A 55308-nucleotide genomic window follows, 5' to 3' on the forward strand; every position below is an offset into this window, starting at 1 on the left:
AACCAATTTTTCTTGTGGTCTGGGGTGAGTTTATTTTTTATTATGCGTGGGGGGGTGGTGCGCGCGGCGCGGCCCCCCCCCACCCCAATCGGGCCGGGGCCCCCCCGGGCCGGCCCCGCCCCGCGCCGGAGAAATGCCACAAGCTCAGGGGGAGGTGAGGGCAGCCCGCGGCAAGGTGCCACAGGAACGCGCAAAGGCCTGGAAATGCGGGTTGTGCCGCGCACCGGGCAAGCCGGAGCGCGGCACGGCCGCGCCGGCCCGCCGGTTCGCGCACCGGGCCTGCCGGGAGGCGGTCCAACCGGGCGCACCCCGCTCGACCGCTGCCCGCGCGACGTCATCACCGCGGGCCGGCACGTCGCCTCGGTGGAGAAGGTCCTCGACGGCGTCGGCGACCTCCGGCTCGGGGGCGCCCCCGGCTCCCCGCACTTCTGATCCGGCCGGGCCGGGCCGGGCGGACGGGGGCGCCGACGGCAGGGGCCGGCTCGCCGCGGTGGTCGAGCCGGCCCGGAAGATGTCGGGGTGCCGGGTGCCGGGTGCCGGGTGCGGGCGCGGGCGCGGGCGCGGGTGCGGGCGCGGGCCTCAGGCCTCCTCGCGCCAGCCCTCGTAGCCGGTCGCGAGGGTGTCGAGGGCGTGCAGCAGGGCGGGGGTCCAGCCGTTCTCCGGGGCCTCGGCGACGACCAGCCACTGGGCGTCCTCGGCGTCGTCCTCGCCCGCGAGCGCGTCGCGGACGACTTCGAGCTCGCCGAGGTCGGGCTGGGTGGCGCCGAGTTCCTCGGCCGCCTCCTGGGCGGTGTCGCGGTCGGGCAGGACGAGCAGCTGCCGGGCGTACGGGTCGTCGACGTCCGGGAGGTCGGTGGTCTGGTTCTCGCTCACCGGCCCATTGTCCAGGTCGGGCCGCCCGCTCCGTCGGGCGGGAGTGTCCGCGGCCCGTGGGATGCTGGTAGGCGATGGCCAGGAAGAGTGCACCCGACGACCTGCTCGCCCCGCTGACCCTCGCGGTCGGCCAGGAGGAGCTGCTGCTGGACCGCGCGGTCGCCCAGGTGGTGGCGGCGGCGAAGGCGGCGGACCCGGACACCGACGTGCGGGACCTGCCGCCCGGCGGCCTGCAGCCCGGCAGTTTGGCCGAGCTGACCACGCCGTCGCTGTTCGCCGAGCGCAAGGTGATCGTGGTCCGGGCCGCACAGGACCTCTCCGCCGACTCGGTGAAGGAGGTCAAGGCGTACATCGAGGCGCCGGCCGAGGAAGTGATCATGGTGCTGGTGCACGCCGGCGGGGCCAAGGGCAAGGGCCTGCTGGACGCCGGGCGCAAGGCCGGCGGGCGTGAGGTGGCCTGCGCCAAGCTGGCCAAGGCGAGCGAGCGGCTGGCCTTCGTCAAGGGCGAGTTCCGCACCCTGGGCCGCTCGGCGACCCCGGAGGCCTGCCAGGCGCTGCTGGACGCGCTCGGCAGCGACCTGCGCGAGCTGGCCGCCGCCTGCCACCAGCTGACCTCGGACGTCGAGGGCGCGATCGACGAGACGGTGGTGGCCCGTTACTACAGTGGCCGGGCCGAGGCGACCGGCTTCGAGGTGGCGGACCTGGCGGTCACCGGCCGGGCCGCGGAGGCGCTGGAGCGGCTGCGCTGGGCGCTGGCCGTCGGCCAGCCGCCGACCGGCATCACGTACGCGCTGGCCTCCGGGGTGCGCAGCATCGGCCGGCTGGCGAGCGCCGGGCGGAACATGCGCCCGGGAGACCTGGCCCGCGAGCTGGGCATGCCGCCGTGGAAGGTCGACCGGGTCCGCCAGCAGATGCGCGGCTGGACGGGCGACGGGGTGGCCACCGCGCTGACCGCGATCGCCCAGGCCGACGCCGCCGTCAAGGGCGGATCGGACGACCCGGCCTTCGCCCTGGAGCGCGCGGTGGTCGCCGTCGCCCGGGCATCCCGGGCCGGCTCCCGGCAGGCCTACTGACGGCCCGCCTACTGACGGCCCGCCCACCGACGGTCCGCCCACTGATGGTCCGTCCACTGGCGGGGCGGGGCGGCGGTGCGAGCGGTCCGGCCTACTTCTTCATGGCCCGGAGGGCGTCCTGCCCGTCGGACTGGAGGGCGCCGCGCAGCTCGTCCTTGGACGGCGGCTTGCCCTTGCCCTCGGTGTAGCTGGCCGAGTAGGTGACGTAGTACGTCATCCCGCCGTCGCGGATGTCCAGCTCGGCGTAGACGCTGTGGTACTGGTCCGAGCCGTCGTCCTTGTACAGGAAGTACGCCTCCTCGCCGAGCCCCGCGATGTCGGTGACCTGGTAGCCGCGCGCCCGGTAGAGCTCCTTGTTGGCCTCCAGCTCGGGCGCCGGGTTGACCGCCTTGTGCAGGTCGACGCGCATGTAGAGGTTGGCGTACTCGCTGTCGCTGGTGCCGCCGGTGCGCTTGAGCGACATCGAGCAGTTCATGCTGTCCAGCGCCGGGTGCCGGTCGGTGTGGTGGGTCGGTTTGGAGGTGTCCGAGACGGAGTACGTCTGGAGGATCTTCGTGGGCTTGCCGGTGGTGCAGAAGTCGTCGGAGAGCCGGTAGCCGCGCAGGTCGCGCGGGGAGGACTGGCTGGTGACCAGGCCGGGGACGGTCATCACGGCGGCGGCCCAGCCGACCGAGACGATCACCGCTCCGACGAACGCCCAGACGGCGTTGCGCCGCAGGTTCCCGCCCCGTCCGGGGCCCGGGACGGCGGGCAGGCCGGGCGCGGTGGGCAGCCCCGGGGGCGGTCCGAAGCCGCCCGCGCCCGCGGGTCCCGGGGCGCCCGGTACCGGCTGCGCGCCCCCGCCCGGTTGCTGCGGGAAGCCGTACCCCTGCCCGTTCGGTGCTGGTGGCGGCGGTGGCGTCGTCATGGAAGTTCCCCCTGGACCTGGCGTCGGGGTGCTCCCCGCACCTCGAACCGCACCTCGAACGGACCCGACCGACCATAGCGGCCGGACCGCGGAACGCGACAGGCGCCGCAGTGGTCTCCGGGTAGGAGGCCGACTGCGACGCCTGTCGTACTGCTTGGTTGCACCGCACCCGCGTGGCGAACGCAGGCCGCGTACGGTGCGAGTCTCGCGCGCCTCGGGGGTCCGGGTAGAGGGCCGGGTCGTCCCGAAGCGATGGGGGTCACCGCCCCCGGGGGCGTCAGGCCTGGACGGCCGTGTTGACGCGCTTGGTGATGGCCGACTTCTTGTTGGCGGCCTGGTTGGCGTGGATGACGCCCTTGCTCACGGCCTTGTCCAGCGCCTTGGAGGCGGCGCGGGCCAGCTCGGTGGCCTTCTCGGTCTCGCCGGCGGCAGCGGCCTCACGGGCCTTGCGCAGGGCGGTCTTCAGCGAGGACTTGACGGCCTTGTTGCGCAGGCGCGCCTTCTCGTTGGTCTTGTTGCGCTTGATCTGGGACTTGATGTTCGCCACGAAGGAGCCTCAGTCTGTCTAAAGATTGTGAACGGGGTTGCAACCGGCGGCCTTCGGTCAAGCTGAGAGGGCATGCCGAGGCCAGGTGCAGCAGCCCACGCTACCAGGGGCCCGCTGCCCGCCCCAAACCGGGCGCCCGCGAGGACCACCCCCGGACGCTCGCGACGCCCGCCCCCGGGCCCGCGCGAGGACCGCCCCCGGAGGCTCGCGAGCGCCGCCCCCGGTGCCCACGGGGACCGCCCCGGGTGCCCGGGAGACTCCCGGACGGTGCCCCGGGCCGCAGTCGTGGGAAGATGGGAGGAACTATTTCGATCGGACGAGACTGTCCGGTCCCCGGGAAACCGGTCAGCGATGATCCGGACACCCCCGGCCCCGGACCAACGGAGAATCGGACCAAGGTGCCCGCGACCCCCAGCAATGTGCCAGAGCCCAGCCGTACCGACCCGGCGCTGATCCGCAACTTCTGCATCATCGCCCACATCGACCACGGCAAGTCGACGCTCGCAGACCGGATGCTGCAGATCACCGGCGTCGTCGACCCCCGGCAGATGCGTGCCCAGTACCTCGACCGCATGGACATCGAGCGTGAGCGCGGCATCACCATCAAGTCGCAGGCGGTCCGCCTCCCGTGGGCGCCGAAGACCGGCCCGAACGCCGGGGCGACCCACATCCTCAACATGATCGACACCCCCGGCCACGTGGACTTCACGTACGAGGTGTCCCGTTCCCTCGCCGCGTGCGAGGGCACCATCCTGGTGGTCGACGCGGCCCAGGGCATCGAGGCGCAGACCCTCGCCAACCTGTACCTGGCGCTGGAGAACGACCTCACGATCGTCCCGGTCCTCAACAAGATCGACCTCCCGGCCGCCCAGCCGGAGAAGTACGCCGCCGAGATCGCCCACATCATCGGCTGTGACCCGTCCGACGTGCTCCAGGTCAGCGCCAAGACCGGCCTGGGCGTCGAGGACCTGCTGGACCACATCGTCAACACCGTCCCGGCCCCGGTCGGCGTCAAGGACGCCCCGGCCCGCGCGATGATCTTCGACTCGGTGTACGACTCCTACCGCGGCGTGGTCACCTACGTCCGTGTCGTGGACGGCCAGCTCACCAAGCGCGAGCGCATCGCGATGATGTCCACCGGCGCCACCCACGAGCTGCTGGAGATCGGCGTCATCTCGCCCGAGCCGAAGGTCGCGGACGGCCTCGGCGTCGGCGAGGTGGGCTACATCATCACCGGTGTGAAGGACGTCCGGCAGTCCAAGGTCGGTGACACGATCACCTCGATGCACAAGGGCGCCACCGAGCCGCTCGGCGGCTACAAGGACCCGCGCCCGATGGTGTTCTCCGGCCTGTACCCGCTGGACGGCTCGGACTACCCGCTGCTGCGCGACGCCCTGGACAAGCTGCGCCTCAACGACGCCGCGCTGGTGTACGAGCCGGAGACCTCGGTCGCGCTCGGCTTCGGCTACCGCTGCGGCTTCCTCGGCCTGCTGCACCTGGAGATCATCCGGGAGCGCCTGGAGCGCGAGTTCAACCTCGACCTGATCTCCACCGCCCCGAACGTGGTCTACCGGGTGGTGATGGAGGACGGCACCGAGCACACCGTCACCAACCCGAGCGAGTTCCCGACCGGCAAGATCTCCGAGGTGTTCGAGCCGGTCGTGCGCGGCACCATCCTGGCGCCCAACGAGTTCGTCGGCGCGATCATGGAGCTCTGCCAGTCCCGCCGCGGCAACCTCCAGGGCATGGACTACCTCTCCGAGGACCGGGTCGAGCTGCGCTACACCCTGCCGCTCGCGGAGATCGTCTTCGACTTCTTCGACCAGCTGAAGTCCAAGACCCGCGGTTACGCCTCGCTGGACTACGAGCCCATCGGCGAGCAGGCCGCCCAGCTGGTGAAGGTCGACATCCTGCTGCACGGCGACCCGGTGGACGCGTTCTCCGCGATCGTCCACAAGGACAAGGCCTACAGCTACGGCGTGATGATGGCGGGCAAGCTCCAGAAGCTCATCCCCCGCCAGCAGTTCGAGGTGCCGATCCAGGCGGCCATCGGCTCCCGGGTGATCGCCCGTGAGACGGTCCGCGCGATCCGCAAGGACGTCCTCGCCAAGTGCTACGGCGGTGACATCTCCCGTAAGCGGAAGCTGCTGGAGAAGCAGAAGGAAGGCAAGAAGCGGATGAAGATGGTCGGCAGCGTGGAGGTCCCGCAGGAGGCCTTCATCGCCGCGCTGTCCACCGACGCCGAGACGCCGAAGGACAAGAAGTAGCGGTACGGCGGCGACGCACGCCGGAAGGGCCCGGGTACCCGCCCGGGCCCTTCCGGCGTTTCCGGAGCCCCCGCCCCCGGCCCCGGCGTTTCCGGAGCCCCCGGCCCCGCCCCCCGGCCCCGGCACGTCCGGCGCTTCCGACAGCGGCCGGCGGGGACGGCGGGCCTACTTCAGGCTGTTGAGGACCACGGCGACGATCGCCGCCTTCGCCAGCCGCCCCGCGGTGCCGGTGAACACGGTGGGCCGCATCGAGTCGTCCGGGCGGACCACCTGGAGCAGCCCGTCCCGCCGGCCGAGGCTCACGCACTGCACCTGGTACCGGAACGAGAACGGCCCCTCGGTGCGCCCGTCCAGCAGCTTGCCGAGGTACTGGCCCTGCGGCAGGGCGGTGGCGCAGCCCATCCTCAGGGTGCCGATGCCGGGGACGGTGACCGCGGCGGCGTCGCCGATCACATGGACGTCCGGGTGGGAGACCGACCGCAGGTGGTCGTCCACCACGGCCCGGCCGCGCCCGTCCACGGCCAGTCCGGCCTCCGCGGCCAGTGGGTGCGGCTCCAGCGAGGCGGCCCAGACGACGAGGTCGGCCTCGATCGGGCCGGCGGTGGTGCGCAGCCCGTCCGGGGTGACCTCGGTGACGGTGGTGTTCTCGTGGACGCTCGCGCCGAGCCGGTCGAGGACGCGCCGGACGTGGGCCCGGCCCTTGGCCGAGTAGACGCCGCCGACCAGGCCGGACGCGACGATCCGCACCTGCCAGGAGGGGTGGGCCTCGGCGAGTTCGGTGGCCAGCTCGATGCCGGTGGCGCCGCCGCCGACCACGGCCAGGGTGCCGGGCCGGTCGGCCGTGTCGATCCGGCGGCGCAGCTCGGCGGCGCGTTCCGCCGGGTAGGCGAGCTGTTCGGCGCCGGGGACGGCGTGCCAGGCGGTGCGGCTGCCGAGGGCGTGGACCAGGGTGTCGTACCCGAGGGTGGTGCCGTCGTCGAGCCGGACCTCGTGCGCGGCCGGGTCGAGTCCGACGGCCCGGGCCCGGCGGTGGGTGATCCGGCCGCCGCGGGTGAGCTCGCCGATGGTGGGCCAGTCGCGGCCGCGGCCGGCCGCGGTCTCGTGCTGGCGGATGCGGTGCAGGATCCGCTCCTCGGGGGCGACCAGGGTGACGTCGTGGTGCCGGCCGGCGCCCTTGGCCGCGGTGAGCCCGGCGTACCCGGCGCCCAGTACGACGATCCGTTGCCCGGTGGTGGTGCTGCTCATCTCGTCCGCCTCCTCGCGAGGGCGCTCCGGTGGAGCGCTGTTCGGGAAGGGGACGACGCGGCCGGCCGGGGTGTGACGGTGACCGGTGTCACAGCTCCACGGCGGGGACCCGGGCGAGCTTCTCGGGGTTGACCACGACGTGCGCCTCGGCGATCCGCCCGTCGGCCACGGTGAAGGCGAGGACGCCGCCGACCGTGCCGGTGGCCCGGTCGTACCAGACCAGTCCGGGTTCGCCGTTGACCTCGGCGGTGGTGGTGGCGGTGTCGGGGGTGAACCACTTGGCGACCAGGCCGGCCACCATCCGGGCCACCCGGTCGGCGCCGTGGATCGGGCGGACTCCGGCGCGGACGATGCCGCCGCCGTCGGAGTGCCAGACCACGTCGGGGTCGAGGACCTCCATCAGGGCGAGGATGTCGCCGCGGGTGCTGGCGGCGGCGAAGGCCTCGACGGCCTGGCGGTGCTCGGCCCGGTCGGTTCGGCCGGTGCGCCGGGCGGCGTCCTGTGCGCGGCCGCCGTCGCGGACCCGGCGGCGGGCCCGGGAGGCGAGCTGGCGGGCGGCGTCGGGGGTGCGTTCCAGGGAGGCGGCGATCTCCTCGAAGCCGACCGCGAAGACGTCGTGCAGCACGAAGGCGGCCCGTTCGGCGGGGGTGAGCTGTTCCAGTACGGTCAGCAGGGCGAGCGAGACGGACTCGCCGCGTTCGGCCAGTTCGGCGGGGGAGTCGGGGCCGGTGGCGTAGGTGACGGCGGGCTCGGGCAGCCACTCGCCGTAGTAGGCCTCGCGGCGGGCCCGGGCGGAGCCCAGCTGGTCGTAGCAGAGCCGGGTGACGACGGTGGTGAGGAAGGCGCGCGGGTCGGCGACGGCGGAGCGGTCGGCGGCCCGCCAGCGAAGCCAGGCGTCCTGGAGGACGTCCTCGGCGTCGGTGAACGAGCCGAGCAGCCGGTAGGCGACCGAGCCCAGGTAGCGGCGGTTCGCCTCGAAGGCGTCCGGCGTCCGCGGAGTACCGGAGGCAGCGGGGGTACCGGGGGCAGCGGGGGTGCCGGGGGCGGCAGGGGTGTCCGGGCGGTCCGGGGCCTGGTCGTCGATCACGGGCCCAACGTAGCGCGCGGTGTCCGCGAAGCGAAGGGCCGGGGCGGGAAGTCCCCGCCCCGGCCCTCCGGTCGGCCGGACGTCAGTCCATCTCGACCGCGGCCTCGGCGAACTGTGCCTGGTAGAGCCGGGCGTAGGCGCCGTCGGCGGCGATCAGCTCGTCGTGCGAGCCCTGCTCGACGATCGAGCCGTTCTCCATCACCAGGATCACGTCGGCGTCCCGGATGGTGGAGAGCCGGTGGGCGATCACGAAGCTGGTGCGGCCGGTGCGCAGCCGGGCCATGGCCCGCTGGATCAGCACCTCGGTGCGGGTGTCGACGGAGCTGGTCGCCTCGTCCAGGACCAGGATGGACGGCTGGGCGAGGAACGCCCGGGCGATGGTGATCAGCTGCTTCTCGCCGGTGCTGACGTTGGTGCCCTCGTCGTCGATGACGGTGTCGTAGCCGTCCGGCAGGGTGCGCACGAAGCGGTCGACGTGGGCGGCCCTGGCGGCCTCGACGACCTGTTCGCGGGTGGCCGACTCGGCGCCGTAGGCGATGTTGTCGGCGATGGTGCCGCCGAACAGCCAGGTGTCCTGGAGCACCATGCCGATGCCGGAGCGCAGTTCCTCGCGGGACATCGCGGCGATGTCCACGCCGTCGAGGGTGATCCGTCCGGAGCTGACCTCGTAGAACCGCATCAGCAGGTTGACCAGGGTGGTCTTGCCGGCGCCGGTGGGGCCGACGATGGCGACGGTCTGCCCGGGTTCGACCTTGAGCGAGAGGTCCTCGATGAGCGGCTTCTCGGGGTCGTAGCGGAAGGCCACGTCCTGGAAGGCGACCCGGCCGTGCAGTACGTCGGGCCGTTCGGGCATGGCCGGTTCGGGGCTCTGCTCGGGGGCGTCCAGCAGCTCGAAGACGCGCTCGGCGGAGGCGACGCCGGACTGCACCAGGTTGGCCATGCTGGCGACCTGGGTGAGCGGCTGGCTGAACTGCCGCGAGTACTGGATGAACGCCTGGACGTCGCCGATGGACAGCGAGCCGCTGGCCACCCGCAGGCCGCCGACGACGGCGACCAGCACGTACTGGAGGTTGCCGATCAGCATCATCGCGGGCTGGATGGTGCCGGAGATGAACTGGGCCTTGTAGCTGGCCTGGTAGAGCGCGTCGTTGTGCTCGCGGAAGGTCTCCGCGGACTCCTGCTGGCGCCCGAACACCTTGACCAGGGTGTGGCCGGTGTACATCTCCTCGATGTGGGCGTTGAGCTGGCCGGTGGACTTCCACTGCTGGACGAACTGCGGCTGGGCCCGCTTGCCGACCTTGGTGGCGACGATCACCGAGGCGGGCACCGAGACCAGTGCGATCACGGCGAGCAGCGGGGAGATCCAGAACATCATCGCGAGCACGCCGACCACGGTGAGCAGCGAGTTGACGACCTGTCCGAGGGTCTGCTGCATGGACTGGCCGATGTTGTCGATGTCGTTGGTGACCCGGCTGAGCACCTCGCCGCGCGGCTGCTTGTCGAAGTAGCTGAGCGGCAGCCGGGAGAGCTTGGCCTCGACGTCCTGGCGCAGCCGGTAGCCGGCGGCCTGGATGGCGCGGGTGGCCAGTCGGCCCTGGAAGATCCCGAAGACGGCGGAGGCGACGTAGATGCCAAGCACCCAGAGCAGGACGGTGCCGATGGCGCCGAAGTCCATGCCCTGGCCGGGGGTGAAGTCGACGGAGGAGAGCAGGTCGGCGACGCCGCCCTCGCCGTGGGCGCGCAGCCCGTCGACGACCTGTTCCTTGGAGGTGCCGGCCTGGAAGCGGGCGCCGACGACGCCGGCGAAGATCAGGTCGGTGGCGTCGCCGAGGATCTTGGGGCCGATGACGGCGCAGCCGATGCCGATGACGCCGAGGATCAGGACGCCGATCAGGGTGTTGCGTTCGGGGCGCAGCAGGCCGAGGACGCGCTTGCCGGAGCCCTTGAAGTCCATGGACTTCTCGGTGCCCTGGCCGCCCATGAAGCGGCCGGGGCCGGCGGGGCCGCGGCGGGCGGCGGCGGCCTGGGAGTCGCTGGGCAGTCCGGTGTCCTTCGGCGGGGCGTCCTTCTTCAGGGTGTCCGTGGGGGCGCCGCCGGGGGCCTGCCCCTTGTCCAGGTCGGACTTTCCGGGCGTGGTCACGCCGCCTCCTGCTCGGTGAGCTGGGAGAGCACGATCTCCCGGTACGTCGGGTTGTCGGCCATCAGCTCGTGGTGGGTTCCGGTGCCGACGACGGCGCCCTCGTCGAGGACGACGATCCGGTCGGCGTCGCGGATGGTGGACACGCGCTGGGCGACGATCAGGACGGTGGCGTCGGAGGTCTCGCGGGCGAGGGCCTTGCGGAGCTTGGCGTCGGTGGCGTAGTCGAGTGCGGAGAAGGAGTCGTCGAAGAGGTAGACGGATGGCCGGCGGACCAGGGTCCGGGCGATGGCCAGGCGTTGGCGCTGGCCGCCGGAGACGTTGCCGCCGCCCTGGGCGATGGGGGCGTCGAGGCCTTCGGGCAGCTTCTCGACGAACTCCTTGGCCTGGGCGATCTCCAGGGCGTGCCAGAGCTCCTCGTCGGTGGCGTCGGGCCGGCCGTAGCGGAGGTTGCTGGCGACGGTGCCGGAGAAGAGGTAGGGCTTCTGCGGGACGATGCCGACGTTCTCGGCGAGCGCGGCGGGGGCGAGTTCGCGGACGTCGACGCCGTCGAGCAGGACCTGGCCGGAGGTGGCGTCGAAGAGCCGGGGGACGAGGCCGAGCAGGGTGGACTTGCCGCTGCCGGTGGAGCCGATGATCGCGGTGGTCTCGCCGGGGCGGGCGGTGAGGTCGATGGCGCGCAGCACCGGGGCCTCGGCGCCGGGGTAGCGGAAGTCGACGTCGCGCAGTTCCAGGTTGCCGCGGCGCAGCACCTTCTGGACGGGGTCGGTGGGCGGGACGACGCTGCTGTGGGTGCCGAGGACCTCCTCGATGCGCTCGGCGCAGACCTCGGCGCGCGGCACCATCATGAACATGAAGGTGGCCATCATGACGCTCATCAGGATCTGCATCAGGTAGGAGAGGAACGCGGTGAGCGCGCCGATCTCCATGGCGCCGCTGTCGATGCGGTGGGCACCGAACCAGAGCACGGCGACGCTGGAGACGTTCACCACCAGCATGACGGCGGGGAACATGATGGACATCAGCCGGCCGACCTGACGGGCGACCTGGGTGAGGTCCTCGTTGGCGTCGGCGAAGCGGGCCTGTTCCTGGTCGTCCTTGACGAAGGCGCGGATGACCCGGATGCCGGTGATCTGCTCGCGCAGGACCCGGTTCACGGTGTCGATCCGCTCCTGCATGCTGCGGAACCGGGGGCGCAGCGCGCGGACCAGCAGGACCACGACGACGCCGAGCGCGGGGATGACGGCGAGCAGCAGGCCGGACAGCGGGACGTCCTGGTTGAGCGCCATGATGATGCCGCCGACGCACATGATCGGCGCGGCGACCATGAGCGTGAAGCTCATCAGGGCGAGCATCTGGACCTGCTGGACGTCGTTGGTGGTCCGGGTGATCAGCGAAGGGGCGCCGAACTGGCCGACCTCGCGGGCGGAGAAGCTCTGCACCCGGTCGAAGACGGCGGCGCGGACGTCCCGGCCGAAGGCCATGGCGGTGCGCGCGCCGATGAAGACGGCGCCGACCGAGCACAGGGCCTGGAGGACGGTGACGGCGATCATCACCCCGCCGACGCGCAGGATGTAGCCGGTGTCGCCCTTGACCACGCCGTCGTCGATGATGTCGGCGTTGAGCGTCGGCAGGTAGAGCGCCGCGAGGGTGGACACCAGCTGGAGCAGTACCAGCAGGGTGATCGGTCGGGAGTACGGGCGCAGGTACGCCCTCAGCAATCTGATCAGCACTAGCACACTCTTGTCGTCGCCGGTCGGGTTCGCACCCCAATTCTCCGTGTTCTGTAGCGTCGTACAGGTCATTCGGCGTGCGGGAGCCGGAGGTTTGCCGGGCCTTTGCCGAACGGACGGGTCCGGCACCGGTGGCGCGGGGGCGTGCCGTCGGGCGCTGCCCTCTTACGGAATGACCGGTTTCCCCCTAGGCTGCTGATTGCCCCTTTGTTACTGACCGGTACCGTTCAGGTGAACCGGGGCCCGGCGACCGCCCCCACGGACGCCGCGACAATCCAGACGGCCACCCGCCCCCGGAGGTCCTCGTTGAGTTCCGCGCAGTCCCTGATCGGCTCCGGCAGGTCCGACCTCGTCGCCGGGCGTCCGGCCTCCGTCGCCCACCTGTTCCTGGAGCGGGTCGCCCTGACCCCGAACGCCGAGGCCTACCGCTACCCCTCGCCCGTGGACGAGCAGGCCGCCGACGGCGCGCCCGGCGCCGAGCAGTGGCGTTCGCTCACCTGGGCGCAGACCGCGACCCGGGTCAAGGCCGTGGCCGCCGGCCTGATGGCACTCGGCATCCACCCCGAGGACCGGGTGGCCCTGGCCTCCTCGACCCGGCTGGAATGGATCGTCGCCGACCTCGGCGCCATGTGCGCGGGCGCCGCGATCACCACCGTCTACCCGAGCACCAACGCGGACGAGACGGCGTTCATCCTCTCCGACTCCGGCTCCCGGGCGCTGTTCGCCGAGAACGCGGCCCAGCTGGCCAAGGCCGTCGAGCAGCTCGACCAGCTGCCCGAGCTGCGCACCGTGATCCTCTTCGACGCGCCCGCCGAGGCCCCCGAGAGCGCCGGCCTGGAGCTGCTCACCCTCGCGGAGCTGGAGGAGCGCGGCGCCCGGTACCTGGCGGAGCACCCGGACGCGGTGGAGAAGGCCGTCGACGGGCTCGACAAGGAGCAGCTGGCCACCCTCATCTACACCTCCGGCACCACCGGCCGCCCCAAGGGCGTGCGCCTGGTGCACGACTGCTGGGCGTACGAGGGCCGGGCGCAGGAGGCCAGCGGACTGCTGGGCCCCGACGACGTGCAGTTCATGTGGCTGCCGCTGTCGCACGTGTTCGGCAAGACGCTGATCTCCGGGCAGATCGCCACCGGGCACGTGATGGCGGTGGACGGCCGGGTGGACCGGATCATCCACAACCTGCCGGTGATCCGGCCGACCATCATGGCCTCGGCCCCGCGCATCTTCGAGAAGGTCTACAACGGCATCGCGGGCAAGGCCCGGGCCGAGGGCGGCGCCAAGTACAAGATCTTCCTGTGGGCGGCGAAGGTCGCCCGCGAGCACGCCCGGGCGGTCCAGGAGAGCCGGGTGGCCACCGGCACCGAGACGGCCCCGCTGGGCCTGCGGGCGCAGCACGCGCTCGCCGACAAGCTGGTGTACGCGAAGATCCGGGCGGCCTTCGGGGGCCGGCTGCGCGGTGCGGTCTCCGGCAGCGCCGCGCTCGCCCCGGAGATCGGCTACTTCTTCATCGGCGCCGGCGTGCCGATCCTGGAGGGCTACGGCCTGAGCGAGACCAGCGCCGGCTCCTGCGTCAACCGCGCGGAGGACGTGCGGATCGGCACGGTGGGCCGCCCGCTGCCCGGCACCGAGGTGCGGATCGCCGAGGACGGCGAGATCCTGCTGCGCGGCCCGGGCGTCATGCGCGGCTACCACAACCTGCCGGAGAAGACCGCCGAGGTGCTGGAGTCGGACGGCTGGTTCCACACCGAGGACATCGGCGAGCTCACCCCGGACGGCTTCCTGCGGATCACCGACCGCAAGAAGGACCTGTTCAAGACCTCCGGCGGCAAGTACGTGGCGCCCAGCGAGGTCGAGGGCAAGTTCAAGGCGGTCTGCCCGTTCGTCAGCAACATCCTGGTGATCGGCAACGGCCGCAACTTCTGCACCGCGCTGATCGGCCTGGACGAGGCGGTCCTCCTGCCGTGGGCCGCCGAGCGCGGCCTGGCCGGCAAGAGCTACGCCGAACTGGCCGCCGAGCCGGCCGTGCACCAGCTGATCGAGGGCTTCGTCAAGCGGGTCAACGCCGACCTCCAGCGCTGGCAGACGATCAAGAAGTTCCACCTGCTGCCGCGCGACCTGGACATCGAGCACGGCGAGCTCACCCCGAGCCTGAAGATCAAGCGCCCGGTGGTCGAGCGGACCTACGCGGACGCCGTGGCGGCCATGTACGCGGGCGCCAACGAGGCCTGAGCCGCCCCGCCCCGTACGGCTCACCCGAACGGGTGCGCCGTACGGGACAATGGGCTCATGCCCTCCGCACTCCCCGACGGCGATCCGGTGCCGTCCGACGGTTCCCTGCCCGCGCACGCCCTCGACGGGCTGGGCGACCGGCCGTTCGGCTTCTACCTGCACGTTCCGTACTGCGCCAGCCGCTGCGGCTACTGCGACTTCAACACCTACACCGCCACCGAGCTGCGCTCCTCCGGGGCGGTCGCCTCGCAGGACACGTACGCGGACAACGTGGTCGCCGAGATCCGCCTCGCCCGGAAGGTGCTGGGGGACACGGACCTCCCGGTGCGGACCGTCTTCCTCGGCGGCGGCACCCCGACCCTGCTGCCCGCCCGCGACCTGGTGAAGATGCTCGCCGCGATCCGCGAGGAGTTCGGGCTCGCCGAGGACGCCGAGGTCACCACCGAGGCCAACCCGGAGTCGGTCGACCCGGCGTACCTGGCCGAACTGCGCGAGGGCGGCTACAACCGGCTCTCCTTCGGCATGCAGAGCGCCCGCCCGCACGTCCTGAAGCTGCTCGACCGCCACCACACCCCGGGCCGCCCCGAGGCCTGCGTGGCCGAGGCCCGCGCGGCCGGCTTCGAGCACGTCAACCTCGACCTCATCTACGGCACCCCCGGCGAGTCCGACGACGACTGGCGGGCCTCCCTGGACGCCGCCATCGGCGCCGGGCCCGACCACGTCTCCGCGTACTCGCTGATCGTCGAGGAGGGCACCCGGCTCGCCGCCCGGGTCAAGCGCGGCGAACTGCCGATGATCGACGACGACGTGCACGCCGACCGCTACCTGATCGCCGAGGAGGCGCTCGCCGCCGCCGGCTACTCCTGGTACGAGGTCTCCAACTGGGCCACCGCCCCCGAGGGCCGCTGCCGCCACAACGAGCTGTACTGGACCGGCGCCGACTGGTGGGGCGCAGGCCCCGGCGCCCACAGCCACGTCGGCGGCGTCCGCTGGTGGAACGCCAAGCACCCCGCCGCCTACGCGCAGGCCCTCGCCGAGCAGCGCACCCCGGCGCTGGCGCGCGAGGTGCTGGCCGAGGAGGACCGCCGCGTCGAGCGGATCCTCCTGGAGCTGCGCCTGGTCGACGGCATCCCCCTGGACCTGCTCACCGACACCGGCCGCAAGGCGGCGGACCGGCACCTCGCCGACGGCCTCCTCGCCGCCGGGCCCTACGAGCGGGGCCGCGCCGCACTGACCTTGCAGGGACGGCTGTTGGCCGACGCGGTTGTACGTGACCTGGTCGACTGACATTCGTTAACGTGGGTGTCAGCCGTCGGAGGGAACGTGCGATGACCGCCATCGGTGATCGGATGACCGGGATCTTCGAGAACCTGGAGGTGCCGGAAGGCGTCAAGGCCGAACTCATCAGGGGGGAAATCGTGATGATGGCCGGGCCTGACATGGTCCACAACCTCATCATCCGGGCCATCCAGCACCAGACGCCGTACACCCGGTGGAATGCACTGACCACGCAGGATGTGGCCTTTCCCCGCGAGGCCAGTGAGCCGCAGCCGGACCTGGTCGTGTTTGAGCGGGGGGCTGCGGAGGAGAGCGGTCGGCTGTTGCCCGCGCTTGCGGTCACCCTGGCGGTCGAGGTGGTTTCGAAGACCAGCGTGCTTCGCGACTACCGGACCAAGCGGGAGCTCTATGCAGAGGGCCAGATTCCCGCATATCTGATTGTCGACCCGATCAAGGGTGTCTGTGTGCTGCTCACCGAGCCGAGTCGAGCGGCGGCCTCCGGGCTGCCGGACTACGCGGTTGAGCGGACCGCGAAGTTCGGCGAGTCGATTCCGCTGGATCTGCTCGACATCACGCTGGACACCTCGGAGTTCCGGACCTACTCCTGACCCGGCAGGGCCGTGAAGTCGATCAACTCCTCCACCCGGCCCAGCAGTTCGGGCTCCAGGTCCTTGTAGCTGTTCACCTTCGACAGGATGTGCTTCCAGGCCGCCGGGGTGTCCACCGGCCAGCCGAGGCGGCGGCAGGTGCCCTCCTTCCAGTCCTCGCCCCGCGGGACGGCGGGCCAGCCGGGGATGCCCACGCTGGAGGGCTTCACGGCCTGCCAGATGTCGATGTAGGGGTGGCCGACGACCAGCACCGAGTCGCCGGTGACCTGGGCGGCGATGCGGTGCTCCTTGGTCCCCGGCAGCAGGTGGTCGACCAGGACGCCGAGGCGGCGGCCGGGGCCGGGGGCGAAGTCGGCGACGATCGCGGGCAGGTCGTCGATGCCGCGCAGGTACTCGACGACGACGCCCTCGATCCGCAGGTCGTCGCCCCAGACCCGCTCGACCAGCTCGGCGTCGTGCCGGCCCTCGACGTAGATCCGGGACTCGCGGGCGACCCGGGCGCGGGCGTTCGGGACGGCGACGGAGCCGGAGGCGGTGCGGCCCGGCGTCCGGGCGGGAGCCGGGCCGGCCGGGCGGACCAGGGTGACCGCCCGGCCCTCCAGCAGGAAGCCGCGCGGCACCAGCGGGAACACCCGGTGCTTGCCGAACCGGTCCTCCAGGGTGACGGTGAACCCCTCGGCGGTCTTCTCGCAGCGCACCACCGCCCCGCAGAAGCCGGTCGCCGCCTCCTCGACCACCAGGTCCCGCTCGGCGGGTACCTCCGGGGCGGGCTGCTGGTTCTTCCACGGCGGGGTCAGGTCGGGTCCGTACTGGCGGCTGCGCATACGGGTGATCATAGGGACGGCGGACGGTGTGTCAGAGGCCCGGCGCGCCCCAGACCGGGAACCAGCGGCTCAGGTCCTTCTCCAGCCGCAGGTCGTTCCCCAGCATCGCGTTGACCTGCAGTTCCAGCGGGCTGTTGCGCTTCTCCCCGCCGCCGGGCATCGGGGCGAAGGGGTAGAACGTGCCGCGCTTGTAGAGGTAGACCAGGGCCAGCGACCGCCCCTGCGGATCGCGGAAGCCGACCAGCGAGCAGAGCAGCTGCGGCCCGAAGCCGTTCGCCTCCAGCTCGCTGTTGACCGCGTGCAGGTCGTTGACCAGCTCCGGCAGTTCCTCGGGCCGGTGCCGGGCGAGCAGCCAGGAGTAGCCGTAGTCGTCCTTGGAGGCCTCCACCGGGACGCCGCCGCGCTCGGTGTCGGCGTCCAGCAGGGCCCGGACCTGCTGCTCGACCTGGACGAAGGCCGCGCCCTCGACGGCCGCGAAGCAGACCGAGCCGAGCCCGGTGGGGGTGAACCCGGCCCCGGCCTCCAGGGTGAGCGCGGCGGACGGCACGCCGAACAGCTGGTCGAGGTCGGGCTTGACGGGCTTGGTGCGGCCGAACAGGGTGTCCAGGATTCCCACGGCGGTCCTTTCGCGTCAGGGGCTCGGCGGGTTCAGTGGCCGAGCTGCTCGGAGATCCTCGCCAGCTGCTCCAGCCGCTTCTCCAGGCTGGGGTGGGTGGAGAACAGCTGCGAGGCGGCCTCCCGGGCGCTCAGCGCGGGGGCGAAGTAGAAGGCGTTGTACGGCTGCGCCTGGCGCAGGTCCTTGCTGGGGATGGCCGCGATCTGCCCGGTCACCTTGGTGAGCGCCGAGGCCAGGGCGCTGGGCCGGCCGGTGAGCTGGGCGGCGGCCCGGTCGGCGGCCAGTTCTCGGTAGCGGGAGAGCAGCCGGGTGAGCAGGAAGCTGATCGCGTAGACGACGATCGACACCAGCGGGATGATCAGCGCCAGGATGGCGGCGTTCTGGTCGTTGTTGTTGCGCCCGCCGCCCATGAACCCGCCGTACACGGCGATCCGGGTCATCGCCCCGGCGAGGACGCCGAGGAACCCGGCGATCGTCATCACCGCGACGTCCCGGTGGGCGACGTGCGACAGCTCGTGCGCGAGGACTCCCTCCAGCTCCTCCGGTTCGAGCCGGCGCAGCAGTCCGGTGGTCACGCAGATCACCGCGTTCTGCGGGTTGCGGCCGGTGGCGAAGGCGTTCGGCATGTCGTTGTCGGCGACCGCCACCCGAGGTTTGGGCATGTCGGCCAGGGCGCAGAGCCGGTCGACGGTGCCGTGGAGTTGGGGGAACTGTTCCGGGGACACCTGGCGGGCGCCCATCGCCCGTTCGGTGATCTTGTCGCTGAACCAGAACTGGGCCACGAACAGCCCGCCGGAGATCAGGACGATCAGTGGCCAGGCGCCGCGCAGCAGCGCGATCAGCAGGCCGGTGAAACCGACGTACAGCAACCCGATCACGAACATCGTCGCGACCATGCGGCCGGTCAGGCCGCGGTCGGGCGCGAAACGGGTGTGCTGGCCCGAGCTCGACATCGCTTGCTCCTCCGTTCGCCGTCGCTTTCGATGCTGCCACCCGGACGGCCTCCCGGCACCACCCCGGTGCCGGGAGGATCGAACCGCCGGGGCCCCGCGGGCCGTGTCCGGAACTGCGGGGAGGATCACGCCCCTCGGGCCGTTCCTGCCGTAGGACCCGGGCCTTACACTGGCAGGTACGGTTCTGGCACTCGTACGTTCAGAGTGCCAAGACCGGGGGCCTCTCGGAGCGGCCCGCAGCAGCGAGGGACACAGTCGGACAACGTGCGAAGACGGAGGTGCGTGCCCCATGGCCGGTGAGGTCCGCCAGCTGGACGAACGCAAGCTCGCCGTACTCCGCGCGATCGTGCAGGACTACGTGGGCACCGAGGAGCCGGTCGGCTCCAAGGCCCTGGTGGAACGGCACAACCTCGGGGTCTCGCCGGCGACCGTCCGCAACGACATGGCGGCGCTGGAGGAGGAGGGCTACATCCACCAGCCGCACACCAGTGCCGGCCGCATCCCGACCGACAAGGGGTACCGCCTCTTCGTCGACAAGCTCGCCGAGATCAAGCCGATGAGCGCCCCCGAGCGCCGGGCCATCCGGCACTTCCTGGACGGCGCGGTCGACCTGGACGACGTGGTCGCCCGCACCGTGCGGCTGCTCGCCCAGCTGACCCGGCAGGTCGCGGTGGTGCAGTACCCCTCGCTGACGCGCTCCACCGTCCGGCACATCGAGCTGGTGGCGCTGGCCCCGGCCAAGGTGATGCTGGTACTGATCACCAACACCGGCCGGGTCGAGCAGCGGATGGTCGACTGCCCGGGCTCGGTCGGCGAGACGGTGCTGGCGGACCTGCGGGCCCGGATCAACGCGAGAGCCGCCGGCCGGCGCCTCCCGGAGGTCCCGGGGCTGCTGGAGGAGCTGCCGGCGCTGTTCGAGCAGGCCGACCGGCCGACGGTCAGCACGGTCCTGGCGACCCTGTTCGAGACGCTCGCCGAGCAGAACGAGGAGCGGATCATGCTGGCCGGCACGGCCAACCTGACCCGCTTCGGGCACGACTTCCCGCTCACCATCCAGCCGGTGCTGGAGGCCCTGGAGGAGCAGGTCATCCTGCTCCGCCTCCTGGGTGAGACCGCGGACGCCGCGATGACGGTCCGGATCGGGCGGGAGAACGCCTATGAAGGGCTGAATTCCACCTCGATCGTTTCGGTCGGCTACGGTTCGGGCGACGAGAGCGTGGCGAAACTGGGTGTGATCGGTCCGACCCGGATGGACTACCCCGGCACAATGGGGGCGGTGCGAGCGGTGGCACGGTACGTGGGCCAGATCCTGGCAGAGTCCTAGCAAGAGCCACCGTTAAAATTTTTAACGGTGGCGTCCAGTCGCAGCACTACTACAGGCGGAACAAGCGGAGCATTTGGTGGCCACGGACTACTACGCGGTACTCGGCGTCCGACGGGATGCGGGGCAGGACGAGATCAAGAAGGCGTTCCGGCGCCTGGCACGCGAACTGCACCCGGACGTCAACCCGGACCCGAAGACGCAGGAGCGGTTCAAGGAGATCAACGCCGCCTACGAGGTGCTCTCCGACCCGCAGAAGCGTCAGGTCTACGACCTCGGCGGGGACCCGCTGTCCCCGGGCGGCGGCGGTGCCGGCGGCTTCGGTGCCGGCGCGGCGGGCTTCGGCTTCTCCGACATCATGGACGCCTTCTTCGGCGCCGCGGCCGGCCAGCGCGGCCCGCGCTCGCGCACCCGCCGCGGCCAGGACGCCATGATCCGGCTGGAGATCACCCTGGAGGAGGCCGCGTTCGGCACCACCAAGGAACTCCAGGTCGACACCGCCGTCACCTGCACCACCTGCAGCGGCGAGGGCGCGGCCCCCGGCACCTCGGCGCAGACCTGTGACATGTGCCGGGGCAAGGGCGAGGTCTCCCAGGTCACCCGGTCCTTCCTGGGCCAGGTCATGACCTCCCGCCCCTGCCCGCAGTGCCAGGGCTTCGGCACCGTCGTGCCGACCCCGTGCCCGGAGTGCGCCGGCGACGGCCGCGTGCGCGCCCGCCGCACCCTGACCGTCAAGATCCCGGCCGGGGTCGACAACGGCACCCGGATCCAGCTGGCCGGCGAGGGCGAGGTCGGCCCCGGCGGCGGCCCGGCCGGCGACCTGTACGTCGAGATCGCCGAGACCACCCACGCCATCTTCCAGCGGCGCGGGGACGACCTGCACTGCACCGTCACCATCCCGATGACGGCGGCCTCGCTCGGCACCCGGGTGCCGCTGCAGACCCTGGACGGCCTGGAGGAGGTCGACATCCGGCCCGGCACCCAGTCCGGCCAGTCGATCCCGCTGCACGGCCGGGGCATCACCCACCTGCGCGGCGGCGGCCGGGGCGACCTGATAGTGCACGTCGAGGTGAAGACGCCCACCAAGCTCGACGCCGAGCAGGAGGAGCTGCTGCGCCGCCTCGCGGTGCTGCGCGGCGAGGAGCAGCCGTCCGGCCAGTTCGCGCCGGGCCAGCAGGGCCTGTTCTCCCGCCTGAAGGACGCCTTCAACGGCCGGTAGTCGTCCGCGGAGGGGTGCCGGGGGATCCCGGCACCCCTTCCGTGTTCCCGTCCCACTCCTGGAGGTTCCCCCGTCATGACCGCGCCCGTCTTCGTCGTCGAGACCGAGCGGATCGCCGCCGCCGTGCCCGGGGCCGTGGTGCGCCTGGACGGCCCGGAGGGGCGGCACGCGGCCGCGGTGAAGCGGCTGGAGCCGGGCGAGGCGGTCACCCTGGCCGACGGGCTGGGACTCGGGGTGGACGGCACGGTCGCCGAGGTGCTCGGCAAGGACGCGATCGACGTGACGGTCGCCGCCGTGCGCCGGGAGCCGGAGCCCGCGCCGCGGATCGTGGTCGTCCAGGCGCTGCCCAAGGGCGACCGCGGCGAGCTGGCCGTGGAGACGATGACCGAGGTCGGCGTGGACGTGGTGGTCCCGTGGTCCGCCTCGCGCTGCATCACCCAGTGGAAGGGCGAGCGCGGCGCCAAGGCGCTCGCCAAGTGGCGGGCCACCGCCCGGGAGGCGGGCAAGCAGTCCCGCCGGCTGCGCTTCCCCGAGGTCCGCGAGCCGATGACCACCCGGCAGCTGGCGCCGGTGCTGGCGCGGGCCGCGTTCGCCGCCGTGCTGCACGAGGAGGGCGCCGAGCCGCTGGCGCACGCCGGGCTGCCGGAGGGCGGGGACATCGTGCTGGTGGTCGGCCCCGAGGGCGGGGTCTCCCCGGAGGAGCTGGCCGCCTTCGCCGAGGCGGGCGCCAAGCCGTACCGGCTGGGCTCCTCGGTGCTGCGCACCTCGACCGCCGGGGTGGCCGCCGGCGCGCTGCTGCTCGGGCGCACCGGCCGCTGGTCGTGACGGCGGCCGTGACAGCTGCCGTGATGGCGGCCGTGCAGGCGGCCGGGGCGGCCTGCGGGGCGGTTCCCGGGAGGGCCTAACAGCCCTCCGCGGGCGGCGCCGGAAGTCTGGGAAAAACGGCGCGGATCGTACGCGCACCTGCTTAGGCTGGCCGGGTGACGGACTCCCTGAGCACCTCCTCGAACAGCTCGGCGGGCGCCTACCTGCGCCATCCCCACCTGCACGGCGACCTGGTCGCCTTCGTCGCCGAGGACGACCTCTGGCTCGCCCCGCTGGACGGCGGCCGGGCCTGGCGGCTGACGGCGGACCACCTGCCGGTCCACCACCCGAGGTTCTCCCCGGACGGGCGGCACCTCGCCTTCACCTCCACCCGGGACGGCGCGCCCGAGGTGCACGTGGTGCCGGTGGACGGCGGCCCGTCGCGTCGGCTCACCCACTGGGGCAGCCACCAGACCCGGGTGCTCGGCTGGACCGCCGACGGCCGCCCGATCGCCGCCACCGCCGCGGGCGAGGCCAGTTTCCGCCGCACCTGGGCGCACGCCGTGCCGCTGGACGGCGGCGAGCCGCAGCGGCTGCCGTACGGGCCGGTCGGCGGGCTCGCCTTCGAGCCGGGCGGGGACCGGGTGCTGCTGAGCAGCGTCAACGGTCGCGACCCGGCCTGGTGGAAGCGGTACCGGGGCGGGCGGGCCGGCAAGCTGTGGCTGGGCCGGGACGAGTTCGTCCGCGTCCACGCGGAGCTGGACGGGCAGTTGGACTCCCCGCTGTGGGTGGCCGGGCCGGGCGGGCGGGACGGCCGGATCGCCTTCCTGTCCGACCACGAGGGCGTCGGCGAGCTGTGGTCCAGCGGCCCGGACGGCACCGACCTGCGCCGCCACACCGCCGACCCGGACGGCTTCTACGCCCGCGGCGCCACCACCGACGGCACCCGGGTGGTCCTCCACCGGGCCGGCGACCTCTGGCTGCTGGACGACCTGGACGGCGCCGAGCCGCGCCGGCTGGACGTCCGCCTCGCCGGTCCGCGGGCCGGGCGCCGCCCCCGCCCGGTGCCCGCCGCGCACTGGCTGGACTCCGTCGCCCCCGACCGCACCGGCCGGGGCAGCGCCGTGGTGGTGCGCGGCAGCGTGCACTGGCTGACCCACCGCGAGGGCCCGGCCCGGGTGCTGGACGAGACCCCGGGCGTGCGCGGGCGGCTGGTCCGGGTGGTGCCGGGCGAGGACGGCGCCCAGGGCGTGCTGTGGGTGTCCGACGCCGAGGGCGAGGACGCCCTGGAGTTCGCCCCCGACCTGCACGGCGCCGAGCGCCGCCGGCTGGCCGCCGGGCAGCTCGGCCGGGTCAACTCGCTGGTGGTCTCCCCGGACGGCAAGCAGGCCGCGCTCGGCGTGCACGACGGCCGGGTGCTGCTGGTCTCGCTGGCCGACGGCGCCGTGCACGAGCTGGACCGCAGCGCCGACGGAGAGGCCGGCGGGCCGGCCTTCAGCCCGGACTCGGCCTGGCTGGCCTGGTCGCGCCCGGTGCGCGGGATGGGCCCCCACTCGCTGCGCCAGATCGTGCTGGCCAACCTGGCCACCCGGACGGTCGGCGAGGTCACCCAGCCGCGCTTCGTGGACACCTCGCCCTCCTTCACCGCGGACGGGCGCTACCTGGCCTTCCTGTCGGTGCGCAACTTCGACCCGGTCTACGACGCGCACGTCTTCGACCTGTCCTTCCCGAACGGCTGCCGCCCCTACCTGGTCACGCTGGCCGCCGACACGCCCTCCCCGTTCGGGCCGCAGCGGGCCGGGCGCCCGCTCGGCGGGGAGGAGGACGAGCCGAAGGCCCGGAAGGCGGACGGCGAGGAGGCGGCGGCCGACGCCGCGCCGGTGACCAGGGTGGACCTGGACGGCATCGCCGACCGGATCGTCCCCTTCCCGGTCGAGGGCGGTCGCTTCGAGGACCTGGCCGCCGCCAAGGACGGCGTGCTCTGGACCAGGGCCCCGCTGATGGGCGAACTCGGCGACGAGGCCGCCTCGTTGGACGACGACCGGCCCCGCCCGGTGCTGGAGCGCTTCGACCTGAGGAAGCGCCGGGTCGAGCAGCTGGTGCACGGCCTGGACGGCTTCTCGGTCAGCGCGGACGGCACCCGGGCGGCCGTGCTGGACGAGGGCGAGCTGCGGGTCGTCCCGGCCGACCACAAGGGCGGCGACGACGAGGAGACCACCGTCGACCTCGCCCGGCTGCGGGTGACCGTCGACCCGGCCGCCGAGTGGCGGCAGATGTACGCCGAGAACGGCCGGCTGATGCGGGACAACTTCTGGCGCCCCGACCTCTCAGGCGTCGACTGGGACGGGGTGCTGGAGCGCTACCGGCCGCTGGTCGAGCGGGTCGGCTCGCACGACGAACTGGTCGACCTGCTCTGGGAGGTGCACGGCGAACTGGGCACCTCGCACGCCTACGTGATGCCCTACGGCCGGTACACCGAGCCCGCCCGGCGCCAGGGCCTGCTCGGCGCCGACCTGGTCCGGGACGGCGAGCGGTGGCGGATCGCCCGGATCCTGCCCGGGGAGTCCTCCGACCCCAGGGCCCGCTCGCCGCTGGCCGCGCCCGGCGCGGCGGTCCGCCCGGGCGACGCGGTGCTGGCCGTCAACGGCCGCCCGGTGGACCCGGTCACCGGCCCGGCCCCGCTGCTGGCCGGCACGGCGGGCCAGCCGGTCGAGCTGACCGTGGCCGGGAAGGACGGCACCGACCGGCGCCACCCGGTGGTCGTCCCGCTCGCCGACGAGGAGGCGCTGCGCTACCACGACTGGGTGGCCGGGCGGCGGGCCGCGGTGCGGGAGCTGTCCGGCGGGCGGCTGGGCTACCTGCACCTGCCCGACATGCAGACGGCCGGCTGGGCCCAGCTGCACCGCGACCTGAGCAGCGAGATGGCCAGGGAGGGCCTGGTCGTCGACGTCCGGGGGAACCGGGGCGGCCACACCTCGCAGCTGGTGATCGAGAAGCTGGCCCGCCGGATCATCGGCTGGGACGTCATCCGGGACACCGACCACCCGGTGCCCTACCCGGCGGACGCCCCGCGCGGTCCGGTGGTCGCGCTCGCCGACGAGTTCACCGGCTCGGACGGCGACGTGGTCAACGCCGCCGTCCAGGCGCTCGGCATCGGCCCGGTGGTCGGCACCCGCACCTGGGGCGGGGTGATCGGCATCGACAGCCGCTACCGGCTGGTCGACGGCACCCTGGTCACCCAGCCCAAGTACGCGCTCTGGCTGGAGAACTACGGCTGGGGCCTGGAGAACCACGGCGTCGACCCGGACGTCGAGGTGCCGTTCGCCCCGCACCACTGGGCGGCCGGCGAGGACCCCCAGCTGGCCGAGGGCGTCCGGCTCGCCCTGGAGCGGCTCGCCGAGACCCCGGCCCGTACGGCGCCGCCGCTGCCCTGGCGGTAGCGGGGCGCCGCCCTCGGAGCGGGAGGCCGTGCCGGCCGGCTTCCCGCTCCGGGGTGCGGGGGCGTGGGTAGGATGCGGGGCTGTTTCTTGATCCACAGCTCACGGGGGAACCACATGGCGCAGGGCTACCCGCCGCCGCAGTACGGCCAGAATCCTTACGCACAGCAGCCGCAGCCCCATCCGCCGGCGCAGCCCTACCAGCAGCCGCCGGCGCAGCCGTACCCGCCGCAGCCGTACCCGCCGCAGGGGTACGCCGCGCCGCAGCCGTACCCGCCGGCACAGCCGTACCAGCAGCCGCCGGCGCAGCCGTACCCGCCGCAGGGACACGCCCCGCAGGCGTACCCGCAGCCGTACCCGGACCCCTACCCGCGGAGCGAGCAGCCGCGGCGGGCGCTGCCGCCCTGCCCCAAGGAGGCGGGCGGCGGCCGGCGGTTCCTGGCGATCGTGCTGGACTGGCTGTTCGCGATCGGCCTCGGCTTCGTCGCCGCCAACGCCGCGAGCCGCCCGAGGACCGGGCACGCGGCCGGCCACGCCGTGCAGAGCGGACCGGTGGTGCCCTACTTCGTGGCGCTGCTGGCCGTCGGCCTGGCCGCGTCCTTCCTCAACCAGGTGGTGCTCGCCCGGCTGACCGGCTTCAGCGTCGGCAAGGGGGTCATGGCGATGCGGGTGGTGCGCCGCAAGGGCGTGATGCGGCCCAACACCTGGCGGCTCACCAGGCGCTGGCTGATCGGTTTCGTCATCCTCGCGGTCTCCTTCCTCACCGAGGACTTCGACACGGACGAGGGCGACGTCGTCGGCATGCGCTCGGTGCGCTGGAAGCACCTCCAGGAGTACCAGCAGGCCGTCGCCCCGCTCGGCTAGGCTGCGCCCGTACGGCCCCACCACCCGACGTACCGATCCCGAGGAGGGAACCATGGCCGGCGAGCCGCAGCCCGACTGCCTGTTCTGCAAGATCGTGGCGGGCGAGATCCCGGCGACCGTGGTGCGCAAGACCGAGCGCACCCTCGCCTTCCGCGACATCGCCCCCAAGGCGCCCGTGCACGTGCTGGTGGTCCCGCACGCGCACTACCCGAACGCGGCCGCGCTGGCCGCCGCCGAGCCGGAGATCGCCGGCGAACTGCTCGCCGAGGCGGGCGCGGTGGCCAGGGACGAGGGCATCGAGGACTACCGGCTGATCTTCAACACCGGTGCGGGCGCCGGACAGACCGTCTTCCACGCGCACGTCCACGTGCTCGGCGGGGCGAAGATGACCGAGAGCATGGTCTGACCGCAGGTGTCCCAGCGCGAACTCGTCGTCCTCGGCACCGCCAGCCAGGTGCCCACCCGGCACCGCAACCACAACGGCTACCTGCTGCGCTGGGACGGCGAGGGCCTGCTGTTCGACCCCGGTGAGGGCACCCAGCGCCAGATGCTGCACGCCGGGGTCACGGCCACCCAGATCACCCGGATCGCCGTCACCCACTTCCACGGGGACCACTGCCTGGGCCTCGCCGGGGTGATCCAGCGGATCAACCTCGACCGGGTCCCGCACCCCGTCGACGTCTACTTCCCGGCCTCTGGCGAGGTCTACTTCGAGCGGCTGCGGCACTCCACCGCCTACCACGAGACGGCCGTGCTGCGGCCCCGCCCGATCGACGAGCCCGGTCCGCTGCCCGCGCCCGGCGCCCGCTTCGCGCTGGACGCCGTCCGGCTGGACCACCCGGTGGAGTCCTTCGGCTACCGGCTGTCCGAGCCGGACGGCCGCCGGCTGGTGCCGCAGCGGCTCGCCGCGCTCGGCGTGCGCGGCCCGGCGGTCGGCCGGCTCCAGCACGAGGGCGCGATCGAGGTGGACGGCCGCACCGTCACGCTGGGCGAGGTCAGCGAGCCGCGGCCGGGCCAGAAGTTCGCCTTCGTGATGGACACCCGCCTGTGCGAGGGCGTGCACACCCTCGCCGAGGGCGCCGACCTGCTGGTCGTCGAGGCGACGTTCACCGACGCCGACGCCCGCCTCGCGGAGGAGCACGGCCACCTCACCGCCGGGCAGGCCGCCAAGGTCGCCGCCGAGGCCGGGGTGCGCACCCTGGTGCTGACCCACTTCTCGCAGCGCTACCCGGACCTCGGCCAGCACCTGGCCGACGCCCGCAAGCACTTCGACGGGGAACTGGTGCTGGCCGCCGACCTCGACCGGGTGCCCGTCCCGGCCCGCCGCCCGTCGTGACCGGCCCGGGAACGCCGAGCCGCGGCCGGCGGGAAAAATACGCTCGCATCGGCCTCCGATCTGCCGCAGCATCGTCGGGTGCGGCCCCGCCGCCCGCCACGGCGATCACGCTCGCGGCGTACCCTGGTGCCCCGGAGACACCGAGCGGCACCCGAGACCACGGATGGGATGAGGCAGGCCCCAGCGCCGACCTATGAGTGACACATCGCAGACCCGTACCAACGGACAGTCGCGCACCGAACCGGCCGGCGACGGCCGCGTCAGCGCCCGGATCGTCATCCCCGAGAAGCACCCGATGGTCACCCTGCTCGGCACCGCGGACTCGCTGCTGCGCGTGATCGAGCAGGGCTTCCCCGCCGCCGACATCCACGTCCGCGGCAACGAGGTGACCGCCACCGGAGCCCGGGCCGAGGTCGCCCTCGTGCAGCGGCTCTTCAACGAGATGATGCTGGTGCTGCGCACCGGCCAGCCCCTGACGGAGGACTCCGTGGAGCGCTCCATCGCCATGCTCCGCAGCCAGGAACAGGACCCGGACAGCCCGGCGCCCTCCCAGGTGTTCACCGCGAACATCCTGTCCAACCGGGGCCGCACGATCCGCCCGAAGACCCTCAACCAGCAGCGCTACGTCGACGCGATCGACAAGCACACGATCGTCTTCGGCCTCGGCCCGGCCGGCACCGGCAAGACCTACCTGGCGATGGCCAAGGCCGTCCAGGCCCTCCAGGCCAAGGAGGTCAACCGGATCATCCTGACCCGCCCGGCGGTCGAGGCGGGGGAGCGGCTGGGCTTCCTGCCCGGCACCCTCTACGAGAAGATCGACCCGTACCTGCGCCCGCTGTACGACGCGCTGCACGACATGATGGACCCGGACTCCATCCCGCGCCTGATGGCGGCCGGCACCATCGAGGTCGCCCCGCTCGCGTACATGCGCGGCCGCACCCTCAACGACGCCTTCATCATCCTCGACGAGGCCCAGAACACCTCGCCCGAGCAGATGAAGATGTTCCTCACCCGTCTCGGGTTCAACTCCCGGGTGGTGGTCACCGGCGACACCAGCCAGATCGACCTCCCGGGCGGCACCCGCAGCGGACTCAAGGTCGTCCAGGAGATCCTGGCCGACGTGCCCGACATCCACTTCTCCGTCCTCACCAGCACCGACGTGGTCCGCCACAAGCTGGTCGGCCGGATCGTGGACGCCTACGAGCGCTGGGACGCCCGGCAGGAGGCCGAGGACGGCTCCCCGGCTCCCCGCAAGCCCGCCCAGCGGCGCCCCGGCAAGGCCACCGCGCCCCGCGCTCCCCGACAGTCCCATCGCACCGAAAGCTGAGCACACAGCCCGTCATGTCGATCGACATCGCCAACGAGTCCGGTTGGGAAGCCGACGAGGAGTCCATCCTCGACGTCGCCCGCTTCGCCCTGGACAAGATGCGGATCCACCCGCAGTCAGAACTGTCCGTGATCCTGGTGGACAGTGCGGCGATGGAGGAGCTGCACATCCAGTGGATGGACCTGCCCGGGCCCACCGACGTGATGTCCTTCCCGATGGACGAGCTGCGTCCCGGCAAGGAGGGCGACGAGCTGCCGCAGGGCCTGCTCGGCGACATCGTGCTCTGCCCCGAGGTCGCCGAGCAGCAGGGCCAGGCCGCTCCCTCCAAGCACTCGATGGACGAGGAGCTGCAACTGCTCACCGTGCACGGGGTGCTGCACGTCCTCGGCTACGACCACGAGGAGCCGGAGGAAGAGGAGGAGATGTTCGCCCTCCAGAAGCGCATCCTGGACGACTGGCGGGCGGGCCGCGGCCTCGGCGGCATCTCCCCGGCCCCCACCACCCACTGAGCGCGGAGCCCGAACCCCTGTGAGTGGTGAGAGTACGAGCTTCATCCTCGGTGCCGTGCTGCTCGTCGTGCTCGGCTGGCTGGCCGCGTGCGCCGAGGCGGGCATCTCCCGGGTCTCCCGGTTCCGGGCGGAGGAGGCGGTGCGCAGCGGCCGGCGCGGCTCCGCGCGGCTGCTGACCGTCGCCTCCGACCCGATCCGCTACCTCAACCTGGCCACCCTGATCCGGGTGGCCAGCGAGATGGCGGCGGCCGTCCTGGTCACCGTGGTGTGCGTGCGCAACGTCAGCCCGACCTGGCAGGCCGTGCTGCTGGCGTTCGGCGTGATGGTGCTGGTGTCCTTCGTCGCGGTGGGGGTCTCGCCGCGCACGATCGGGCGCCAGCACCCGATCACCACCGCGACCGCGGCCTCCTTCGTGCTGCTGCCGCTGGCCGCGGTGCTGGGCCCGATCCCGCGGCTGCTGATCCTGCTCGGCAACGCGCTGACCCCGGGCAAGGGCTACCGGGAGGGTCCGTTCGCCTCGGAGGCGGAGCTGCGGGCCCTGGTGGACCTCGCCGGGAAGGACGACCTGATCGAGGACGAGGAGCGCCGGATGGTGCACTCGGTCTTCGAGCTGGGCGACACCATCGTGCGCGAGGTGATGGTGCCGCGCACCGACCTGGTGATGATCGAGCGGCACAAGACCGTCCGGCAGGCGCTCACCCTGGCGCTGCGCTCCGGCTTCTCGCGCATCCCGGTGGTCGGCGACAACGAGGACGACGTGGTCGGCATCGTCTACCTCAAGGACCTGGTGCGGCGCACCCACATCAACCGGGACGCGGAGTCCGAGGAGGTCGGCGCGGTGATGCGCCCGGCCGTCTTCGTCCCCGACTCCAAGCCGGCCGGCGACCTGCTGCGCGAGATGCAGCAGCGCCGCTCGCACGTGGCGATCGTGATCGACGAGTACGGCGGCACGGCCGGGCTGGTCACCATCGAGGACATCCTGGAGGAGATCGTCGGCGAGATCACCGACGAGTACGACCGGGAGATCGCCCCGGTGGAGGACCTCGGCGACGGCTCGTACCGGATCACCGCCCGGCTGCTGGTGGAGGACCTGGGCGAGCTGTTCGGCAGCGAGCTGGAGGACGAGGACGTCGAGACCGTCGGCGGCCTGCTGGCCAAGCACCTGGGCCGGGTGCCGATCCCCGGCTCGTCCTGCGAGATCCCGCTGCCCGAGCCGGTCGGGGGCGGCCTGACCGGCATCCTGCTGACCGCCGAGTCCTCGGCCGGCCGCCGCAACCGGATCGGCTCCATGGTCGCCGCCCCCGTCCGCCGCACCGAGGGCGCCGAGGCCCCGGCGGGCGAGTAGCGGGCGGGCGGTCGCCGAGCGACCATGGAGGGCATGACGCACAAACTTCGCGCGGAGTACGGCCCGCAGGGGGCGGCCGGCGGAGTCAAGTCCTGGCACGTGGTGCGGGACGAGGACCTGTCGGTGGCGCTCTGCGGCCGGGACATGCCCGACGACGCCGAGACGCGGCCCGAGGAGGAGTGGGGCACCGGGTTGCGCTGCTGCCAGCAGTGCGGCTCGCTCTACATGCACGAGACCCCGCACATGGAGAAGCTCCATCCCTACAGCTAGACCATGGCCGAGCTCTGGAGGTCGCCATGAAGCTGCAAGACACGCTGAAGCCCGTCGACCGCCGTCTCGCCATGGTGTGGCGGATCGGGGCGGGGGCCGGGGGGATCTTCCTGATCGTGTTCGGGTGCCTGGGGCTGGCCGACCACCCCGGGTTCCTGTCCACCCACGGTGACCAGGTCACCGGGCTGTCGACGAACGGGGCGCTGAGCATCCTGTCCATCGTGGCGGGCGCGGTCCTGCTGGTGGGGGCGGTGATCGGCGGGAACTTCGCGTCCAACCTCAACATGGCGGTGGGCGTGCTGTTCGTCCTGTCCGGTTTCTACGGCCTGACGGTGCTGGAGCGGCCGGAGGCGAACATCCTCAACTTCCGGATGTCGAACGTGCTGTTCGCGTTCATCTTCGGGATCGTCCTGACGACCTTTGGCATGTACGGCCGGGTGAGCAGCCACCTGCCGCACGACAACCCGTTCTGGCGCGAGCGCATCGAGCACGAGGAGCCGCAGCCGTCCGGGCCGAAGACCTTCGTCAAGGTCCTGCACCCGAACCCGGGGCCGACCCACCCGGTCGGCCACTGAGCGCCGCCGGGTGCCTATGCTCGGCGGCATGAGTGACATCGTCGAGCTCGACCCCGAAGACAAGAAGATCATCACCCTGGCCCGCTCGGCCCGTGCCCGCAACGGCGTCGCCGAGGGGGCCGCGGTGCGTGACGAGACCGGACGCACCTACGTGGCCGGGACGGTCGCGCTGGAGTCGCTGCGGCTGAGCGCCCTCCAGGCGGCGGTGGCGATGGCGGTGGCCAGCGGCGCCAGGTCGCTGGAGGCGGCGGCCGTGGTGAGCGAGGCGGAGCAGCCGGCCGAGGCTGACCTGGCGGCCGTACGGGACCTGGGCGGGGCCGGGACGCCGGTGCTGCTGGCCGGGCCGGACGGGGCGCTGCGGGTGTCCGCCGAGGCGCGCTGAGGCCCGGCGGGGCCCGGTGGGAGGCCTGGGCGGGGCCGCCGGGGGCCCGTGCCCCGGGCCTTCGGCGGCCGGGTCGAGGGGCATGGTCCCGGTCCGCGCCCGGCAGATAATCTCACCGGGGGAGTGGATGCGCTGAGGGGGCTGGGGCATGGGGGCGGTGGCGTTCTTCGCCGGGCTGCTGCTGTTCGTGATGGGGCTGGGCAAGTGGCAGGAGACCAAGTCGGAGCTCTGGCTCTTCGGCTCGCTCGGCTTCCTGCTGGTGCTGGTGGTGGTCTCGCTGATCCCCACCGACGGCAAGGGCGGGAAGGGCGGGAAGAAGGGCTGAACGCGCCCCCGAACACCCCCGGGGGTGGGCCCGGACGGCGGGGCTCCGGTGATCAGGGAGAATGGAGCCCATGAATGCCCCTTCCTCCTCGTACCGCTCCGGGTTCGCGTGCTTCGTCGGCCGGCCCAACGCGGGCAAGTCGACCCTGACCAACGCCCTGGTGGGGACGAAGGTCGCGATCACCTCCGACCGCCCGCAGACCACCCGGCACACCGTGCGCGGCATCGTGCACCGCCCGGACGCCCAGCTCGTCCTGGTCGACACCCCCGGCCTGCACAAGCCGCGCACCCTGCTCGGCGAACGCCTCAACGACCTGGTCCGCACCACCTGGGCCGAGGTCGACGTGATCGGCTTCTGCCTGCCCGCCGACCAGAAGATCGGCCCCGGCGACAAGTTCATCGCCAAGGAGATCGCCGGGATCAAGAAGACCCCGAAGGTCGCCATCGTCACCAAGACCGACCTGGTCGACTCCAAGCGCCTGGCCGAGCAGCTGATCGCCATCCACCAGCTCGGCATCGAGCTGGGCTTCGAGTGGGCCGAGATCATCCCGGTCTCCGCCGTGGGCGACAAGCAGGTGGAACTGGTCGCCGACCTTCTCACCAAGCTGCTGCCGGAGGGCGACCAGCTCTACCCGGAGGGCGACCTCACCGACGAGCCCGAGCAGATCATGGTCGCCGAGCTGATCCGCGAGGCCGCACTGGAGGGCGTGCGCGACGAACTGCCGCACTCGCTGGCCGTGGTGGTCGAGGAGATGCTGCCGCGCGAGGGCCGTCCGGCGGACCGCCCGCTGCTGGACATCCACGCCAACGTCTACATCGAGCGGCAGAGCCAGAAGGCGATCGTGATCGGCGCGAAGGGCTCGCGGCTCAAGCACGTCGGCACCACCGCCCGCAAGCACATCGAGGCGCTGCTCGGCACGCCGGTCTACCTGGACCTGCACGTCAAGGTCGCCAAGGACTGGCAGCGCGACCCCAAGCAGCTGCGCAAGCTCGGCTTCTGAGTCCGGGCTCCGGACCGGCGGGTTCGAGCCACCGGGAGGCCCGGGGCCCGTTCGGACGTTGTGCGTCCGGGCGGGCCCTCGTCGTGGTCCGGCCGTACGCGACGTCAGAAGGGGCACAGCGCGATGAAGTTGCACACCCGGGAGTGGGGCGGTGGGGACCGGCTGGCCGTGCTGGTGCACGGCATCATGTCCGACCACCGCACCTGGCGGCTGATCGGTCCGGCGCTGGCCGAGCGGGGCTACCGGGTGCTCGGGGTGGACCTGCGCGGGCACGGGCGCAGCCCGCGCGGCACCGGCGGGAGCCCGCTGGAGCGCTACCCCCTGGAGGCGTACTCCGACGACCTGGTGGAGAACCTGCCGACCGGCGTCGAGCTCGCGATCGGCCACTCGCTGGGCGGCATCGCGCTGGCGGGCGCGGTCGAACGGCTGGAGCCGGCCCGCGCGGTGTACGTCGACCCGGCCTGGCGGTTCGCCCAGACCGGGATGGACCCGCGGGTGATGGCGGAGCTGAGGCACCTCACCCGGGAGCAGATCGTCGCGCTCAGCCCGAGCTGGGAGCCGGACGACGTGGACGCCGAACTCGCCGCCGCGGCGGCCTGGGACGAGGACTCGGCGTGGGCCCTGGCCGACCAGCGCTCGGACCTGCCGACCGGGCCGGCGGTGCCCTCGCTGGCGGTGCTGGCCGACCGCAGCCTGCTGGTGGACGCGTCCAGCGCCCGGGCGCTGCGCGCCCGGGGCTTCGAGGTGCGCACCGTGCCCGGTACGGGCCACACCGTCCACCGGGACGACCCGGCCGGCTTCCTGGCCGCGCTCGACGGCTGGCTCTGACCCTCCCGGGCCGCCGGGTCCCCCGCGTTCGGCGGGCCCTGCCGCGCGACCCCGGTGCTACGCGCCCTCGCGCAGCACCAGGGAGATCAGCTCGCGCTGCGAGTCGGTGAGCTTCGGGTCGGCGCAGTACACCGACCGGCCGTCGACGGTGATCTCGTAGTGGAAGCCGTCCGGCACCCCGTACGAGGGCGCGCGCAGCCCGCCCGCGACGGCCTCGCGGGCGAGCGCGTGCACGTGCGGGGCGTCCGTGCGGTCGGCGGTGTCGATCTCCGCCTGGCGGACGAGCCCCGCGAAACCGCCGGTCCGGGTCACCTGGATACGCATGGTGTCCATGGTGCTACGCAGGGAGGGGGTTTGCCGGGCTTTTCCCGGACCGTGACCTTAAGCCCGCCTCAACCCGCTCTCAACCACCCTTCAAGCGCGCTCCGGTGGCTCCGGACGGGCCCGGACGGGCTCCTGGGGCTCCGGGCGAGCCCCGCGGGCCGCGTCCCCGGAGGGTCACCCCGGGCTGACCCCGACCTGCGCCCAGGAGGCCGTGACGGTGTCCACGACCGACCGGTCGTCGGGGTAGCGGGCCTTGGCGGCGGCCACGGTGGCCCGGGCGAAGGCGGTGAAGTCGGCGTCGGCGGGCAGCGTGCGCCCGGTCAGCGCGTCGTACCAGATCCGCCCCGCGCGCTCCCAGGCCGAGCCGCCGAGCGCGGTGGCCAGCAGGTAGAACGCGTGGTTGGGGATGCCGGAGTTGATGTGCACCCCGCCGTTGTCCTGGGAGGTGTTCACGTAGTCCCGCATGTGCGCGGGCTGCGGGTCCTTGCCCAGCTGCGGGTCGTCGTAGGCGGTGCCGGGCGCCTTCATCGAGCGCAGCGCCACGCCCTGCACGCCCGGGGCGAGCAGCCCGGCGCCGATCAGCCAGTCGGCGTCGGCGGCGCTCTGGTGCAGCGAGTACTGCTTGACCAGCGAGCCGAAGACGTCGGAGACCGACTCGTTGAGCGCGCCGGGCTGGTCCTGGTAGTCCAGCCCGGCGGTGAACTGGGTGACGCCGTGGGTGAGTTCGTGGCCGATGACGTCGATGCAGGCGGTGAAGTCGCCGAACACCACGTTGTCGCCGTCGCCGAACACCATCTGGTGGCCGTTCCAGAAGGCGTTGTCGTAGTTGCGGTCGTAGTGGACGCTGGCGTCCAGCCGCAGGTTCCGGTCGTCGATCGAGTGCCGGCCGAAGACGTCGGCGTAGAGCGCGAAGGTGGCACCGAGGCCGTCGTAGGCGTGGTTGACGGAGCTGTCGGAGGACGCGCCGCGGCCCTCGGTGCGCACGCTGCGCCCGGGCAGCCGCCGGCCGTGTCCGGCGTCGTAGATCACCCGGTTGAGGCCCGGGACGGCGGCGACGGGCGGGGGCGGGGAGAGCCGGGCCGCGCGGTGCGCCGCGTCGAGGGCCAGGGAGTGGACGGCGGGCTCGTGACCGGCCTCGGCGAGGCGGTCCAGGACGTACGGCGGGACGATCGTGCAGATCGGTACTGCTGCAGTCATGTGGCCCAGGGTGAGGCCTCGATGACCGGTTGTCACCACCTTCGGCATGACCGGTCGACGTCTCAAGGGGTGGAACGGAAGCCCGGATCACTTCGGGGGCGCGCGGCGCTGGGTTACGCTGGGGCCATCATGCGCAACGGGCTGCTTCTTCTTAGCTGCCGCGTCGAGGGCCTGTAGTCCACCGGGCCGGCACCCTCGCCGCGGGGAACGAGCTGTGCGCGCGATCGGCGATCCAATGGTGTATCGCGAGCGGCAGCCGAGGCCGGCCAGTCGGTGTCGACCAGGTGTTGACCCCTCCCGACCCGCCCGCACCACGCATCACAGGAAGCCGAGTCACCTCCATGACCGAGCAGAACTCCGCCGCGTCCGTTCCCGCCGGCCGTCCCTTCGTCGACCGCCCCACCCCGATCACCGCCGCCTCGGTGCGCCAGCGGCCCTCGGGCATGCGTCACGGGCGCTACCTGCCGTTCGGCACCGTCGACCTGGCGGACCGCAGCTGGCCGGAGAAGGTGATCACCAAGGCGCCGCGCTGGCTCTCCACCGATCTGCGGGACGGCAACCAGGCGCTGATCGACCCGATGTCGCCGGCCCGCAAGCGCATGATGTTCGACCTGCTGGTGAAGATGGGCTACAAGGAGATCGAGGTCGGCTTCCCCTCCTCCGGGGCCACCGACCACGCCTTCGTGCGCTCGCTGATCGAGGAGGGGGCGATCCCCGAGGACGTCACCATCTCGGTGCTGACGCAGGCCCGCGAGGAACTGATCGAGAAGACCGTGGAGTCGCTGGTCGGCGCCCCGCGGGCGACCGTCCACCTGTACAACGCGACCGCGCCGCTGTTCCGCCGGGTGGTGTTCCGCAACGACAGGGCGGCCACCAGGGCGATCGCCACCGAGGGCACCCGGCTGGTGATGGAGTACGCGGAGAAGCTGCTGGGCGACGACACCGTCTTCGGGTACCAGTACTCGCCGGAGATCTTCGTCGACACCGAGCTGGACTTCGCGCTGGAGGTCTGCGAGGCGGTCATGGACGTCTGGCAGCCGGGCGAGGGCCGCGAGATCATCCTGAACCTGCCCGCCACCGTCGAGCGGGCCACCCCGAACGTCCAGGCCGACCAGTTCGAGTGGATGTCGCGCCACCTGTCCCGCCGCGAGTTCGTCTGCCTGTCGGTGCACCCGCACAACGACCGCGGCACCGCCGTCGCCTCCGCCGAGCTGTCCTACATGGCGGGTGCCGACCGCATCGAGGGCTGCCTGTTCGGCCAGGGCGAGCGGACCGGCAACGTCGACCTGGTGACGCTGGGGATGAACCTGTTCTCGCAGGGCATCGACCCGCAGATCGACTTCTCCGACATCGACGAGGTGCGCCGCACCGCCGAGTACTGCAACCAGATGGAGGTGCACCCGCGCCACCCGTACGCCGGCGACCTGGTGTACACCTCCTTCTCCGGCTCGCACCAGGACGCCATCAAGAAGGGCTTCGACGTCCTGGAGGCGGACGCCAGGGCCGCGGGCGTACCGGTGCACGAGCACACCTGGGGCGTGCCGTACCTGCCGATCGACCCGAAGGACGTCGGCCGCACCTACGAGGCGGTCATCCGGGTCAACAGCCAGTCCGGCAAGGGCGGCGTGGCGTACGTGCTGAAGAACGACCACAAGCTGGACCTGCCGCGCCGGATGCAGATCGAGTTCTCCCGGATCATCCAGGCCAAGACCGACGCCGAGGGCGGCGAGGTCAGCCCGGCCGAGATCTGGCGGGTCTTCGAGGACGAGTACCTGCCGACCACCGACAACCCGTGGGGCCGGATCTCGCTGAGCGGTTCGCGCACCCTGACCACCGAGGACGGCCGGGACGCGCTGACCGCCGAGGCCCTGGTGGACGGCGTCCCGACCACCCTGACCGGTACCGGCAACGGCCCGGTCTCGGCCTTCGCCGACGCGCTGGCCCGGATCGGCGTGGACGTGCGCGTCCTGGACTACGCCGAGCACGCGCTGAGCGAGGGCGGCGACGCCCAGGCCGCCGCGTACGTGGAGTGCGCGGTGGACGGCAAGGTGCTGTGGGGCGTGGGCATCGACGGCAACACCGTGCTGGCCTCGCTGAAGGCCATGATCAGCGCCGTCAACCGCTCGCAGCGCGGCTAATTCGAACGGGTGGTGTGCGAAGGGCCGTCCCGCGGGGCGGCCCTTCGCCGTGCCGGCCTGGAGTTGTGTCCTGCGCCACATTTTTTCGAATCGGAAGCCGTTCGAGGTACTGACACGTGCCGGTAACCGTGGCAACATCGATCCACCGGAAAGCCGGGTCGGTGGGACGGCCTCGGTGTCCGGTCGCGTGACCTGCCCATTGTCGAGCAGGCCGCCTGCCATGTCTGGGGAGTGGCGCCGTGACCAGGTTGTGGGGTGTTCGCCCGCGGTGGCGGACTGACGTTCTCGGTGACTTCTTCTGCCCGGGCTGTGGCGGGGACCGCAACTACCGCCGGCAGCACGGCCGGCGGTGGCTGCGGTTGCTGGGGACCCCGGTGGTCCCGCTCGGTCCGGTGATCGGCAGTGTGCAGTGCACCAGCTGCCACGGCCGGTACGGCGTCGAGAGCCTGGAGCAGCCCACCAGCGTGCGCCTCGGCGCGATGCTGCGGGACGCCCAGTACACCATCGCGCTGGCCCTGCTCGCGGCCGGCGGCACCGCCCACCGGGCGGCCCGCGACGCGGCCTGCGCGGCGGTCCGCGAGGCCGGGTTCGAGGACTGCGGCGAGGCCCAGGTGCTGGCCGCGCTCGCCGCGCTCTCCGGGCTCGGCGGCGAACTCCACGACGCCCGGGGGATGTCCGGCGGACTGGCCGTCGAACTGCACGCGGTGCTCGAACCGCTCACCCCGCACCTGGCCCACCACGGCCGCGAGCGGCTGCTGCTGCAGGGCGCGGCGATCGCCCTGGCGGACGGGCGCTACCTGCCGCAGGAGCGCGACGCGCTCGCCGCGGTCGGGGGCTGCCTGGACCTGCCGAAGTCCCGGGTCGGGGCGCTGCTGGAGGCGGCGACCAGGACCCCGTACAAGTAGCGCCGCCCGCCGGCCCGCCCGCCCGCGGCGCTGCTCGCCGACCACCTCTCACCGCTCACGATCACCGCTCACGATCACTGCTCGCGATCACCGGCCACCACCACCGCCCGCTGGGCGCCGTCCGGACCTCCGGAATCCGCAGACCATCTCCGAATCCCCCACAACGGGCCTTGGACTCCCCACCCCGGGCCCGCCGTGACCCGCACCGCATGGCCTCCCCCACGGCCGCCGGTGCGGGCAACACGGCTGTCCGGCGCCGGCGGGCGGTGGGGGAGAATGGTCCCCATGAGTCTTTTCCGGGACGACGGCGTCGTGCTGCGGGCGCAGAAGCTCGGCGAGGCCGATCGGATCATCACCCTGCTGACCCGCCAGCACGGCAAGGTGCGGGCGGTGGCGCGCGGGGTGCGGAAGACCAAGTCCAAGTTCGGTGCCCGCCTGGAGCCGTTCTCGCACGTGGACGTGCAGTTCTTCAGCCGGGGGAGTGAGCTGGTCGGCCGCGGATTGCCGCTCTGCACCCAGGTGGAGACCATCGCGCCGTACGGCGGCCCGATCGTCGCCGACTACGGCCGCTACACGGCCGGCACCGCGATGCTGGAGACCGCCGAGCGGTTCGCCGAGAACGAGGGCGAACCGGCCGTCCAGCAGTACCTGCTGCTGGTCGGCGGGCTGCGCACGCTGGCGGCCGGGCTGCACGAGTCGCACCTGGTACTGGACGCCTTCCTGCTGCGCTCGCTCGCGGTGAACGGGTACGGCGCGAGCTTCACCGACTGCGCCAAATGCGGCCTGGAAGGGCCGAACCGTTTCTTCTCCCTCCCCGCGGGCGGGGTGCTCTGCGGGGACTGCCGAGTGCCCGGATGTGCCGTACCCTCCCCTGAGACACTGGTACTGCTCGGGGCGCTGCTGTCAGGGGACTGGCAGACGGCCGACGCCTGCGAGCCGCGGTACTGGCGGGAGGGCAGCGGCCTGGTCGCGGCCTATCTGCAGTGGCACCTGGAGCGGGGCATCCGCTCGATGAGATACGTGGAGAAGTGAGCACATGGCAGCGCGACGGCTCTTCGGCGGCGGCAAGCAGCGGACGTACGTCCCCCCGACCCCGCACCCCAGCGGCGCACAGCCCCCGAAGATCCCCGGCGAGCTGGTCCCCGAGCACGTCGCGATCGTGATGGACGGCAACGGCCGCTGGGCCAAGGAGCGCGGGCTGCCCCGCACCGAGGGCCACAAGGTCGGCGAGTCCGTGGTGCTGGACGTCCTCAAGGGCGCCATCGAGCTCGGCGTCAAGAACATCTCGCTGTACGCGTTCTCCACCGAGAACTGGAAGCGCTCGCCCGACGAGGTGAAGTTCCTGATGAACTTCAACCGGGACGTCATCGCCCGCCGCCGCGACGAGATGGACGCGATGGGCGTGCGGATCCGCTGGGCGGGCCGGATGCCCAAGCTGTGGAAGAGCGTCGTCCAGGAGCTCCAGGTCGCCGAGGAGCAGACCAAGGACAACGACGCCGTCACGCTCTACATGTGCGTCAACTACGGCGGCCGGGCCGAACTCGCCGACGCGGCTCAGGCGATCGCCCAGGACGTCGCGGCCGGGAAGCTCGACCCGAAGAAGGTCAACGAGAAGACCCTGGCCAAGTACATGTACCACCCGGACATGCCGGACGTGGACCTCTTCCTGCGCCCCAGCGGCGAGCAGCGCACCTCCAACTTCCTTCTCTGGCAGTCGGCTTACGCCGAGTTCGTGTTCCAGGACGTGCTCTGGCCGGACTTCGACCGCCGTGACCTGTGGCGCGCCTGCGAGCAGTACGCGATGCGCGACCGGCGCTTCGGCGGGGCGATCCCCAACGAGGTCGGCGCGCCGGTGCCGTCCCAGCGCTGACGGGCGTACGGTCCCGAGGGCCGTGCCGGACGCGACGGTCGTGCCGGACGAAAAGGAGAGGACCCGCCGGGATCTGCCCGGCGGGTCCTCTCCTTCGTGTCGGCGGCTCAGGCCTTCTTGGCGCACTCCGCACAGGTCCCGAAGATCTCCAGGGTGTGCGCGATGTCGCTGAAGCCGTGCTCGGCGGCGACCGAGTTGGCCCAGCGCTCCACCGCGGGCCCCTCCACCTCGACGGTCGCGCCGCAGTGCCGGCAGACCAGGTGGTGGTGGTGCCCGCTGCTGCACCGGCGGTAGACCGCCTCGCCGTCGGCGGTGCGCAGCACGTCCACCTCACCGGCGTCCGCGAGCGACTGGAGCGTGCGGTAGACCGTGGTCAGACCGACGGAGTCCCCGCGGTGCTTGAGCAGGTCGTGGAGCTCCTGCGCGCTGCGGAAGTCCGCGATCTCGTCCAGGGCTGCCGAGACGGCGGCACGCTGCCGGGTCGAGCGGGCGCGCGGCGACGGGCCTGCGGTGGTCACCGTGGGTCCTCCTGGGGTCGTGGGCGTCTCGCACATCATTGTGCCAGCCCGGCCCGCCGCTCAGGGGTGGTCGTGCCGGACGGCCCGGAGACGGCCTGCCCCGGCAGTTCGACGTCGCACACCTTCGGTCCGTTCTCGCCCGTGCCGCGGTGGCGCCGCCGGGCCAGTGGCGCGGCGAGCAGGCTGAACACCGCGAAGACCGCGATGGCGAGCAGCACGATGGCCGGGCCGGAGGGCACGTCGAGCTGGTAGGAGCCGGTGACGCCGGCCAGCGAGACGACCACGCCGAGCGCGATCGAGGCGGCCTGGGTGGCGGCGAAGGAGCGGGTGAGCTGCTGGGCGGCGACCACCGGGACCACCATCAGCGCGCTGACCAGCAGCAGCCCGACCACCCGCATGGCGACCGTGACGGTGACCGCGGCCATCACCGCGAGCAGCAGGTTGAGGGTGCGCACCGGCACGCCGGTGACCCGGGCGAAGTCCTCGTCCTGGCAGATCGCGAAGAGCTGGCGGCGCAGGCCGACGGTGACCGCGATGACCACCGCGCCGAGCACCGCGATGGTGGCCAGGTCCGCGGGGGCGACGGTGAGGATCGAGCCCCACAGGTAGCTCTCCAGTGAGCCGGCCCCGGCCTGGGCGGACATCGAGACCAGCAGCTTGCCGCAGGCCATGCCGCCGTAGAAGAGCATCGCGAGGGCGATGTCGCCGCGCTGGTTGCCGCGCGAGCGGACCAGCTCCATGGTGACGGCGCCGAGCACGCAGACCAGCACGGCCATCCAGACCGGGCTGGTCTGGAAGATGAAGCCGAGGCCGACGCCGGTCATCGCGACGTGGCCCATGCCGTCGCCCATCAGGGCCTGGCGGCGCTGCACCAGGTAGATGCCGACGGCCGGGGCGGTGATCCCGACCAGGACGGCGGCGAGCAGGGCCCGCTGCATGAAGTCGTAGGACAGCATCTCGGTCATGCGAGCAGCCTCGGCGGGGTCAGGTCGGCGTGCGGGTGGACGTGGTCGTGGCCGGGCAGCGCGTGCAGGCCGGTGTTGGGCACGGGCGGGCCGTCGTGGGCGACGCAGCCGTCCCGCAGCACCACGGCGCGGTCGATCAGCGGTTCCAGCGGTCCGAGTTCGTGCAGCACGAGGAGGACGGAGGCGCCGCGGCCGACCTCGGTGCGCAGGGTGTCGGCGAGCACCTGCTGGCTGGCGGCGTCGACGCCGGCCATCGGCTCGTCCATGATCAGCAGGTCGGGGGAGCCGACCAGGGCGCGGGCGATCAGCACCCGCTGCTGTTGGCCGCCGGACAGGTCGGCCACGCCGTCCGAGGCCCGCTCCAGCATGCCGACGGCGGCCAGCGCGCGGTCCACCGCCTCGCGGTCCTTGCGGCGGAAGGGCAGCAGCCGGTGCTGCGGCAGCCGTCCGGTGGAGACCACCTCGCGCACGGTGGCGGGGACGCCGGAGGCGGCGGTGGTGCGCTGCGGGACGTACCCGATCCGGTGCCAGGCGCGGAAGGAGCGGAACGGGGTGCCGAACAGCTCCAGGGTGCCGTGCTCCAGCGGGACGGAGCCGATCACGGCCTTGACGGTGGTCGACTTGCCGGAGCCGTTGGCGCCCAGCAGGGCGACGACCTCTCCGGGCCGGACGGTGAGGTCGACGCCGCGCAGCACCGGCCGGCCGCCGCGCGAGGCGACGGCGTCACGGAGGCGGACGGCCGGGGGTATCGGGTCGGTCATGGTGCTCGGTCCCGTCAGTTCGCGGGGGCGGGGGTGGCGGCGTCGGTCCCGGCGGGGGCGGTCGGGGCGGTGTCGGTCGGGGCGGTCCCGGCCGGGGCGCCGAGGGCGGCCTGGAGGTTGGCCAGGTTCTGCTTCATCACGGTCAGGTAGTCGTCCTTGGAGGGGTCCTTGACGCCCTCCAGCGGATCCAGGACGGCGGTCGTGAGGCCGAGGTCCTTGGCGACGGTCTCGGCGAGCTTGGGGCTGACCAGGGTCTCGAAGAAGACGGTGGAGACGCCGTTGTCCTTGGCGGCCTTCTGCACCGCGGCGAGGCGGGCCGGGGTGGGCTCGGACTCCGGGTCGACGCCGTTGATGGCGACCTGGGTGAGGCCGTAGTGGTCGGCGAGGTAGCCGAAGGCGGCGTGGCTGGTGACGAAGGTCCGGGTCTTGGCGTCCTTCAGCCCGTCCCGGAACTCCTGGTCGAGCGCGGTGAGCCTGGTGACCAGCTCGTCGGTGTTCTTCCGGTAGTCCTCGGCGTGGGCCGGGTCGGCCTTGGCGAACTCGTCGCCGACGCTCTTGGCGATCGCCGCGTAGCGGGTCGGGTCGAGCCAGATGTGCGGGTCGCCGGCCGGGTCCTCGTGCTTGTGGCCGTCGGTCCCGTGGCCGTCGCCGCCGTGGTCGGCGTCCCCGGTGCCCTCGTCGAGGTGGTGGTCGACCAGCGGGCTGGCGGCGGTGGCGTCGATCTTGTGCTTGCTGGACGACTGCGCGACGGCCTGGTCGACGGTGGGCTGGAGGCCCTTGAGGTAGATGATCGCGTCGGCCTTCTGGACCGTGCCGACCTGCTTGGCGGTGAGCTCCAGGTCGTGCGGCTCGACGCCGGCGGCGGTCAGGTCGGTGACCGCGACGTGCTCCTTGCCGATCTGCTGGGCCAGGTACTCCATCGGGTAGAAGGAGGCGACGACCTTCAGCTTGCCCGTGCCGCTGTCGGCGCTGCTGCTGCCTCCGCAGGCGGTGAGGACGAGGGAGGCGGCGAGGGCGGTGGTGCCGAGGGCCATGGAGCGGCGGGTCCGGCGAGACAGTCCGAGTCGAGGCAGTCCGATCATCATGACAATCATTCTCATCTCAAATGGAAATGATTGTCAAATCACTCGGGCGGGTGAACGGAAGGTGACGGAGGGTGGGGGCGGCCGGACGATACCGATTTGAATCACGTACCCGTATGGCCGGTAACCTGAGGTATTCGGGTACGCGCAACCAGCCGTGCCCTGACCGTGCCGTACGTACTGAAGAGAGCACTGTGGCCGCCGACAAGATCGACACGATCGTCAGCCTGAGCAAGCGCCGTGGCTTCGTCTACCCCTGCAGCGAGATCTACGGCGGCACGCGTGCCGCCTGGGACTACGGGCCGCTGGGTGTCGAGCTCAAGGAGAACATCAAGCGCCAGTGGTGGCGCGCGATGGTCCAGGCCCGTGAGGACGTCGTCGGACTCGACTCGTCGGTGATCCTCGCCCGCGAGGTGTGGGAGGCCTCCGGTCACGTCGCCACCTTCAACGACCCGCTGACCGAGTGCCTCTCCTGCCACAAGCGCCACCGGGCCGACCACCTGGAGGAGAAGTACGAGGCCAAGCACGGCTTCCCGCCGCCGAACGGTCTCCAGGACGTCAACTGCCCCGACTGCGGCACCAAGGGCCAGTTCACCGAGCCCAAGGACTTCTCGGGCATGCTGAAGACCCACCTCGGTGTCACCGAGGAGGCGAGCGGCCTGGCGTTCCTGCGCCCGGAGACCGCCCAGGGCATCTTCACCAACTTCAAGGCCGTCCAGACCACTTCGCGCAAGAAGCCGCCGTTCGGCATCGCCCAGACGGGCAAGAGCTTCCGCAACGAGATCACCCCCGGCAACTTCATCTTCCGGACCCGCGAGTTCGAGCAGATGGAGATGGAGTTCTTCGTCAAGCCGGGCGAGGACGAGCAGTGGCACGAGTACTGGCTCCAGCAGCGCTGGGACTGGTACGTCGGCCTCGGCCTGCGCACCGAGAACATGCGCTTCTTCGAGCACCCGAAGGAGAAGCTCTCCCACTACGCCAAGCGCACGGTGGACATCGAGTACCGCTTCAACTTCGGTGGCAGCGAGTTCTCCGAGCTGGAGGGCGTCGCCAACCGCACCGACTACGACCTGCGGGTGCACAGCGAGGCCTCCGGCCAGGACCTGAAGTACTTCGACCAGGAGTCCGGCGAGCGGTACTTCCCGTACGTCATCGAGCCGGCGGCCGGCCTCAACCGCGCCATGCTGGCCTTCCTGATCGACGCCTACTTCGAGGACGAGGCGCCGAACGCCAAGGGCGTCATGGAGAAGCGCGTCGGCATGCGGCTCGACCCGCGCCTGGCCCCGGTCAAGGTCGCCGTCCTGCCGCTGTCGCGCAACGCCGAGCTGTCCCCGAAGGCCCGCGGCCTGGCCGCCGACCTGCGCACCGCGTGGAACGTCGAGTTCGACGACGCCGGCGCCATCGGCAAGCGCTACCGCCGTCAGGACGAGATCGGCACGCCGTTCTGCGTCACCGTCGACTTCGACACCCTTGAGGACAACGCGGTGACCGTCCGCGACCGCGACACCATGTCGCAGGAGCGCGTCTCGCTGGACCAGGTCAAGGCGTACCTGGGCGCGCGCCTGATCGGCTGCTAGCAGCCTCCGGTACGGCCCGGGAGCCCTCGTCCGCCCTGGTGGGGCGGACGAGGGCTCCTTGCTGTCCGGGACCGGGGCCGGGACCGGGGTCGGGGGCCGAGTGCCGGCCCAGGCCGTCCCCGGTCCGTCCCGCGGCCGTTCCCCGTGCGGCCGCCGCTACCGCCGTCCCCAGCGCGAGCGCGGGGCCGTGGGCGGGCGGGTCGGGAGGCCGGCGGTGCGCAGGGCCGCGAGCGTGGTGCGGTGGCGGGCCTCGTCGGCGAGCAGCGCGGCCAGCAGCTGCGCGTAGAGCCCGGAACTGCCGGCGCCGTCCAGGGCGGCGGCCAGCCGGACCACCTCGGCGGGCGGGCGCAGGACGGCCAGCTCGCTCAGCAGGAGGGCGGCGAGCGCCGGCGGCAGCCCGGCCGCGAGGGCGGCGAGGTCGGCGGTGGAGCGGCCCGCGGCCTGGCGCAGCAGGGTCCTGACGTCGGCGGACCGGCCGTGCTGCTGGAGGCAGGCGGCCAGGGAGGTCAGTTCGGGCATCGGCGCGGACCCCCACTCCCAGAGCAGCGTCGCGCTGTCGGCGGCCAGCCCGGCCCGGTCCAGCGCGGAGAGCAGGCCGGGGACGGAGGCGGCCGGGTAGCCCCAGAAGGCGTGGAACACCTCGGCCGCCTCCTCGGCCAGGCCCAGTTCGCGCAGCTCGGCGAGCACGGTGACGGAATGGTCGGGTGCGGACCGGGCGATGCTGCGGGCGAGGAGGATCGAGCCGCCGGTCGGACCGTACCGGGCCAGCATGCCGACCAGCAGCGCGGCGTCGGAGGGGGTGAGGCGGGCGGCGGCCGCGTCTATCACCCCGGTGGCCTCGGCGAGGGAGCCGGCCCGGTGGAGGGCGGTGATCCGCTCGGTGAGAGCGCCGAGGTCGGGGCGGGCGGGCGCCGGCTGCTGCTGAGGTGGCTGCTGCTGTCGCGGTGGCTGCTGTGCGGGCTGCTGATGGGCCGGGGTCTGTTGATGCTGCGGTGGCGGCGGTGGCTGCTGCCGCTGTCTGATCCGGCTCTCCAACGCCTCAAGCTGGTCGCTGAGTTGGAGGCAGCTGGCGCCCAGGCCCTCGCGGAGCGCGCGGGCCTGGGCGAGCTGGCGCAGCAGCTCCCCGTCCGGCCGCTGGCGGCCCGGGGTGGCCCGGATCGCCTCGTTCAGGCGCCGTTCACGTTGGCTCGCGTAGCGGCTCGCACGGAGTAACTCGTCCAGTTCTGCGCGGAGTTCCTCGGCCTGTTGCTCGTCTTCCGGCCGCTGGCCTGCGGATTGTGCCGTCGGCCGCATGCGCATGATCGCCCCAACCTGTCCATCTGCACCCTGACTGTGTGACATCCTGGCGTCAGTATGTGGCGTGGGAGTTAAGAGTGCACGACCAGTCGTGTCCGAGTGGTGTCAAGGAGCGCGCAGACGGCGGTCGTTGCGAGGAGTGCGCCGGTCGCGCTCCGGAGGAGGGTCGCCTCGTAGTACGGGCCGGGAGCGAGCGCCGCGACGGCGTATCCGACCAGCGCGCCCATGAGCGCGGGCGGCAGGAGAAGCAGCGCGTCCCGGCGGACCGCCGCCCCGATCACCAGGAGCCCGGCCAGGGCGGAGAGTTCGGGCGTGCCGAAGGACTGCGCGTAGCGGATCGACAGGGCGGGGACGAGGAACAGCGCCAGTGCCCGGCCGACCGTCCCGGAGAGTGCGGCGGTGTACCGGCCGGGCCGCCCGCGCGGGATCCGGCGCGGAAGGGTGCGGGTGGCGACGAGCACCGCCAACGCGGCCGCGGCGGACGGGAGATGGTCCCCGAGCCGGGCGAGGTTGTAGAGCAGCGCGGTGTCGTACAGCACCAGCATCAGCTGGCCGTACGCCCACAGGTCGAGCGCGAAGCGGAACGGGCCGCGGGCGGGCTCGGCGTCCGCTTCGGGTTCGCGTCGGGCCAGCCGGGCGATCAGCGGCGGCGTGAGGCAGGCCGCGAGCACCCGCAGGACGAGGTCGTCCACGGTGTACGGGTTCCGCAGGTCCCACTCCACCGCGCAGAACACCACCGTGTACGAGACGGCGGCGAGCGGGATCAACGGCGAGCGGGCCAACCGGACGTACAGCGCGCGGTCCAGTCGCCGGACGACGGCGACGAACGCCAGCAGCACCAGCGGCAGTTCGAGGAACGCCTGCACCCGGAGCACCGACGGCGCCAGGAGCTCCGGGGCCGGGAAGCGGGCGGCGAGGAAATCCAGGCGGGGCACGTCGAACCAGCCGGGCGGCAGGTGGCGGGCGATGAAGGAGACGTCACCGTGGTGCACCCGGTTCACGTAGACCGCGACGAGCACCTGGTTGAGGTAGATCAGCGCGACGACGGCCGCCAGCAGCGGCTCCGGCCCGTACGTTCCTTCTCGCCGCGGGGGCCGGGCCTTCCGCCGCAACACCCCCGGCGCCAGGAGCAGGGCGGCGGCGGCCGAGGCCACCACCGTCCCGTCCAGCAGCGGAGCGATCGCGCTCATGCGGCCAACCGCGCCCGCGCCTCCATCAGGGCGAAGCCGAGCAGGTTCAACCCGCGCCACTCGGCGGGCTGTTGGGCCCGGATGTCGTCGGCGGCGAGCCCGATGCCCCAGATCCGGTCCAGCGGGCTGGCCTCGACCAGCACCCGGTCGCCCGTGCCCAGGAGGTAGTCGCGCAGCGCCTCGTCCTGTCCGAACTTCGCGACGTTGCCCGCCACCACCAGCTCGAACCGGCCGGCCGTCCAGACCTTCTCGTCGAAGTCCTTGACCAGCCGCCCCAGCTTCTTCGCCTCGGCGGGGGTCCGGGCCGCGAGCACCCGCCGCGCGATCTCCTCGTCACCGAACATCCGGGCCTTGCCGGCCATCATCCAGTGCTCGGCGGAGGTGTAGGTGAGCCCGTCGACGGTGAACTCGCCGGGCCACCACTGGCTCAGGCACTCCTGTCGGGTGCCACCGCCCTTGCGCTCGGTGTGCCCCCAGAACATCACCCACTTCGGCCGCAGCCCGTCGGCCATCAGCGCGGTCAGCTCCTCGCGGCTGCGGACGGCGGCCAGGTCCCCCACGTGCATCTCGCTCATATCGTCAGTCTGACACAAAGGGGTGGTGGCCGCGAACCGTTCGACTGCGGCGCTCCTCGCGGGATCCCCGCCGTCAGCCCCTGGTCGCCAGCTCCAGGAAGCGCAGCCCGACCTCCGTCACCTGCTCCGCCGTCCACGCCTGCGCCGGCTCGCCGAGGCTGACCTCGGCCACGGCGAGGCCGGGGGCGGCGTCCTCCCAGTGGGGGACGAACCAGACGCCCTCCTGCTCGGCCAGGGCCAGATGGGCGGCGTTCAGGGCCTCGGCCGGGTGCGGGAGCCAGAGTTGGTACTCGTGGGTGGGCGGCACCTCGGGATACAGGCGGGCGCCGGGGAGTGCGGCCAGGGCCGGGGTGAGCGTGGACGCGGCGTGGCGGATCAGGCCGGGGATGCGCGGCAGGGCGGTGTCCAGGCCGTGGAGGGCGGCGATGGCGGCCGGCCACTGCTGGGAGAGCTGGCCGCCGTAGCGGTGGCGCCAGGTGCGGGCGTAGGAGGTGAGGGCGGCATCGCCGGCGAGGGCGGCCCCGCTGATCCCGCCGAGGTCCTTGTAGTAGGAGACGTAGACGCTGTCGGCGAGGGCGGCGATCTCGTCGAGCCGCTTGCCGAAGTGGACCGTGGTGTTCCAGAGCCGGGCGCCGTCGAAGTGCACCCGGGCGCCGGCCTCGCGGGCGGCGGCGACGAGGGCGGTCAGCTCGTCCCAGTCGGGGAGCAGGTAGCCGGGGTCGCGCAGGGGGAGTTCGACCGTCAGGGTGCCGAACGGCTCGCCCAGCGCGCCGAGTTCTCCGGGCGTCGGCTGGCGCTGCTCGGTGGTGGGCCAGAGGCCGCGCAGGCCGGTGAGCTGGGTGTAGGCGTGCCGCTCGTGCCGCTCGATGTGGCTGAGCGGGTGCAGGGCCACAGCCGTGTTGCCGGTGCGCTCGGCGTGGTGGCGCAGGGCCACCTGCTGGGCCATCGTCCCGGTGGGGAAGAAGACCGCGTCCTCCTTCCCGAGCAGTGCGGCGGTCCGTTCCTCCAGCTGCCGTACGGGCCCGTCGCTGCCGTAGAAGTCGTGGGGGACGTCCAGGCCGTCCAGGGCGGAGAGTTGGGCGAGGCGCTCGCGGATGCTGAGGACACGGTCGCCGGAGAGGAAGCGCTTGCAGGTCATGCGGGCCGCGCGGCGCCGCTGGACCGCGCTCTGGTCATCGGTCATCCGGCGATTGTCGAACTCGTGACGCGGTCGGACCAACTGCTTTTCCCCAGGACGGGGCGGGCGCCGGAAAGGCGGTCCGGGTCGGGGCTATCGGGGCTGCCCGTCCGTGTCGCCCTCGTCGGGCCAACGGCCCTCCAGGTGGAGCCGGATGAGCGCGGCGTGGGAGAGCGGGCTGGTCGGGTCGGCGACGTCGCCGTTGGTGGTGTAGTCCAGGAGCACGACCTCGTCCTTCTCCCGGAGCCGCTCGACCAGATCGGCGACGCGGTGTTCGAGGACCCAGCGGTAGGCCGGGAGGTAGATGCGGCGGCGGGCCGTCTCGTAGGGCAGGAGCCGGTCGCCGTGCAGGCCGGTCCGGTGGCCCTGGACGGGGCCGTACCGGCGCACCGTCCGCTTGAGGCCCTTCATCGAGGTGACGCGCAGCTTCGCGGGGTCGACGTCGGCGTCCCGGAAGACCTTGAGGGCCTGCCAGACGCCTTCCACGGACTCGCTGGTCACGCCGTCGCTCCAGGGGACCGGGATGCCGCCGTGCGGATGGAACGGGCTCAGCCGGACCCACGGGTCCGGCGCCCTGGAGGTGACGTCGATGATCTCCGCGCCGGGGAAGGCGGCGGTCAGCGAGGCCGTCGTGCGGCGGCGGCTCGCGACGTGGATCGGCATCGGTGGGCTCCCCTGGTCGACGGTGCGGGTCACCGAGCGTCCCAGGTGGCACTGACATTCCGGCTCCGGAACCGGTCCCGCCACGGTCGGCCGAGGCCCGGGAGGAGCGGACCCCTGCTAGATTGAACGTGTTCAAATATGCCGTGCCAGGAGGGGGATGACCATGGTGACGGTTCCTGCGAGTGCCCGAGGGTTCGTCGGGCTGGCGGTCGCGGTGTTCGTATGGCCGGTGGCGGCCTTCGTCGTGAGGTTCGGCTTCTACGCCGCGCCCGTGCACGTGGTCGTGGCGGTCTGCATGGTGCCCTGTGCGGTGGCACTCCTCGCCGGTCGCCCGAGAGTGTTCCGGATCGCCGTCACCGTGGCCGGGACGGCGATGGGAGCCGTGGCGGGGCTCGCCGCACTGGGGCTCCTCGTGATCGGGACGGAGTTCGGCCCGAGGACCGCGCTCCTGGTCGGGGTCACCCTGCCGGTCGCGACGATCGCCCCGCTGGTCGCCGCCTTCAAGCGGGCCGAGGGGGTCGAGCACGGCCGGCCTGCGGCCGTGCTCGGCTGGTCGGCGGCCCTGCTCGCGGCCGGCGGCTGGCTCCTGCTGCTGTTCTTCTAGGACCGGGGTCGCTCGGGGCTCCGGCGGGAGCGGGCCCGGTGCGGCCGGCGCCCGGAGCGGCCGGGGCTCAGCGCGGACCGTAGTAGGCCGTGATCGGGGCCCGGGCCTCGTCGGGCAGGGCCGGGCCGTCCGTCGGTACCGGCGTCCAGGCGCCCGAGTCGGGGTTGAGCTCGACGAGTTGCGCCGTGGAGAGCGCGTACACGACCCGGCCGAGGCCGGAGCGGAGGATGCCTCCTTCGCACATGCCGCAGGGCTGGCAGCTGGTGTACATCGTGGTGCGCGCGGCGGTGCCGGGGGCCAGTTCGCGGGCGGCCCAGCGGGCGAGCTTCAGCTCGGGGTGGGCCGTGATGTCGTCGTCGCGCCGTACGGTGTTGTGGGCCTCGGCGAGGATCCCGCCGTCCGGGCCGGCGAGCAGGGAGCCGTACGGGGCGTCACCCAAGGTGATCGCGTGGGCGGCGATGGCGAGGGCGCGGCGCAGCAGGGCCCGGTCGGCGTCGGTGATCACACGGCCCTCCACCGGGTGGCCACGGTGGTGAGGTCCTGCCAGGCCCGCTGCGGCCGACGGGTTTCCTCCGGATCGCCGTGGTAGGGGTCGAGGACGACGGTCTCCGCGCCGAGATCGCGCAGGTGGCGGAGGTCGTCGAGGATCTGGTCGACGGTGCCGACGCCGGCGGGCCGCTCGGGGTCGTCGACCGGCGTGCCGGTGGGCCGCAGGGCGATGCGGGGCGCGAACCCCGGCATCGGGTGCTCGGCCAGGACCGACCGCATCCGGGCGAGGGGCAGCCGCAGCGGGTGCCAGGCGTCGCCGAACCGGCGTGCCCGCCGGAGCGCGGCCTCGCTGTGGCCGCCGACCCAGACCGGTACCGACCGGCGGTCGGGCTCCTCGGCCCGGGCGTCGCGCAGGGTGCTCAGGTACTCGTCGGTCAGTCTGCCGCGCTCGCCGAACGGCACGCCGAGGGCGGCGAACTCCCGGCGGGCCCAGCCGACTCCCACGCCGAGGACGAACCGGCCGCCGCTGAGCCGGTCGAGGGTGTCCGTCATCCGTGCCACCAGCAGCGGGTTCCGGTAGGGCAGGACGAGCACGGTCGTGCCCAGCCGCAGGTTCGGGGCGACCCCGGCGAGCCAGGACAGCGTGGTGAAGGGCTCGTAGAACGGTTCCGGGTACCGCTCGGCGACGTCCGGGGTCACCGCCACGTGGTCCGACACCATGAGGAGGTCGAAGCCGAGGCCCTCCGCGGTCCGGGCCCACTCGCGCAGCACGCCGGGGTCGGTTCCCGGGCCGAAGTTCGGTACGTTGACGCCAAGTTGCATGCTTCGAGGCTATCCCCGCGATCATGGCGGACGGAACGGGGTTCTCCCGCTGTGACCGGCGGATCGCCGTGGTTCTCCCGGTAGATTCGCGTCATGGCCGTGAATCTTGACGACACCGACTGGGCGATCATCGAGCAGCTGCAACGGGAGGCCCGCATCTCGCTGAGCGAGCTGGGACGGCGGGTGTCGCTGAGCGCGTCGGCGACCACGGAACGGGTGCGGAACCTGGAGTCGCTGGGCGTCATCACCGGCTACCGCGCGACGGTGGACCTGGCGAAGGTCGGCTACCCGGTGCTCGCCGTCGTCCGGCTGAAGTACCCGGGCAACCGCCACGAGCCGCTGCGGCGGCTGCTCGACGAGCGGCGGGAGATCCTGGAGTGCCTGCGCACCACCGGCGACGACTGCTACACCCTGAAGGTGGCGGCGACGTCCATGGAACACCTGGAAACCCTGGTGGACGAGCTGGCCGGCTTCGGCAGCACCACCACGAGCGTCGTCTACAGCCGGACACTGCCCCTGCGGGGACCCGGCCGGCCCTGACGCCTGCGGAGGTGCTCCCTCGATCGGGGGAGGCCGGCCGTCCGCCGCGCGGCCAGACTGGCGATCGTGACCGGGAGCGGTTCCCGATCCCCACGATCCCACAGGAGTTGACCCGTGCGTCCTTCGCGTGTCCGCCACATGGCACTCGCCCTCGCCCTCTCGACCGCCGCGGCCGTCGGGGCGCTGACACCGCCCGCGGCGTCGGCCGCGTCCGCCGCTGCCCCGCCGGACGTCGTGCAGCAGGGTCTGAACGCGCTGGTGCGGACGGACGGGGTGCCCGCCGCGCTCGCGACCGTCCGGGACGGGCGGGGCCGGACCCGCGACTACACGGCAGGGGTGGGGGACCTGGCCACCGGCGCGAAGGTCCCCGTCGACGGGCAGGTGCGGATCGGCAGCAACACCAAGACCTTCACCGCCGTCACCGTGCTCCAGCTGGTGGGGGAGGGGAAGGTCGACCTCGACGCCTTCGTCGACACCTACCTCCCCGGCCTGGTCCGCGGCGAGGGCGGGGACGGACGCGGCATCACCGTCCGGCAGCTCCTCCAGCACACCAGCGGCCTGCCCGACTACGAGGGGCTGCTGGACGAAGCCTCCCTCCGGCACCGGTACTTCGAGCCCCGGGAGCTGCTGGACCTCGCCCTCGGGCAGAAGTCCGTCTCCGCGCCCGGGGAGAAGTTCGGCTACAGCAGCACCAACTACGTGCTGGCCGGCCTGATCGTCCAGCGGGTGACCGGCCGGCCGCTCGCCGAGGAGATCGACCGGCGGATCGTCCGGCGCATCGGGCTGCGGCACACCTACTTCCCGGCCGCCGGCGACCGGACCATCCGGGAAGCCCACCCCAAGGGGTACCGCAAGGACTCCGCCGACGGGCCGCTGACCGACTTCACCGAGCTGGACCCGTCGGCGGGCTGGGCGGCCGGGCAGATGATCTCCACCAACGCGGACCTCGACCGCTTCTTCACCGAACTGCTGGTCCCGGACCGCCTGCTGCCCGCCGCCCAGCTCGCCCAGATGCGCACCACCGTCCCGGTCGGGGACAGCGGCATGGGCTCCGGGCTGGGCGTCTTCAGCCGGCCGCTCTCCTGCGGCGGCGTCTACTGGGGGCACGGCGGCGACATTCCGGGCTACGAGACCCGGGGCGGCGCCACCGACGACGGGCGCGCCGTGAACATCGCGGTGACCACCATTCCGGCCGACTACGCCGTCACCCGGCACCTGGAGGACGTGGTGGACGCCGCCCTGTGCCGCTGAGCCGGCCGCCGGGCCGCGAGCCGTCAGGAACGGTAGTGGTTCCCCTCGTCGCCGATCACGCCGGTGCCGTGGTGGACCGAGATGCTGGAGTACGTCGCCCGCATGCGCGTGGCCTGGGCGGTCCGCTGCTGTTCGATCAGCAGGCCCTCGGCGTCGTCGAACTGGTGCCGGCGAGCGCGTTCCCTGAGCACCAGGTAGACCGTGGCGCCGACGACCGTGCCGACGAGCACGAGCAGGAACACCAGGACGAGAGCCATGACGTCATCTTCCCCCGGTTCGAGTGCGTCTGACTTTTATCTCATGGGCGTTCGACGGTCGCACCCGAATCGTCCGAATTCGCCGTACGGCTGTTCGGGACATCGGGCGCGGGCGGCGCGGGGGCGGCGATCGGCCGACCGTTCCGGGTGCTCCCGACGCGCTCGCCGGCCCCGCGGGCCGGGGTTCAGCCGATGGAGCGGGGGAGGCGGGTGGTCAGGTGGAGGATGGTGAAGGAGCCGAGGAGCTGGATGCCCAGGCACAGGGCGAGGGCGCGGTCCATGCCGAGGACGGGGGAGAGGGAGAGGTAGAGGGTGCCGAGGGTGGCGACGCCGAGGGCGAGGCTGGACTGCTGCCCGGTGGCGAGGACGCCGCTGCCGACGCCGGCCCGGGCGGCGGGCACCTTGGAGAGGACGACCCGGAACAGCGGGGTGCCGATCAGGCCCTGCCCGATGCCGGCGAGGGCGACGCCCGGGGCCATCCGCAGCGGGGAGAAGTGCGACCAGTCGGCCAGGACGGTCAGGGCGAGGGTGGCGAGGCCGGTGGCCTGGACGACGGCGCCGGCGCTGAGCACCCGGCTGCCCCAGCGGCCGATCAGCCGCGGGCCGGCCAGCGAGGCGCAGAAGTAGCCGACGGCCATCGGGACGAGCGCCCAGCCGGCCGCGACCGGGCCGAGCCCGAGGCCCTGCTGGAGGGCGACCGCGATGACGAACATGAAGCCGCCGAAGCCCGCGAAGTAGGGGAGCGCGATGCCGAGGCCGCGTCGCATCTCCGGGATGCGCAGCAGGGACGGCGGCACCAGCGGGGTGTCCCCGCGCCGCTCGGCGCGGCGTTCGACGGTACCGAAGGCGACGGCGAGGACGGGGAACAGGGCCAGCAGCACCCAGGACCAGAGCGGCCAGCCGGCGGCACGGCCCTCCATCAGCGGGATGAGCAGGGAGAGCAGCGTGGCGGTGAGCAGGACGGTGCCGGGGACGTCGACCCGGGCGGCCGTGGCGGCCCTGTTCTCCGGGACGTAGCGGACCGCGAGCACCACGGCGAGCAGGGCGAACGGCACGTTCAGCAGGAACACCGAGCGCCAGCCGGTGCCGAACAGGTCGGCGGCGACCAGCATGCCGCCGAGCACCTGCCCGATCACCACCGAGATCCCGCCGACCGCGCCGTAGACGCTGAGCGCGCGGCCGCGCCGG

The 55308-nt window shown here is 72.7% G+C and carries 55 protein-coding genes (1 of these 55 only partly in view); 30 read left to right on the plus strand and 25 right to left on the minus strand.

Translation table 11 applies throughout. From position 1 onward, the window contains the following. Positions 1 to 204 precede the first annotated feature (204 nt). The gene (locus ACFWJ4_RS11800) at positions 205 to 432 is read left to right on the plus strand and encodes a hypothetical protein (protein ID WP_380542254.1); all 228 of its coding nucleotides are present in this window, start codon (positions 205 to 207) and stop codon (positions 430 to 432) included. A 147-nt stretch (positions 433 to 579) separates the two neighbouring features. Here the strand turns inward: ACFWJ4_RS11800 and ACFWJ4_RS11805 are convergent, their stop codons facing one another. Next, a complete protein-coding gene (locus ACFWJ4_RS11805; RefSeq protein WP_380542257.1) occupies positions 580 to 873 on the minus strand; it encodes a hypothetical protein in 294 nt (97 codons plus the stop codon). 74 nt (positions 874 to 947) lie between these two features. On the opposite strand from ACFWJ4_RS11805, the gene holA reads away from it, so the two are divergent. Next, positions 948 to 1946, plus strand: coding sequence for a DNA polymerase III subunit delta (holA, locus tag ACFWJ4_RS11810; RefSeq protein ID WP_380542260.1), 999 nt, complete (start codon positions 948 to 950; stop codon positions 1944 to 1946). 91 nt (positions 1947 to 2037) lie between these two features. Here the strand turns inward: holA and ACFWJ4_RS11815 are convergent, their stop codons facing one another. Both ACFWJ4_RS11815 and rpsT read right to left on the minus strand, forming a co-directional pair. After that, entirely contained in the window at positions 2038 to 2853 is an 816-nt protein-coding gene (locus ACFWJ4_RS11815; RefSeq protein ID WP_380542263.1) for a hypothetical protein, read from the minus strand. A gap of 277 nt (positions 2854 to 3130) precedes the next feature. Then, positions 3131 to 3400 (minus strand): 30S ribosomal protein S20, encoded by a 270-nt coding sequence (gene rpsT / locus ACFWJ4_RS11820; RefSeq protein ID WP_030309778.1) that lies wholly within the window; start codon positions 3398 to 3400, stop codon positions 3131 to 3133. 398 nt (positions 3401 to 3798) lie between these two features. Between rpsT and lepA the strand changes: the two genes are divergently transcribed. Continuing rightward, entirely contained in the window at positions 3799 to 5667 is a 1869-nt protein-coding gene (gene lepA / locus ACFWJ4_RS11825; RefSeq protein WP_359903081.1) for a translation elongation factor 4, read from the plus strand. A gap of 165 nt (positions 5668 to 5832) precedes the next feature. Here lepA and ACFWJ4_RS11830 read toward each other — a convergent pair whose 3' ends face one another. The 4 genes from ACFWJ4_RS11830 to ACFWJ4_RS11845 all read right to left on the minus strand — a co-directional run bounded on the left by ACFWJ4_RS11830 (position 5833) and on the right by ACFWJ4_RS11845 (position 11869). Continuing rightward, the gene (locus ACFWJ4_RS11830; protein ID WP_380542266.1) at positions 5833 to 6912 is read right to left on the minus strand and encodes an NAD(P)/FAD-dependent oxidoreductase; all 1080 of its coding nucleotides are present in this window, start codon (positions 6910 to 6912) and stop codon (positions 5833 to 5835) included. A gap of 88 nt (positions 6913 to 7000) precedes the next feature. Beyond that, a complete protein-coding gene (gene sigJ / locus ACFWJ4_RS11835; RefSeq protein WP_380542269.1) occupies positions 7001 to 7999 on the minus strand; it encodes an RNA polymerase sigma factor SigJ in 999 nt (332 codons plus the stop codon). Positions 8000 to 8081: 82 nt separating this feature from the next. Beyond that, a complete protein-coding gene (locus tag ACFWJ4_RS11840) occupies positions 8082 to 9980 on the minus strand; it encodes an ABC transporter ATP-binding protein (RefSeq protein WP_380348084.1) in 1899 nt (632 codons plus the stop codon). Positions 9981 to 10135: 155 nt separating this feature from the next. Next, entirely contained in the window at positions 10136 to 11869 is a 1734-nt protein-coding gene (locus tag ACFWJ4_RS11845; RefSeq protein WP_380542272.1) for an ABC transporter ATP-binding protein, read from the minus strand. A gap of 306 nt (positions 11870 to 12175) precedes the next feature. Here ACFWJ4_RS11845 and ACFWJ4_RS11850 point away from each other — a divergent pair, with 306 nt between their 5' ends. From ACFWJ4_RS11850 to ACFWJ4_RS11860, 3 genes are read left to right on the plus strand one after another with little or no spacing between them, the layout of a single operon-like run. Beyond that, the gene (locus ACFWJ4_RS11850) at positions 12176 to 14098 is read left to right on the plus strand and encodes an AMP-dependent synthetase/ligase (protein WP_380542275.1); all 1923 of its coding nucleotides are present in this window, start codon (positions 12176 to 12178) and stop codon (positions 14096 to 14098) included. 57 nt (positions 14099 to 14155) lie between these two features. Beyond that, positions 14156 to 15385 carry a radical SAM family heme chaperone HemW gene (gene hemW / locus ACFWJ4_RS11855; RefSeq protein ID WP_380542278.1) on the plus strand — a complete coding sequence of 410 codons (1230 nt, stop codon included), beginning with the start codon at positions 14156 to 14158 and terminating at the stop codon, positions 15383 to 15385. A 41-nt stretch (positions 15386 to 15426) separates the two neighbouring features. Next, complete coding sequence (locus tag ACFWJ4_RS11860) at positions 15427 to 15984, plus strand: Uma2 family endonuclease (RefSeq protein WP_380542281.1); 558 nt, start codon at positions 15427 to 15429, stop codon at positions 15982 to 15984. On the opposite strand, the gene ACFWJ4_RS11865 is transcribed toward ACFWJ4_RS11860, so the two are convergent. From ACFWJ4_RS11865 to htpX, 3 genes are read right to left on the minus strand one after another with little or no spacing between them, the layout of a single operon-like run. After that, positions 15975 to 16808, minus strand: a complete 834-nt coding sequence (locus tag ACFWJ4_RS11865; protein WP_380542284.1) for a DUF3097 domain-containing protein — start codon at positions 16806 to 16808, stop codon at positions 15975 to 15977. The two genes, ACFWJ4_RS11860 and ACFWJ4_RS11865, sit on opposite strands and share 10 nt — an antisense overlap. 31 nt (positions 16809 to 16839) lie before the next feature. Beyond that, entirely contained in the window at positions 16840 to 17424 is a 585-nt protein-coding gene (locus tag ACFWJ4_RS11870) for a hypothetical protein (protein WP_380542287.1), read from the minus strand. A 32-nt stretch (positions 17425 to 17456) separates the two neighbouring features. After that, the gene (gene htpX / locus ACFWJ4_RS11875; protein ID WP_359903055.1) at positions 17457 to 18377 is read right to left on the minus strand and encodes a zinc metalloprotease HtpX; all 921 of its coding nucleotides are present in this window, start codon (positions 18375 to 18377) and stop codon (positions 17457 to 17459) included. A gap of 289 nt (positions 18378 to 18666) precedes the next feature. On the opposite strand from htpX, the gene hrcA reads away from it, so the two are divergent. From hrcA to ACFWJ4_RS11955, 16 genes are all read left to right on the plus strand, one after another. Beyond that, positions 18667 to 19701 (plus strand): heat-inducible transcriptional repressor HrcA, encoded by a 1035-nt coding sequence (gene hrcA / locus ACFWJ4_RS11880; protein ID WP_359903053.1) that lies wholly within the window; start codon positions 18667 to 18669, stop codon positions 19699 to 19701. Positions 19702 to 19777: 76 nt separating this feature from the next. Beyond that, the gene (gene dnaJ, locus ACFWJ4_RS11885) at positions 19778 to 20917 is read left to right on the plus strand and encodes a molecular chaperone DnaJ (protein WP_380542290.1); all 1140 of its coding nucleotides are present in this window, start codon (positions 19778 to 19780) and stop codon (positions 20915 to 20917) included. A 75-nt stretch (positions 20918 to 20992) separates the two neighbouring features. Next, complete coding sequence (locus tag ACFWJ4_RS11890; RefSeq protein ID WP_380542293.1) at positions 20993 to 21742, plus strand: 16S rRNA (uracil(1498)-N(3))-methyltransferase; 750 nt, start codon at positions 20993 to 20995, stop codon at positions 21740 to 21742. Between the two features lie 155 nt (positions 21743 to 21897). Then, positions 21898 to 25161: a PDZ domain-containing protein gene (locus ACFWJ4_RS11895; RefSeq protein WP_380542295.1), complete on the plus strand. Its 3264-nt coding sequence runs from the start codon at positions 21898 to 21900 to the stop codon at positions 25159 to 25161. Between the two features lie 114 nt (positions 25162 to 25275). Next, positions 25276 to 26022 carry an RDD family protein gene (locus ACFWJ4_RS11900; RefSeq protein WP_380542298.1) on the plus strand — a complete coding sequence of 249 codons (747 nt, stop codon included), beginning with the start codon at positions 25276 to 25278 and terminating at the stop codon, positions 26020 to 26022. Between the two features lie 52 nt (positions 26023 to 26074). Next, entirely contained in the window at positions 26075 to 26428 is a 354-nt protein-coding gene (locus ACFWJ4_RS11905; protein WP_359903038.1) for a histidine triad nucleotide-binding protein, read from the plus strand. 6 nt (positions 26429 to 26434) lie between these two features. After that, the gene (locus ACFWJ4_RS11910) at positions 26435 to 27358 is read left to right on the plus strand and encodes a ribonuclease Z (protein WP_359903035.1); all 924 of its coding nucleotides are present in this window, start codon (positions 26435 to 26437) and stop codon (positions 27356 to 27358) included. 193 nt (positions 27359 to 27551) lie between these two features. Further along, positions 27552 to 28685 (plus strand): PhoH family protein, encoded by a 1134-nt coding sequence (locus ACFWJ4_RS11915; protein ID WP_380542301.1) that lies wholly within the window; start codon positions 27552 to 27554, stop codon positions 28683 to 28685. Positions 28686 to 28699: 14 nt separating this feature from the next. Continuing rightward, a complete protein-coding gene (ybeY, locus tag ACFWJ4_RS11920) occupies positions 28700 to 29194 on the plus strand; it encodes an rRNA maturation RNase YbeY (protein ID WP_380542304.1) in 495 nt (164 codons plus the stop codon). A 19-nt stretch (positions 29195 to 29213) separates the two neighbouring features. After that, entirely contained in the window at positions 29214 to 30539 is a 1326-nt protein-coding gene (locus ACFWJ4_RS11925) for a hemolysin family protein (RefSeq protein WP_380542307.1), read from the plus strand. Between the two features lie 33 nt (positions 30540 to 30572). Further along, positions 30573 to 30809: a hypothetical protein gene (locus ACFWJ4_RS11930; protein ID WP_359903026.1), complete on the plus strand. Its 237-nt coding sequence runs from the start codon at positions 30573 to 30575 to the stop codon at positions 30807 to 30809. 26 nt (positions 30810 to 30835) lie between these two features. Further along, positions 30836 to 31384, plus strand: a complete 549-nt coding sequence (locus tag ACFWJ4_RS11935; RefSeq protein ID WP_380542310.1) for a DUF4383 domain-containing protein — start codon at positions 30836 to 30838, stop codon at positions 31382 to 31384. Between the two features lie 28 nt (positions 31385 to 31412). Next, positions 31413 to 31766: a cytidine deaminase gene (locus ACFWJ4_RS11940; RefSeq protein WP_359903020.1), complete on the plus strand. Its 354-nt coding sequence runs from the start codon at positions 31413 to 31415 to the stop codon at positions 31764 to 31766. A 148-nt stretch (positions 31767 to 31914) separates the two neighbouring features. Then, on the plus strand, positions 31915 to 32091 hold the full coding sequence (locus ACFWJ4_RS11945) for a hypothetical protein (RefSeq protein ID WP_380542313.1): 177 nt from the start codon (positions 31915 to 31917) through the stop codon (positions 32089 to 32091). Positions 32092 to 32161: 70 nt separating this feature from the next. Then, positions 32162 to 33091: a GTPase Era gene (era, locus tag ACFWJ4_RS11950; RefSeq protein WP_316521324.1), complete on the plus strand. Its 930-nt coding sequence runs from the start codon at positions 32162 to 32164 to the stop codon at positions 33089 to 33091. Between the two features lie 123 nt (positions 33092 to 33214). Continuing rightward, on the plus strand, positions 33215 to 33919 hold the full coding sequence (locus tag ACFWJ4_RS11955; RefSeq protein ID WP_380542316.1) for an alpha/beta fold hydrolase: 705 nt from the start codon (positions 33215 to 33217) through the stop codon (positions 33917 to 33919). A gap of 57 nt (positions 33920 to 33976) precedes the next feature. On the opposite strand, the gene ACFWJ4_RS11960 is transcribed toward ACFWJ4_RS11955, so the two are convergent. Together ACFWJ4_RS11960 and ACFWJ4_RS11965 are read right to left on the minus strand one after the other, a co-directional pair. Beyond that, positions 33977 to 34243 (minus strand): protealysin inhibitor emfourin, encoded by a 267-nt coding sequence (locus ACFWJ4_RS11960; RefSeq protein ID WP_359903011.1) that lies wholly within the window; start codon positions 34241 to 34243, stop codon positions 33977 to 33979. A gap of 174 nt (positions 34244 to 34417) precedes the next feature. Next, positions 34418 to 35440: a M4 family metallopeptidase gene (locus ACFWJ4_RS11965; RefSeq protein ID WP_380542319.1), complete on the minus strand. Its 1023-nt coding sequence runs from the start codon at positions 35438 to 35440 to the stop codon at positions 34418 to 34420. Between the two features lie 341 nt (positions 35441 to 35781). Here ACFWJ4_RS11965 and leuA point away from each other — a divergent pair, with 341 nt between their 5' ends. From leuA to ACFWJ4_RS11985, 4 genes are all read left to right on the plus strand, one after another. Then, the gene (leuA, locus tag ACFWJ4_RS11970; RefSeq protein WP_359903005.1) at positions 35782 to 37578 is read left to right on the plus strand and encodes a 2-isopropylmalate synthase; all 1797 of its coding nucleotides are present in this window, start codon (positions 35782 to 35784) and stop codon (positions 37576 to 37578) included. Between the two features lie 359 nt (positions 37579 to 37937). After that, on the plus strand, positions 37938 to 38483 hold the full coding sequence (locus ACFWJ4_RS11975; protein ID WP_359903002.1) for a TerB family tellurite resistance protein: 546 nt from the start codon (positions 37938 to 37940) through the stop codon (positions 38481 to 38483). 285 nt (positions 38484 to 38768) lie between these two features. After that, positions 38769 to 39515, plus strand: coding sequence for a DNA repair protein RecO (gene recO / locus ACFWJ4_RS11980; RefSeq protein ID WP_380542322.1), 747 nt, complete (start codon positions 38769 to 38771; stop codon positions 39513 to 39515). Between the two features lie 4 nt (positions 39516 to 39519). After that, positions 39520 to 40353, plus strand: coding sequence for an isoprenyl transferase (locus ACFWJ4_RS11985; protein WP_359902997.1), 834 nt, complete (start codon positions 39520 to 39522; stop codon positions 40351 to 40353). A 107-nt stretch (positions 40354 to 40460) separates the two neighbouring features. Here ACFWJ4_RS11985 and ACFWJ4_RS11990 read toward each other — a convergent pair whose 3' ends face one another. The 4 genes from ACFWJ4_RS11990 to ACFWJ4_RS12005 are packed head-to-tail and all read right to left on the minus strand — an operon-like array spanning position 40461 to position 43682. Further along, the gene (locus tag ACFWJ4_RS11990) at positions 40461 to 40871 is read right to left on the minus strand and encodes a Fur family transcriptional regulator (protein WP_189918013.1); all 411 of its coding nucleotides are present in this window, start codon (positions 40869 to 40871) and stop codon (positions 40461 to 40463) included. A 35-nt stretch (positions 40872 to 40906) separates the two neighbouring features. After that, positions 40907 to 41836, minus strand: a complete 930-nt coding sequence (locus ACFWJ4_RS11995; protein WP_359902994.1) for a metal ABC transporter permease — start codon at positions 41834 to 41836, stop codon at positions 40907 to 40909. After that, positions 41833 to 42597, minus strand: a complete 765-nt coding sequence (locus ACFWJ4_RS12000) for a metal ABC transporter ATP-binding protein (RefSeq protein ID WP_380348007.1) — start codon at positions 42595 to 42597, stop codon at positions 41833 to 41835. Before ACFWJ4_RS12000 ends, ACFWJ4_RS11995 begins: the two co-directional genes overlap by 4 nt. A 14-nt stretch (positions 42598 to 42611) precedes the next feature. After that, positions 42612 to 43682 (minus strand): metal ABC transporter substrate-binding protein, encoded by a 1071-nt coding sequence (locus ACFWJ4_RS12005; RefSeq protein ID WP_380542325.1) that lies wholly within the window; start codon positions 43680 to 43682, stop codon positions 42612 to 42614. 191 nt (positions 43683 to 43873) lie between these two features. On the opposite strand from ACFWJ4_RS12005, the gene ACFWJ4_RS12010 reads away from it, so the two are divergent. Further along, on the plus strand, positions 43874 to 45256 hold the full coding sequence (locus ACFWJ4_RS12010) for a glycine--tRNA ligase (RefSeq protein ID WP_359902988.1): 1383 nt from the start codon (positions 43874 to 43876) through the stop codon (positions 45254 to 45256). Positions 45257 to 45412: 156 nt separating this feature from the next. Here the strand turns inward: ACFWJ4_RS12010 and ACFWJ4_RS12015 are convergent, their stop codons facing one another. The 5 genes from ACFWJ4_RS12015 to ACFWJ4_RS12035 form a co-directional block, all read right to left on the minus strand. Then, positions 45413 to 46555 (minus strand): hypothetical protein, encoded by a 1143-nt coding sequence (locus tag ACFWJ4_RS12015; protein WP_380542328.1) that lies wholly within the window; start codon positions 46553 to 46555, stop codon positions 45413 to 45415. A gap of 68 nt (positions 46556 to 46623) precedes the next feature. Then, the gene (locus tag ACFWJ4_RS12020) at positions 46624 to 47742 is read right to left on the minus strand and encodes a hypothetical protein (RefSeq protein WP_380542330.1); all 1119 of its coding nucleotides are present in this window, start codon (positions 47740 to 47742) and stop codon (positions 46624 to 46626) included. Further along, the gene (locus ACFWJ4_RS12025; RefSeq protein ID WP_380348000.1) at positions 47739 to 48317 is read right to left on the minus strand and encodes an NADAR family protein; all 579 of its coding nucleotides are present in this window, start codon (positions 48315 to 48317) and stop codon (positions 47739 to 47741) included. Before ACFWJ4_RS12025 ends, ACFWJ4_RS12020 begins: the two co-directional genes overlap by 4 nt. A 73-nt stretch (positions 48318 to 48390) precedes the next feature. After that, positions 48391 to 49500, minus strand: a complete 1110-nt coding sequence (locus ACFWJ4_RS12030) for a threonine aldolase family protein (protein ID WP_380542333.1) — start codon at positions 49498 to 49500, stop codon at positions 48391 to 48393. 87 nt (positions 49501 to 49587) lie between these two features. After that, complete coding sequence (locus ACFWJ4_RS12035; RefSeq protein WP_380542336.1) at positions 49588 to 50157, minus strand: DUF6939 family protein; 570 nt, start codon at positions 50155 to 50157, stop codon at positions 49588 to 49590. Positions 50158 to 50320: 163 nt separating this feature from the next. Here ACFWJ4_RS12035 and ACFWJ4_RS12040 point away from each other — a divergent pair, with 163 nt between their 5' ends. Then, positions 50321 to 50761 carry a hypothetical protein gene (locus ACFWJ4_RS12040; protein ID WP_380542339.1) on the plus strand — a complete coding sequence of 147 codons (441 nt, stop codon included), beginning with the start codon at positions 50321 to 50323 and terminating at the stop codon, positions 50759 to 50761. Between the two features lie 67 nt (positions 50762 to 50828). Here the strand turns inward: ACFWJ4_RS12040 and ACFWJ4_RS12045 are convergent, their stop codons facing one another. Then, the gene (locus ACFWJ4_RS12045; RefSeq protein WP_380542342.1) at positions 50829 to 51266 is read right to left on the minus strand and encodes a nucleoside deaminase; all 438 of its coding nucleotides are present in this window, start codon (positions 51264 to 51266) and stop codon (positions 50829 to 50831) included. Continuing rightward, positions 51263 to 52072 (minus strand): LLM class flavin-dependent oxidoreductase, encoded by an 810-nt coding sequence (locus ACFWJ4_RS12050; RefSeq protein ID WP_380542345.1) that lies wholly within the window; start codon positions 52070 to 52072, stop codon positions 51263 to 51265. Before ACFWJ4_RS12050 ends, ACFWJ4_RS12045 begins: the two co-directional genes overlap by 4 nt. Positions 52073 to 52165: 93 nt before the next feature. On the opposite strand from ACFWJ4_RS12050, the gene ACFWJ4_RS12055 reads away from it, so the two are divergent. Both ACFWJ4_RS12055 and ACFWJ4_RS12060 read left to right on the plus strand, forming a co-directional pair. Continuing rightward, positions 52166 to 52612, plus strand: coding sequence for an Lrp/AsnC family transcriptional regulator (locus tag ACFWJ4_RS12055; protein ID WP_359902968.1), 447 nt, complete (start codon positions 52166 to 52168; stop codon positions 52610 to 52612). 138 nt (positions 52613 to 52750) lie between these two features. Beyond that, a complete protein-coding gene (locus ACFWJ4_RS12060) occupies positions 52751 to 53863 on the plus strand; it encodes a serine hydrolase domain-containing protein (protein ID WP_380542427.1) in 1113 nt (370 codons plus the stop codon). A 23-nt stretch (positions 53864 to 53886) separates the two neighbouring features. Here ACFWJ4_RS12060 and ACFWJ4_RS12065 read toward each other — a convergent pair whose 3' ends face one another. Together ACFWJ4_RS12065 and ACFWJ4_RS12070 are read right to left on the minus strand one after the other, a co-directional pair. After that, positions 53887 to 54120, minus strand: coding sequence for a hypothetical protein (locus tag ACFWJ4_RS12065; protein ID WP_380542348.1), 234 nt, complete (start codon positions 54118 to 54120; stop codon positions 53887 to 53889). 185 nt (positions 54121 to 54305) lie between these two features. Next, positions 54306 to 55308 carry the 3' portion of an MFS transporter gene (locus ACFWJ4_RS12070; protein WP_380542351.1) on the minus strand. The gene runs 518 nt beyond the window's last position, so only the last 1003 of its 1521 coding nucleotides appear in the window; its start codon lies off the right edge, out of view — the gene reads right to left on this strand; its stop codon occupies positions 54306 to 54308.

It is taken from the genome of Kitasatospora sp. NPDC127067 (assembly GCF_042724755.1).
GTDB classification, from domain to species: domain Bacteria; phylum Actinomycetota; class Actinomycetes; order Streptomycetales; family Streptomycetaceae; genus Kitasatospora; species Kitasatospora lactacystinica.

Coding starts and splice junctions, on each gene's coding strand:
- ACFWJ4_RS11800 (WP_380542254.1), top strand. CDS start 205: ATGCGGGTTGTGCCGCGCACCGGGCAAGCCGGAGCGCGGCACGGCCGC.
- holA (WP_380542260.1), top strand. CDS start 948: ATGGCCAGGAAGAGTGCACCCGACGACCTGCTCGCCCCGCTGACCCTC.
- ACFWJ4_RS11815 (WP_380542263.1), bottom strand. CDS start 2,853: ATGACGACGCCACCGCCGCCACCAGCACCGAACGGGCAGGGGTACGGC.
- ACFWJ4_RS11830 (WP_380542266.1), bottom strand. CDS start 6,912: ATGAGCAGCACCACCACCGGGCAACGGATCGTCGTACTGGGCGCCGGG.
- ACFWJ4_RS11840 (WP_380348084.1), bottom strand. CDS start 9,980: ATGGGCGGCCAGGGCACCGAGAAGTCCATGGACTTCAAGGGCTCCGGC.
- hemW (WP_380542278.1), top strand. CDS start 14,156: ATGCCCTCCGCACTCCCCGACGGCGATCCGGTGCCGTCCGACGGTTCC.
- ACFWJ4_RS11860 (WP_380542281.1), top strand. CDS start 15,427: ATGACCGCCATCGGTGATCGGATGACCGGGATCTTCGAGAACCTGGAG.
- ACFWJ4_RS11865 (WP_380542284.1), bottom strand. CDS start 16,808: ATGCGCAGCCGCCAGTACGGACCCGACCTGACCCCGCCGTGGAAGAAC.
- htpX (WP_359903055.1), bottom strand. CDS start 18,377: ATGTCGAGCTCGGGCCAGCACACCCGTTTCGCGCCCGACCGCGGCCTG.
- hrcA (WP_359903053.1), top strand. CDS start 18,667: ATGGCCGGTGAGGTCCGCCAGCTGGACGAACGCAAGCTCGCCGTACTC.
- ACFWJ4_RS11890 (WP_380542293.1), top strand. CDS start 20,993: ATGACCGCGCCCGTCTTCGTCGTCGAGACCGAGCGGATCGCCGCCGCC.
- ACFWJ4_RS11900 (WP_380542298.1), top strand. CDS start 25,276: ATGGCGCAGGGCTACCCGCCGCCGCAGTACGGCCAGAATCCTTACGCA.
- ACFWJ4_RS11905 (WP_359903038.1), top strand. CDS start 26,075: ATGGCCGGCGAGCCGCAGCCCGACTGCCTGTTCTGCAAGATCGTGGCG.
- ACFWJ4_RS11915 (WP_380542301.1), top strand. CDS start 27,552: ATGAGTGACACATCGCAGACCCGTACCAACGGACAGTCGCGCACCGAA.
- ybeY (WP_380542304.1), top strand. CDS start 28,700: ATGTCGATCGACATCGCCAACGAGTCCGGTTGGGAAGCCGACGAGGAG.
- ACFWJ4_RS11930 (WP_359903026.1), top strand. CDS start 30,573: ATGACGCACAAACTTCGCGCGGAGTACGGCCCGCAGGGGGCGGCCGGC.
- ACFWJ4_RS11935 (WP_380542310.1), top strand. CDS start 30,836: ATGAAGCTGCAAGACACGCTGAAGCCCGTCGACCGCCGTCTCGCCATG.
- ACFWJ4_RS11940 (WP_359903020.1), top strand. CDS start 31,413: ATGAGTGACATCGTCGAGCTCGACCCCGAAGACAAGAAGATCATCACC.
- ACFWJ4_RS11945 (WP_380542313.1), top strand. CDS start 31,915: ATGGGGGCGGTGGCGTTCTTCGCCGGGCTGCTGCTGTTCGTGATGGGG.
- era (WP_316521324.1), top strand. CDS start 32,162: ATGAATGCCCCTTCCTCCTCGTACCGCTCCGGGTTCGCGTGCTTCGTC.
- ACFWJ4_RS11955 (WP_380542316.1), top strand. CDS start 33,215: ATGAAGTTGCACACCCGGGAGTGGGGCGGTGGGGACCGGCTGGCCGTG.
- ACFWJ4_RS11960 (WP_359903011.1), bottom strand. CDS start 34,243: ATGCGTATCCAGGTGACCCGGACCGGCGGTTTCGCGGGGCTCGTCCGC.
- ACFWJ4_RS11965 (WP_380542319.1), bottom strand. CDS start 35,440: ATGACTGCAGCAGTACCGATCTGCACGATCGTCCCGCCGTACGTCCTG.
- leuA (WP_359903005.1), top strand. CDS start 35,782: ATGACCGAGCAGAACTCCGCCGCGTCCGTTCCCGCCGGCCGTCCCTTC.
- recO (WP_380542322.1), top strand. CDS start 38,769: ATGAGTCTTTTCCGGGACGACGGCGTCGTGCTGCGGGCGCAGAAGCTC.
- ACFWJ4_RS11985 (WP_359902997.1), top strand. CDS start 39,520: ATGGCAGCGCGACGGCTCTTCGGCGGCGGCAAGCAGCGGACGTACGTC.
- ACFWJ4_RS11995 (WP_359902994.1), bottom strand. CDS start 41,836: ATGACCGAGATGCTGTCCTACGACTTCATGCAGCGGGCCCTGCTCGCC.
- ACFWJ4_RS12000 (WP_380348007.1), bottom strand. CDS start 42,597: ATGACCGACCCGATACCCCCGGCCGTCCGCCTCCGTGACGCCGTCGCC.
- ACFWJ4_RS12005 (WP_380542325.1), bottom strand. CDS start 43,682: ATGATGATCGGACTGCCTCGACTCGGACTGTCTCGCCGGACCCGCCGC.
- ACFWJ4_RS12015 (WP_380542328.1), bottom strand. CDS start 46,555: ATGCGCATGCGGCCGACGGCACAATCCGCAGGCCAGCGGCCGGAAGAC.
- ACFWJ4_RS12020 (WP_380542330.1), bottom strand. CDS start 47,742: ATGAGCGCGATCGCTCCGCTGCTGGACGGGACGGTGGTGGCCTCGGCC.
- ACFWJ4_RS12025 (WP_380348000.1), bottom strand. CDS start 48,317: ATGAGCGAGATGCACGTGGGGGACCTGGCCGCCGTCCGCAGCCGCGAG.
- ACFWJ4_RS12030 (WP_380542333.1), bottom strand. CDS start 49,500: ATGACCGATGACCAGAGCGCGGTCCAGCGGCGCCGCGCGGCCCGCATG.
- ACFWJ4_RS12035 (WP_380542336.1), bottom strand. CDS start 50,157: ATGCCGATCCACGTCGCGAGCCGCCGCCGCACGACGGCCTCGCTGACC.
- ACFWJ4_RS12040 (WP_380542339.1), top strand. CDS start 50,321: ATGGTGACGGTTCCTGCGAGTGCCCGAGGGTTCGTCGGGCTGGCGGTC.
- ACFWJ4_RS12050 (WP_380542345.1), bottom strand. CDS start 52,072: ATGCAACTTGGCGTCAACGTACCGAACTTCGGCCCGGGAACCGACCCC.
- ACFWJ4_RS12055 (WP_359902968.1), top strand. CDS start 52,166: ATGGCCGTGAATCTTGACGACACCGACTGGGCGATCATCGAGCAGCTG.
- ACFWJ4_RS12060 (WP_380542427.1), top strand. CDS start 52,751: ATGGCACTCGCCCTCGCCCTCTCGACCGCCGCGGCCGTCGGGGCGCTG.
- ACFWJ4_RS12065 (WP_380542348.1), bottom strand. CDS start 54,120: ATGGCTCTCGTCCTGGTGTTCCTGCTCGTGCTCGTCGGCACGGTCGTC.